At 57.7% G+C, this 57,671-nt stretch carries 53 protein-coding genes and 8 pseudogenes (1 of these 61 running past the window's edge); 46 read left to right on the plus strand and 15 right to left on the minus strand.

The genetic code is table 11. The annotated features are described in order from the left end of the window. The 31 genes and pseudogenes from AC0L7U_RS17025 to AC0L7U_RS17175 all read left to right on the plus strand — a co-directional run. Window positions 1-16 carry the 3' end of a phage portal protein gene (locus AC0L7U_RS17025; protein ID WP_473692372.1) on the plus strand. Its footprint begins 1,211 nt before the window's first position, so only the last 16 of its 1,227 coding nucleotides appear in the window; its start codon lies beyond the left edge, outside the window; it ends in the stop codon at window positions 14-16. A 390-nt stretch (window positions 17-406) separates the two neighbouring features. After that, window positions 407-586, plus strand: a complete 180-nt coding sequence (locus AC0L7U_RS17030) for a hypothetical protein (protein WP_473692374.1) — start codon at window positions 407-409, stop codon at window positions 584-586. Beyond that, window positions 586-807: pseudogene (locus tag AC0L7U_RS17035) on the plus strand (HK97 family phage prohead protease); the annotation flags it as partial. The gene AC0L7U_RS17030 and the pseudogene AC0L7U_RS17035, both read left to right, overlap by 1 nt. A 414-nt stretch (window positions 808-1,221) precedes the next feature. Then, window positions 1,222-2,421 (plus strand): annotated as a pseudogene (locus AC0L7U_RS17040) (phage major capsid protein); the annotation flags it as partial. A gap of 181 nt (window positions 2,422-2,602) precedes the next feature. Beyond that, complete coding sequence (locus AC0L7U_RS17045; protein ID WP_473692375.1) at window positions 2,603-3,172, plus strand: head-tail connector protein; 570 nt, start codon at window positions 2,603-2,605, stop codon at window positions 3,170-3,172. Between the two features lie 11 nt (window positions 3,173-3,183). Continuing rightward, window positions 3,184-3,483 carry a phage head closure protein gene (locus AC0L7U_RS17050; protein WP_473692377.1) on the plus strand — a complete coding sequence of 100 codons (300 nt, stop codon included), beginning with the start codon at window positions 3,184-3,186 and terminating at the stop codon, window positions 3,481-3,483. Continuing rightward, window positions 3,483-3,899 carry a DUF3168 domain-containing protein gene (locus AC0L7U_RS17055; protein ID WP_473692379.1) on the plus strand — a complete coding sequence of 139 codons (417 nt, stop codon included), beginning with the start codon at window positions 3,483-3,485 and terminating at the stop codon, window positions 3,897-3,899. The genes AC0L7U_RS17050 and AC0L7U_RS17055 overlap by 1 nt, the downstream gene beginning before the upstream one ends. Before the next feature lie 98 nt (window positions 3,900-3,997). Further along, window positions 3,998-4,426 (plus strand): phage major tail protein, TP901-1 family, encoded by a 429-nt coding sequence (locus tag AC0L7U_RS17060; protein ID WP_473692381.1) that lies wholly within the window; start codon window positions 3,998-4,000, stop codon window positions 4,424-4,426. After that, window positions 4,426-4,836: a gene transfer agent family protein gene (locus tag AC0L7U_RS17065; RefSeq protein ID WP_473692382.1), complete on the plus strand. Its 411-nt coding sequence runs from the start codon at window positions 4,426-4,428 to the stop codon at window positions 4,834-4,836. The genes AC0L7U_RS17060 and AC0L7U_RS17065 overlap by 1 nt, the downstream gene beginning before the upstream one ends. 35 nt (window positions 4,837-4,871) lie before the next feature. Beyond that, entirely contained in the window at window positions 4,872-5,093 is a 222-nt protein-coding gene (locus tag AC0L7U_RS17070) for a phage tail assembly chaperone (RefSeq protein ID WP_473692384.1), read from the plus strand. Then, window positions 5,090-5,653, plus strand: a complete 564-nt coding sequence (locus tag AC0L7U_RS17075; protein WP_473692386.1) for a phage tail tape measure protein — start codon at window positions 5,090-5,092, stop codon at window positions 5,651-5,653. Before AC0L7U_RS17070 ends, AC0L7U_RS17075 begins: the two co-directional genes overlap by 4 nt. 59 nt (window positions 5,654-5,712) lie before the next feature. Next, the gene (locus AC0L7U_RS17080) at window positions 5,713-6,303 is read left to right on the plus strand and encodes a phage distal tail protein, Rcc01695 family (protein ID WP_473692387.1); all 591 of its coding nucleotides are present in this window, start codon (window positions 5,713-5,715) and stop codon (window positions 6,301-6,303) included. A 43-nt stretch (window positions 6,304-6,346) separates the two neighbouring features. Continuing rightward, window positions 6,347-7,249 (plus strand): DUF2163 domain-containing protein, encoded by a 903-nt coding sequence (locus AC0L7U_RS17085; protein WP_473692389.1) that lies wholly within the window; start codon window positions 6,347-6,349, stop codon window positions 7,247-7,249. Between the two features lie 35 nt (window positions 7,250-7,284). Further along, window positions 7,285-7,772, plus strand: a pseudogene (locus tag AC0L7U_RS17090) (C40 family peptidase). A gap of 1,480 nt (window positions 7,773-9,252) precedes the next feature. Continuing rightward, window positions 9,253-10,209 (plus strand): baseplate megatron protein TIM-barrel domain-containing protein, encoded by a 957-nt coding sequence (locus AC0L7U_RS17095; RefSeq protein ID WP_473692391.1) that lies wholly within the window; start codon window positions 9,253-9,255, stop codon window positions 10,207-10,209. After that, complete coding sequence (locus tag AC0L7U_RS17100) at window positions 10,127-10,963, plus strand: phage tail protein (RefSeq protein WP_473692393.1); 837 nt, start codon at window positions 10,127-10,129, stop codon at window positions 10,961-10,963. The genes AC0L7U_RS17095 and AC0L7U_RS17100 overlap by 83 nt, the downstream gene beginning before the upstream one ends. After that, a complete protein-coding gene (locus AC0L7U_RS17105; RefSeq protein ID WP_473692395.1) occupies window positions 10,875-11,708 on the plus strand; it encodes a GTA baseplate fiber-binding domain-containing protein in 834 nt (277 codons plus the stop codon). Before AC0L7U_RS17100 ends, AC0L7U_RS17105 begins: the two co-directional genes overlap by 89 nt. Beyond that, on the plus strand, window positions 11,701-12,426 hold the full coding sequence (locus AC0L7U_RS17110; RefSeq protein WP_473692397.1) for a DUF2793 domain-containing protein: 726 nt from the start codon (window positions 11,701-11,703) through the stop codon (window positions 12,424-12,426). The genes AC0L7U_RS17105 and AC0L7U_RS17110 overlap by 8 nt, the downstream gene beginning before the upstream one ends. A gap of 66 nt (window positions 12,427-12,492) precedes the next feature. After that, window positions 12,493-13,578, plus strand: coding sequence for a glycoside hydrolase family protein (locus tag AC0L7U_RS17115; RefSeq protein ID WP_473692399.1), 1,086 nt, complete (start codon window positions 12,493-12,495; stop codon window positions 13,576-13,578). Between the two features lie 51 nt (window positions 13,579-13,629). Next, a complete protein-coding gene (locus AC0L7U_RS17120; RefSeq protein WP_473692401.1) occupies window positions 13,630-13,818 on the plus strand; it encodes a hypothetical protein in 189 nt (62 codons plus the stop codon). 226 nt (window positions 13,819-14,044) lie between these two features. Next, a complete protein-coding gene (locus tag AC0L7U_RS17125) occupies window positions 14,045-14,314 on the plus strand; it encodes a PepSY domain-containing protein (RefSeq protein WP_473692403.1) in 270 nt (89 codons plus the stop codon). 85 nt (window positions 14,315-14,399) lie between these two features. Next, the gene (locus tag AC0L7U_RS17130) at window positions 14,400-15,068 is read left to right on the plus strand and encodes a response regulator transcription factor (protein WP_473692405.1); all 669 of its coding nucleotides are present in this window, start codon (window positions 14,400-14,402) and stop codon (window positions 15,066-15,068) included. Beyond that, entirely contained in the window at window positions 15,061-15,711 is a 651-nt protein-coding gene (locus AC0L7U_RS17135) for a hypothetical protein (protein ID WP_473692407.1), read from the plus strand. The genes AC0L7U_RS17130 and AC0L7U_RS17135 overlap by 8 nt, the downstream gene beginning before the upstream one ends. Then, window positions 15,708-16,490: an ATP-binding protein gene (locus AC0L7U_RS17140; protein ID WP_473692409.1), complete on the plus strand. Its 783-nt coding sequence runs from the start codon at window positions 15,708-15,710 to the stop codon at window positions 16,488-16,490. Before AC0L7U_RS17135 ends, AC0L7U_RS17140 begins: the two co-directional genes overlap by 4 nt. A gap of 213 nt (window positions 16,491-16,703) precedes the next feature. Beyond that, the gene (locus tag AC0L7U_RS17145; protein WP_473692411.1) at window positions 16,704-17,195 is read left to right on the plus strand and encodes an RT0821/Lpp0805 family surface protein; all 492 of its coding nucleotides are present in this window, start codon (window positions 16,704-16,706) and stop codon (window positions 17,193-17,195) included. 989 nt (window positions 17,196-18,184) lie between these two features. After that, window positions 18,185-19,228, plus strand: coding sequence for a hypothetical protein (locus tag AC0L7U_RS17150; RefSeq protein WP_473692413.1), 1,044 nt, complete (start codon window positions 18,185-18,187; stop codon window positions 19,226-19,228). A gap of 176 nt (window positions 19,229-19,404) precedes the next feature. Beyond that, complete coding sequence (gene ccmI / locus AC0L7U_RS17155) at window positions 19,405-20,322, plus strand: c-type cytochrome biogenesis protein CcmI (RefSeq protein WP_473692414.1); 918 nt, start codon at window positions 19,405-19,407, stop codon at window positions 20,320-20,322. A gap of 46 nt (window positions 20,323-20,368) precedes the next feature. Further along, on the plus strand, window positions 20,369-20,698 hold the full coding sequence (locus AC0L7U_RS17160) for a hypothetical protein (protein WP_473692416.1): 330 nt from the start codon (window positions 20,369-20,371) through the stop codon (window positions 20,696-20,698). Between the two features lie 79 nt (window positions 20,699-20,777). Continuing rightward, window positions 20,778-21,131, plus strand: coding sequence for a cytochrome c maturation protein CcmE (gene ccmE, locus AC0L7U_RS17165; protein WP_473692418.1), 354 nt, complete (start codon window positions 20,778-20,780; stop codon window positions 21,129-21,131). A gap of 58 nt (window positions 21,132-21,189) precedes the next feature. Beyond that, window positions 21,190-23,196, plus strand: a pseudogene (locus AC0L7U_RS17170) (heme lyase CcmF/NrfE family subunit). A 3-nt stretch (window positions 23,197-23,199) separates the two neighbouring features. Then, on the plus strand, window positions 23,200-23,685 hold the full coding sequence (locus tag AC0L7U_RS17175) for a cytochrome c-type biogenesis protein (protein ID WP_473692420.1): 486 nt from the start codon (window positions 23,200-23,202) through the stop codon (window positions 23,683-23,685). 39 nt (window positions 23,686-23,724) lie between these two features. Here the strand turns inward: AC0L7U_RS17175 and AC0L7U_RS17180 are convergent, their stop codons facing one another. After that, window positions 23,725-24,810, minus strand: a complete 1,086-nt coding sequence (locus AC0L7U_RS17180) for a DUF2336 domain-containing protein (protein ID WP_473692422.1) — start codon at window positions 24,808-24,810, stop codon at window positions 23,725-23,727. Window positions 24,811-24,929: 119 nt separating this feature from the next. On the opposite strand from AC0L7U_RS17180, the gene AC0L7U_RS17185 reads away from it, so the two are divergent. From AC0L7U_RS17185 to AC0L7U_RS17215, 7 genes are all read left to right on the plus strand, one after another. Next, complete coding sequence (locus AC0L7U_RS17185) at window positions 24,930-25,691, plus strand: glutathione S-transferase (RefSeq protein ID WP_473692424.1); 762 nt, start codon at window positions 24,930-24,932, stop codon at window positions 25,689-25,691. A 130-nt stretch (window positions 25,692-25,821) separates the two neighbouring features. Next, window positions 25,822-27,372, plus strand: a complete 1,551-nt coding sequence (locus AC0L7U_RS17190) for a Do family serine endopeptidase (protein ID WP_473692426.1) — start codon at window positions 25,822-25,824, stop codon at window positions 27,370-27,372. 171 nt (window positions 27,373-27,543) lie between these two features. Continuing rightward, window positions 27,544-28,230 (plus strand): response regulator transcription factor, encoded by a 687-nt coding sequence (locus AC0L7U_RS17195; RefSeq protein ID WP_473692427.1) that lies wholly within the window; start codon window positions 27,544-27,546, stop codon window positions 28,228-28,230. Beyond that, window positions 28,214-28,891 carry a hypothetical protein gene (locus AC0L7U_RS17200; protein WP_473692429.1) on the plus strand — a complete coding sequence of 226 codons (678 nt, stop codon included), beginning with the start codon at window positions 28,214-28,216 and terminating at the stop codon, window positions 28,889-28,891. Before AC0L7U_RS17195 ends, AC0L7U_RS17200 begins: the two co-directional genes overlap by 17 nt. Further along, entirely contained in the window at window positions 28,816-29,649 is an 834-nt protein-coding gene (locus tag AC0L7U_RS17205; RefSeq protein ID WP_473695876.1) for a sensor histidine kinase, read from the plus strand. Before AC0L7U_RS17200 ends, AC0L7U_RS17205 begins: the two co-directional genes overlap by 76 nt. Beyond that, on the plus strand, window positions 29,624-32,089 hold the full coding sequence (locus tag AC0L7U_RS17210) for a bifunctional [glutamine synthetase] adenylyltransferase/[glutamine synthetase]-adenylyl-L-tyrosine phosphorylase (RefSeq protein ID WP_473692431.1): 2,466 nt from the start codon (window positions 29,624-29,626) through the stop codon (window positions 32,087-32,089). Before AC0L7U_RS17205 ends, AC0L7U_RS17210 begins: the two co-directional genes overlap by 26 nt. Continuing rightward, complete coding sequence (locus tag AC0L7U_RS17215; protein ID WP_473692433.1) at window positions 32,040-32,597, plus strand: [protein-PII] uridylyltransferase family protein; 558 nt, start codon at window positions 32,040-32,042, stop codon at window positions 32,595-32,597. The genes AC0L7U_RS17210 and AC0L7U_RS17215 overlap by 50 nt, the downstream gene beginning before the upstream one ends. Before the next feature lie 57 nt (window positions 32,598-32,654). Here the strand turns inward: AC0L7U_RS17215 and AC0L7U_RS17220 are convergent, their stop codons facing one another. The 5 genes and pseudogenes from AC0L7U_RS17220 to pepN all read right to left on the minus strand — a co-directional run bounded on the left by AC0L7U_RS17220 (window position 32,655) and on the right by pepN (window position 41,156). Continuing rightward, a complete protein-coding gene (locus AC0L7U_RS17220) occupies window positions 32,655-33,524 on the minus strand; it encodes a cytochrome-c peroxidase (RefSeq protein WP_473692435.1) in 870 nt (289 codons plus the stop codon). Next, window positions 33,470-33,967: a cytochrome-c peroxidase gene (locus AC0L7U_RS17225; RefSeq protein ID WP_473692436.1), complete on the minus strand. Its 498-nt coding sequence runs from the start codon at window positions 33,965-33,967 to the stop codon at window positions 33,470-33,472. The genes AC0L7U_RS17220 and AC0L7U_RS17225 overlap by 55 nt, the downstream gene beginning before the upstream one ends. A 104-nt stretch (window positions 33,968-34,071) precedes the next feature. Further along, window positions 34,072-35,703: pseudogene (locus AC0L7U_RS17230) on the minus strand (phospholipase C). Window positions 35,704-35,958: 255 nt separating this feature from the next. Continuing rightward, complete coding sequence (locus AC0L7U_RS17235; protein ID WP_473692438.1) at window positions 35,959-38,157, minus strand: ATP-binding protein; 2,199 nt, start codon at window positions 38,155-38,157, stop codon at window positions 35,959-35,961. 355 nt (window positions 38,158-38,512) lie between these two features. Beyond that, window positions 38,513-41,156, minus strand: a pseudogene (pepN, locus tag AC0L7U_RS17240) (aminopeptidase N). Window positions 41,157-41,568: 412 nt separating this feature from the next. Between pepN and AC0L7U_RS17245 the strand changes: the two are divergent. From AC0L7U_RS17245 to AC0L7U_RS17280, 8 genes and pseudogenes are all read left to right on the plus strand, one after another. Next, complete coding sequence (locus AC0L7U_RS17245; protein WP_473692440.1) at window positions 41,569-42,756, plus strand: CaiB/BaiF CoA transferase family protein; 1,188 nt, start codon at window positions 41,569-41,571, stop codon at window positions 42,754-42,756. Between the two features lie 162 nt (window positions 42,757-42,918). Continuing rightward, a complete protein-coding gene (locus AC0L7U_RS17250) occupies window positions 42,919-44,799 on the plus strand; it encodes an adenylate/guanylate cyclase domain-containing protein (RefSeq protein ID WP_473692442.1) in 1,881 nt (626 codons plus the stop codon). A 190-nt stretch (window positions 44,800-44,989) separates the two neighbouring features. Then, window positions 44,990-46,888, plus strand: coding sequence for an ABC transporter ATP-binding protein (locus tag AC0L7U_RS17255; protein WP_473692443.1), 1,899 nt, complete (start codon window positions 44,990-44,992; stop codon window positions 46,886-46,888). Further along, window positions 46,885-47,556 carry an ABC transporter substrate-binding protein gene (locus AC0L7U_RS17260; RefSeq protein ID WP_473692445.1) on the plus strand — a complete coding sequence of 224 codons (672 nt, stop codon included), beginning with the start codon at window positions 46,885-46,887 and terminating at the stop codon, window positions 47,554-47,556. Before AC0L7U_RS17255 ends, AC0L7U_RS17260 begins: the two co-directional genes overlap by 4 nt. Then, on the plus strand, window positions 47,498-48,793 hold the full coding sequence (locus AC0L7U_RS17265) for an ABC transporter substrate-binding protein (RefSeq protein ID WP_473692447.1): 1,296 nt from the start codon (window positions 47,498-47,500) through the stop codon (window positions 48,791-48,793). Before AC0L7U_RS17260 ends, AC0L7U_RS17265 begins: the two co-directional genes overlap by 59 nt. 74 nt (window positions 48,794-48,867) lie before the next feature. Beyond that, window positions 48,868-49,888 (plus strand): annotated as a pseudogene (locus tag AC0L7U_RS17270) (ABC transporter permease). Between the two features lie 29 nt (window positions 49,889-49,917). Beyond that, a pseudogene (locus AC0L7U_RS17275) lies at window positions 49,918-51,084 on the plus strand (ABC transporter permease). A 63-nt stretch (window positions 51,085-51,147) separates the two neighbouring features. Further along, a complete protein-coding gene (locus tag AC0L7U_RS17280) occupies window positions 51,148-51,768 on the plus strand; it encodes a class I SAM-dependent methyltransferase (protein ID WP_473692449.1) in 621 nt (206 codons plus the stop codon). Here AC0L7U_RS17280 and AC0L7U_RS17285 read toward each other — a convergent pair. The 9 genes from AC0L7U_RS17285 to AC0L7U_RS17325 all read right to left on the minus strand — a co-directional run bounded on the left by AC0L7U_RS17285 (window position 51,759) and on the right by AC0L7U_RS17325 (window position 57,532). Beyond that, window positions 51,759-51,947 carry a hypothetical protein gene (locus AC0L7U_RS17285; protein WP_473692451.1) on the minus strand — a complete coding sequence of 63 codons (189 nt, stop codon included), beginning with the start codon at window positions 51,945-51,947 and terminating at the stop codon, window positions 51,759-51,761. The genes AC0L7U_RS17280 and AC0L7U_RS17285 overlap by 10 nt on opposite strands. After that, window positions 51,929-52,522 carry a polysaccharide deacetylase family protein gene (locus AC0L7U_RS17290; RefSeq protein WP_473692453.1) on the minus strand — a complete coding sequence of 198 codons (594 nt, stop codon included), beginning with the start codon at window positions 52,520-52,522 and terminating at the stop codon, window positions 51,929-51,931. Before AC0L7U_RS17290 ends, AC0L7U_RS17285 begins: the two co-directional genes overlap by 19 nt. Next, window positions 52,519-52,959, minus strand: coding sequence for a glycosyltransferase (locus AC0L7U_RS17295; RefSeq protein ID WP_473692455.1), 441 nt, complete (start codon window positions 52,957-52,959; stop codon window positions 52,519-52,521). The genes AC0L7U_RS17290 and AC0L7U_RS17295 overlap by 4 nt, the downstream gene beginning before the upstream one ends. Further along, window positions 52,919-53,215 carry a hypothetical protein gene (locus AC0L7U_RS17300; RefSeq protein WP_473692457.1) on the minus strand — a complete coding sequence of 99 codons (297 nt, stop codon included), beginning with the start codon at window positions 53,213-53,215 and terminating at the stop codon, window positions 52,919-52,921. Before AC0L7U_RS17300 ends, AC0L7U_RS17295 begins: the two co-directional genes overlap by 41 nt. After that, window positions 53,187-53,675: a hypothetical protein gene (locus AC0L7U_RS17305; RefSeq protein ID WP_473692459.1), complete on the minus strand. Its 489-nt coding sequence runs from the start codon at window positions 53,673-53,675 to the stop codon at window positions 53,187-53,189. The genes AC0L7U_RS17300 and AC0L7U_RS17305 overlap by 29 nt, the downstream gene beginning before the upstream one ends. Further along, on the minus strand, window positions 53,672-54,157 hold the full coding sequence (locus AC0L7U_RS17310) for a glycosyltransferase family 4 protein (protein ID WP_473695878.1): 486 nt from the start codon (window positions 54,155-54,157) through the stop codon (window positions 53,672-53,674). Before AC0L7U_RS17310 ends, AC0L7U_RS17305 begins: the two co-directional genes overlap by 4 nt. A gap of 3 nt (window positions 54,158-54,160) precedes the next feature. Then, entirely contained in the window at window positions 54,161-54,838 is a 678-nt protein-coding gene (locus tag AC0L7U_RS17315; RefSeq protein ID WP_473692461.1) for a hypothetical protein, read from the minus strand. Window positions 54,839-54,861: 23 nt separating this feature from the next. Then, entirely contained in the window at window positions 54,862-56,094 is a 1,233-nt protein-coding gene (locus AC0L7U_RS17320; RefSeq protein WP_473692463.1) for a glycosyltransferase family 4 protein, read from the minus strand. Window positions 56,095-56,272: 178 nt separating this feature from the next. Beyond that, window positions 56,273-57,532, minus strand: coding sequence for a glycosyltransferase family protein (locus tag AC0L7U_RS17325; protein WP_473692465.1), 1,260 nt, complete (start codon window positions 57,530-57,532; stop codon window positions 56,273-56,275). Window positions 57,533-57,671: the final 139 nt, after the last annotated feature.

Here is a 57,671-nt window from a genome sequence, read left to right on the forward strand (position 1 = left end):
CGGTGAGGGGGCATGATGTGGCTGGATGATGTGCCCCGCTCAATCATCGAACGGGGCGATCTCGCTCATATGGCGCTGTTTCTCTGGGCCGCCGCTGCGACGGTGCTGTGCGCCATGGCTGATCCGCGAGTTGGCGGCGTCCAACAAGCGCTTCGCGGATTTCGTAACAGAAATCGGCCACTTGAACCGAAACTTGACTCATTGTCTTAACGCCCGGTCAGCCAACGCCGACACACGTATGAATCGATGGACCAGAGGTGCGCCCCAAGACACTGATCCGGCAGACCAAAATCGACGCGACTGAGGCGCGCGCAGTCCGCAAGCGACGGCCATTCGATCCCGGCCTTGACCCGGACCCGGATAAACAATTCCCCAGTGTTTTCGAAGACCTGAAGAGGAGACTTCAATGAAACTCGTCTGTTCATTGGCGGCGGGGCGACACCGCTTGTCTGCGGCCCTGCGTGGTTCGCTTGAAGGGGTGCTCGGTCCAAGTCGCAGCACCTTGCATCATCAACCGCTGTTTGAAGATCTGCGAGGCACCTTGCAGGATCTTGTGCGCGAAGCGCCGGATCGGAGCGAGCGGTGATGCGGCTGACGGGACGTAGTCGCAACTGGACCCGGGAGCAAGAGGGCTTGCATCAAGAGGCCGCACAGGCGCAGGCACCGCTCATTGGCGGCTACGCCAGCCTCTTTGGTCAGCGAGATGCGTCTGGCGATGTGGTGATGCAGGGCGCCTTCGCCCGGTCGCTTGCCGGTGGCCGCCTCAGTCGGATCGCCATGCTTTGGCAACACGATCCGGCCAATCCCATTGGCGTATGGACGCATGTTCTTGAAGATCGGAAAGGGCTGCGGGTGGCGGGACGCCTGCTGCCCGGCGTTCGCCAGTGCTCGCGAAGCCGCAGCGCTCGTGGCGGGCGGGGCGGTCACCGGTCTCTCTATTGGCTTTCGGGCTGTGACCGCCGTGCGCGGGCCACGGTCCGCAGGTCGCATTCTTTCGGAGATCGACCTTTGGGAAATCTCCCTCGTCACGTTTCCGCAGGCAAGCGAGGCGCGAGCAAGTCTTTTACCCGGTTTGCCGACCGCTTGATTCTTCCGCTTTCACAAGGAGAAATGCAGATGACACACGCAAACGAAACTCCGTTCGAGATCAAGGCCGGGCCGGTGGCCGGTCACGCAGACCCGGCACTTCCCGCCCGTCCGGTTGAGGACGCCGGACAGGGCATGGCCCGCACGTTCGATGCTTTTTTCCGTACCTTTGAAAGCTACCGGGATGTCAATGATGCGCGCCTCTCGGAGATCGAGCAGCGCGGCACCTCGGATGTCCTGACGCTGGAAAAACTCGATCGCCTCGACAAGGCTTTGGATCAGGCGCAACGGCGGATGGATACCTTGAGCATCAAGGCCCGACGTCCGGATCTTTCGGCGCAGTCTGAACGGCAGTTTTCAGGGCCAGCGCTTGAGCATAAGTCGGCGTTTGAAGCCTATGTGCGCTCGGGTCAGGATCACAGCTTGCGCGCTTTGGAAGCCAAGGCGATGTCGGTAAGCTCCGATCCCGATGGCGGCTATCTGGTGCCGGAAGAAACGGAAGCTGGCATCATGCGCCGGCTGGCACAGGTGTCGCCCATCCGCGCCATTGCCTCGGTGCGGCAGGTGTCGTCGTCGACCTACAAGAAGCCGTTTTCGCTGACGGGGCCAGAAACCGGGTGGGTGGGCGAAAAGGACAACCGCCCGCAGACCAGTGCTCCAACGTTGGGCGAATTGACGTTTCCCGCAATGGAGCTTTACGCCATGCCTGCGGCGACGGCCTCGCTTCTGGAAGATGCTGCCGTCGATATGGATGCCTGGATCGCGGAAGAGGTGGAAACCGCTTTCGCCGAGCAGGAAGGCGCGGCCTTCGTGACAGGGGACGGCGTCAGCAAGCCTAAAGGGTTCCTGAGTGTAGACACGATTGCCGAGGCCAGTTGGTCCTGGGGCAAGCTTGGCACTCTGGCGACCGGGGTTGATGGTGGTTTCGCCACCACCGCACCCGGTGATGCTCTGCTGGATCTGATCTACGCCCTGAAGAGTGGCTATCGCCAGAACGCCCGGTTTGTCATGAACCGAAAGACGCAGGGCGCACTGCGCAAACTGAAAGACGGCGACGGCAACTACTTGTGGCAGCCACCGGCTGTGGCGGGCGAGACGGCAACCTTGTTGAACTTTCCGATCACCGAAGCCGAAGACATGCCGGACATTGCCACCGACGCATCAGCGATTGCGTTTGGCGATTTCAAGCGTGGCTATCTGGTGGTGGATCGCATGGGTGTTCGTATCCTGCGCGACCCCTATTCGGCCAAGCCCTATGTGCTGTTCTACACGACCAAGCGTGTCGGCGGTGGCGTTCAGGATTTTGATGCCATCAAGCTTCTGACCTTCCAGGCGATAAGCCCCGCCACTTCGCGCGGGGAAAAGACTGGTCACGCCGGAGGCTTTGCGGCGTCCTTTGATTGCGTTGCTGAGATGCCGTGGGGCATCCCCAGTAAGCGCTTACTCCCTGCTACTCGCCGGGCTCTTGATTTCTGGAGCCCGGCTTTTTTGTGCCCGCATTCAGGGGGAGACTGTGATGACTGCTGTTCGAGTGAGTGCGCCTGCACTGCAACCGGTCGATCTGGCCAGCATGAAGCGTTATCTGCGCGTCCGCTCCGATCTTGAGGATGATCTGATCAGTGAGCTGATTGCTGCTGCCACACGCCACGTTGAGACTGAAACGCGCCGCGCGTTCATGACGCAAGGCTACCGGCTTTATCTCGACGAATGGCCGCTTGGCCGGCATATCGCATTGCCCGTTGGCCCGCTGATTTCCATTGATCAGGTGGTTGTTTATGATCTGGACGGCGATCCGCATGGCCTTGCCGTGGAGGACTACAGCATCCTGAAAGGGCAAACGCCCGCCCGCGTGCGGGTTCGGCCCGGTGCCGGGCTGCCATCTCAACAAATGTTGGGCATCGAGATCGACTTCACGGTCGGCTACGGCGACAACCCGGGCGATGTGCCGGAGACTTTTCGTCAGGCCATCAAGCTGCTCGTCGCGCATTGGTTTGAGCACCGCGAGGCAGGCACCGAGCTTGCCATGGCGTCGCTGCCGCATGGGTTGGACCGTCTGATGAGCGTCAACCGGATTCCCTTGTTGTGAGGGCGGGGCAATTGCGACAGGTCGTCGATCTGCATCGCCCGGTCGAGACGCTGGTAGAGGGCAATGTGTCCATCACCTTTGAGCCGGTCGGCAATGACTTCGCGGAGTGTCAACTGATCAGCCAGAACGAGGGCATGGCAGGTGAACGCCTTCAAAGCCGCTCTGTTTATACGCTGCGGCTGCGCTACCGCGCCGACATCGCCGCCGGGTGGCGCGCCATCTTTGACGGTGTGACCTACCGCATTCTGGCGGTGGCTGATCCGGATGGTCGTCAGCGCAATGTGGTCTGTCGGATGGAGGTGGAAAGCTGATGAGCGATTTTGCCATGACAGCTCTGAAGCGAGCCTTGCTTGCGCGGCTCGCCTCTGACAGTCCGCTGACACAGGCGCTTGGTGGGGACAGGGTTTTCGATGTTCCGCCACGGGCGCAGGCTTTTCCTTATGTTCGGCTGGATGCCATCGGAACAAGCCTTCTGCTGAACACGCTGGACGAAGGTCTCTTGCATGAGCTGACGCTGGCGGTTTTGTCGCGGGCAGCCAATAGTGATGAGGCGCTGAGCCTTGCGGCACGCGCGGGAACTGTGCTGATGGATGCGCCGCTTCGTGTGGCTGGTGCAAGGGTTGTCGGCCTGCAACTCAGCGGCATTTCCTGCGAGACGCTGCGCGACGGACGAACCCGACGTGCTGAAATCGGCCTGCGCATCGTCAGCGAGCCTGCGCCGGTGTGACGTCCTGGCGCTTCCAACAGTTCTCCGCACTTCTGGTTGCGGTGTTGGCGCGCGAAAGCCATTCGGTTTCAAGACATGATGAGCAAGGGAGGTAAGCCATGGGTGTTCAGGCTGGCCGCGATCTTCTGTTGAAGGTTGACCGGCAATCGACGGGTGATTTCGAAACCATCGCAGGTCTGCGGACGCGCCGTCTGGCGCTGAATGCAGGCACGGTCGATGTGACCAATTCCGACAGCGCGGGGCGCTGGCGCGAGCTTCTGGCGCAAGCGGGCACACGGTCCGCCAGCCTTGCCGGGTCAGGTCTGTTTCGGGATCAGGCCAGCGATACGGCGGCGCGCCAGATCTTCTTCGATGGCACCATTTGTCCGTGGCAGGTGGTCATTCCCGATTTTGGCGTGTTGCAGGGGGCATTTCAACTCACCGCATTAGAGTACGCCGGCAATCATGACGGTGAAGTCACCTATGAACTGGCACTGGAATCCGCCGGTTCCTTGAGCTTTACCGCAGATGAAACAGGGGCAAGCTGATGGTCAACCGTATTCGGGGTGAAGTGCTGGCCAGTCTTGATGGACGGCAATGGACATTGGTTCTGACGCTGGGGGCCTTGGCCGAATTGGAACACGCCTTTGCTTGCGATACGCTGGAAACACTTCTGGCCCGGTTCGGAGGGGGCAACCTGTCGGCTCGGGATCTGATCCGGGTGATTGCTGCCGGCCTGCGCGGTGCGGGGCACGACGTCAGCGACGATCAGGTGGCCGCCATGACCACCCCCGGCGGCTTGCGGGGGTTTGCCATGATCGCCAGTGATTTGTTGCAGGCAACGTTTGGCACCGACAGTGATCTGGCTGACGAGCCATCTCCATCGGCTCCCTCGGCAGACTCTTCTGCAATGACGACAGACAGGGTTGCGGAGGGGTCCCGCCGCCCTTTTGCCTGAGCGGGGCATCCCAGCCTCTCAAACCAGAGGCTCAGATGTCGGTACCTGAGCGGCCGGGCTTTCCCTGGGAACTGATGATGTATCTGGCGATGGGGCAGCTCTTCTGGTCGCCGTCGACCTTCTGGGCGGCGACACCGCGGGAGTTGGCGGCGGCCTTGCGCCTGTCTTCCGGCGGGCAGGCGGCATCGCAAGGACTTTCGCGCCCGGACCTTGCCGAACTGATTGCCCGCTTTCCTGATCAGGAGATTGAACGATGACAGATCCGACGGAATTGCAGACAAGCGCGGTTTCAGTGCCCTTGAACGAATTGCGCAGTTTTGCCAGCCAGATGCAGATCATCCAGAAGGCGGCAGACGGATTTTCGTTCAGCCTGACGAGTGGTCTCAAGGCGGCCGTCCTGCAGGGCAAATCGCTGGAGAGTGTGTTTCGACAAGTCGCACTCAGTGTGTCGTCGAATACCTTGTCCGCCGCCTTGCAGCCGCTGCAAGGTGCTGTGCAATCCGGCGCATCGTCGGTGTTGAGTGGGCTGTTTTCGTCAATCACACCCTTTGCGAAGGGCGGTGTTGTGGCCTCGCCCACCTACTTCGGTGCGGATGGCGCGCTGGGCGTAACTGGTGAGGCTGGAGCGGAAGCGATCCTGCCGCTGTCACGTGACAGCAACGGACGCCTTGGCGTGCGTACAGGACAGGCGGGCGGCGGCGGAGGGACCGTGCAGATCAACGTGCGCACGCCGGATGTTCAGTCGTTTGCCCGGTCCCAGGTGCAAATTTCGGCCATGGTGGCACGGGCCGTCAAACGCGGCGCACGCGGCCTGTGACAAAGGAGAACCGGCGATGTTTTTGCGCGATGAACTGTTCCCTTTGAGTGTGGCCTTTGATGCGTTGGGCGGGCCGGAACGCCAGACCACAGGTGGTGTCTCTCGCCTCTGGTCATGAGGCGCGCAATGCTCGGTGGGCAGACAGTCGCCGCCGCTACGATGCCTCGACCGGCATCCGATCTCTGGGCGATTTACGAGCCGTCCTTGCCCTTTTCGAAAAGGCACGTGGGCGTCTGTACGGCTTTCGCTTTCGCGATCCCTTCGACCATGCGTCCACTCTTGCAAGTGAGGGCATCACGCCAGCTGACCAGCCCTTGCCAACCGGCGACGGGACGACGACCCGGTTTCGTCTGTGCAAAAGCTATGGCACGGGCGCAACGGCCTATGTGCGGGAGATTGCCTTGCCGATTGCTGACAGCGTGCGACTGAGCGTCAACGGCCTGGAGCAGGCCCGCGACACGGATTTTACGATCGATCCGCAGAGCGGTGAGTGTGTGTGTGCCGTGCCTCCGGCCTCTGGTGCCGTGCTCACGGCGGGGTTTCGCTTCGACGTGCCGGTCCGCTTCGATCTCGACAAACTGGAACTGAGCCTGACGCATTTCGAGGCGGGCGATATTCCCTCCATTCCGCTTATCGAAATCCGGCTTTGACGCGGTTCGCGCTGACTTTGCTCTGTCTCGAAGAAAGACCGTCATGAAAATTCTGCCCCCAACATTGCAAGCCCGATTGGCTGAAGGCACGACGACACTTTGCACCTGCTGGCTCGTGACGCGCCGCGATGGTGTGCGTCTTGGCTTCACGGATCACGACCGGGCGGTGCACGTCGCCGAGGTCGATTGTTTGCCGGAAAATGGTCTGGAGGCGACAACGGTTTCTGCCGGTCCAATGTTTTCTGTCGGCGGTGCGGATGTCAGCGGGGCCCTGACCAGCGACGGTTTGCGGGATGCAGACTTGGAAGCAGGTCTTTGGGACGGTGCCAGTGTCGAGGTCTATCTGGTCGATTGGGCCGAGCCGGAGGTCCGTCTTTTGACCCAGCGCGCCACCATCGGCGAGGTGCATCGGTCCGGCGTTGCCTTCCGTGCTGAACTGAGAGGCTTGTCTCATGCGCTGGAGGCGGTGAAAGGACGGGTGTTCGGGCTGGCCTGTGATGCGGATCTGGGCGATAGGCGCTGTCGTGTGGATGTGACATCCGCCGCGTTTCGGGCGCAGGCAAGCATCAAGGCCAGCGCTGCCGCAGCCACGCAGGCCGGCATACTCGTCACCACCGGTCTGATTGACTATGACGCTGGCTGGTTTGCTGGCGGGCATTGTCTGGTGCTCGACGGAACACTGAAGGGGTTTGCCAGCGAGATAGCCTCTCATTGGACAGAGGATGGGGATGCGGTTCTGGCGCTTTGGCAGGCCCCGCCTGAAGAGCTGGCTATCGGTGTCGCCTTGCAGGTGACCGCCGGTTGCGACAAGCGTTTTGCCACCTGTCAGGAGAAATTCCTCAACGCGCTGAACTTCCAAGGCTTTCCTCATATGCCGGGCAGTGATTTCGTTCTCTCTTACCCAGCCCGCAACACCGGTGAAAACGATGGAGGTGCGCTTGTCTGACTTCCATAGGTGACGACACGGATCCTTGCGCGGCAATGCGACAGCGCGTGCTTGCGACAGCGACCGCTTGGATCGGCACGCCTTACCGGCACCAGGCGAGCGAGCAGGGCCTTGGCTGTGATTGCCTCGGTCTGCTCAGGGGCATCTGGCGGGTGCTCTACGGCGATGAGCCGCAGACCGTTCCACCGTATAGCGCCGACTGGTCGGCGGCCGGATCGGAAACACTGGTTGAAGCCGGGCAGCGCTGGTTGCGGCCGCAAACGCTTGCAGCGGTTCACCCCGGAGATGTGCTGCTGTTTCGCTGGCGGGACGGAGTTCCCTGCCGTCATCTGGCCATTCTGGCCGAGACCGATGCCATTATTCATGCCTATGAGCGGGTGGGCGTCGTGCGCAGTCCTCTGGTGCCCATGCCTGGCGACGTCGGATCGCTCACGTCTTCGCGTTTCCTCTGGTCAGGTCCAGTCACAGCGACACTTCCAAAGGAAATCCTGAGTGGAACCCGATGCCGGGCAAGGCAACGTGACAGCTCACGCGCCTGGAGCGGTGGCCTGATTTCTTGGTAGCACACATGGAGATGCGGATATGGCAACGCTTGTCTTGGCAGCAGTGGGGCAGGCCGCTGGCGCGTCGCTCGGCGGAGTGCTGGGCTTTGGCGCAGTCGGGGCGCTGCTCGGCAAGGCCACCGGCGCGGTCATCGGCAACAGTCTTGATCAGGCTTTCTTCGGCAGCTCGAAGACAGTGGACCAGGGCCGCTTGTCGGACCTCAGCGTGCAGGCCTCCAACGAAGGCAATGCAGTGCCACGGGTCTACGGCCGGATGCGGCTGTCCGGTCAGGTGATCTGGGCCACCCGCTTTGAGGAAGTGGTGAGCGAGGAGAAGGCGGGTGGCAAAGGCGGCTCAAGCAGCCAGACCACCGTGCGCTCCTATTCCTACTACGCCAATTTCGCCGTCGCCCTGTGTGAGGGGTCGATTGATCACATTGGCCGCATTTGGGCCGATGGCAAGGAAGTGGATACGGCCAGTCTGCCGATGCGGATTTATCGCGGCGACGCAGAACAACTCGCAGATCCACTGATTGCTGGTCACCAGGGCACCACACCGGCTTATCGCGGCACGGCCTATGTGGTCTTCGAGCGTCTTGCTCTCGAGGCCTATGGCAATCGTTTGCCGCAATTGAGTTTCGAGGTTCTGCGCTCGGTCGACACGCTGGAGCGGCAGGTGCGGGCAATTACCATCATTCCCGGCGCGGGTGAGTTTGTGTATGCACCGGGGCAGGTCAAGCAGGTGCTGTCGCCGGGCGCATCTGAAACTCTCAATCGTCATGTCTCGACAGCCGTGTCTGACTGGCAGGCGTCGTTGGATGAGTTGCAGGCCGTATGTCCGAACCTGGAAAGCGTCTCGCTGGTGGTAACGTGGTTCGGCGACGATCTGCGGGCGGAAAACTGTCGGTTTGCGCCAAGGGTGGAAGTGCCCGTCAAAACGACCAGTGGTGGCACCTGGTCGGTGGCAGGGCTGTCGCGTGCTCAGGCACAAGTGGTGTCATCGTTGAACGGCCAGCCTGCGCTGGGAGGAACGCCGTCAGACCAAAGTGTGTTGCAGGCGATCTCAGATCTCAAGGCACGAGGCCTCAGAGTGCTGCTTTATCCGTTTGTGATGATGGATATTCCGGCAGACAACGCACTGCCTTCTCCCGATGGCGCTGCGCATCAGCCAGCTTATCCCTGGCGCGGGCGGCTTATGCCTACGGGTGATCCGGCCGCCGCACAGGCCGTGTTTTTTGGCACGGCGCAGGCAAGTCAGTTTCCCTCCGTATCGAGCGTTGCCTACACGGGGCCAGCTGTCTGGTCATATCGACGTTTCATTTTGCATATGGCAGCGCTTGGTCGGGCGGCGGGTGGCGTTGATGCCTTTCTGATCGGCTCTGAAATGCGCGGCCTGACGCAGGCGCTGGATGGTGAGGGGCTGCGCCCTTTGTTGCCGGGTTCATCGACCTGCTGTCCGAAGTGCGCAAACTTTTGCCGGATGCCAACCTGTCCTACGCAGCGGACTGGTCGGAATATGGCGCTTACCAGACGCCGGAAGGGGATCTGCGCTTTCCGCTTGATCCCTTGTGGGGGGATGCGAACACCGGTTTCATCGGCATCGACAATTATCTGCCGTTGACTGATGACCGTCTGACCCCGACCTATGATCTGGCAACCTTGCGCGAGGGCGTCGCGTCAGGGGAATATTATGATTGGTACTATGCCTCAGACGACGGGCGGCGCTCACAAGACCGCCTGCCGATTTCCGATGGCGCATATGGTAAAGCCTTTGTCTACCGCGCCAAAGACCTGAAAGGCTGGTGGCAGTCGGCACACCACGAGCGGATCGCCGGTGTGGAAACAGAACAGGCCTCGCTCTGGTCCCCAGCCTCGAAGCCGATCTGGTTCACCGAACTGGGCATTCCGGCTATCGACAAGGGGGCGAACAAACCGAATGCCTTCGTTGATCCGAAGTCCGCGGAAAGCGATACGCCTTACTTTTCGCTTGGCACGCGGGACGACCTGATCCAGCGGCGTGGGCTTGAGGCGCATCTGTCCTATTGGGACACGGGCCACCCTGTGTGGCCGCAGGGTGATAATCCTGTTTCTGAAGTTTATGGTGGGTGGATGGTCGATCCGGCCAATTGTCATCTTTGGGCCTGGGATGCGCGGCCCTATCCGGCTTTTCCGCTGTATCAGGACATCTGGTCGGATGGGCCGAACTGGCAGGTGGGACACTGGCTCACCGGACGTCTTGGCGCAGTGTCTCTGTCAGGGTTGATTACGGCCCTGCTGAACGATCACGGCATTGCGGTGGGTGATGTGGACGTGGCGGATCTGGAGGGTGTGGTCAATGGTACTGGCGCTGGCGGGGCCAATCAGCCTGCGTCAGGCGCTGGAGAAGATGTTGCCGGTCTTTGGCGGTACAGTCAGTGATTGCGGCAGTTTCATTCGGATCGAGCAGGCCCGCAAGCTCCCGGACTCATTCCAATCAGAGCCATTGGCGCTGCACGATTTGGCTGTCCCGCCAGATAGCGATGCGCTTGTGTCTCGGGTGCGGTCTGAAACCAGCGCCTTACCCAGCGAGATACGCCTGAGCGCAGCGGATGACATGACGGATTACCGCACACGTCTTGCGGCCAGCCGTCGGCTTGAGGGGGGCAGTCGCACCGTTGAGACCATTGATCTGGCTGTTGCCATGACGCCAGACCGCCTTCAGCAGACCGCTGATGGGGTGCTGGCGCAACGGTGGGCAGAGCGGGAGACCGTGCAGTTCAGCCTGTCGCCCGCGCGCCGGGACGTCGAACCGGGCGACGTGCTTCTTCTGGCCGATCTGCCCGGCCAGACCTTCGATCCGCCGTTGAGACTGCGTGTGCAATCCATCGAAGAGGAAGATCTGCGGCGGATTGAAGCCGTGCGTATCGTCGAGACACATCGACCAAGCTATCGCAACGCTGGCCTCATCTCTCATGCTTATCGGTCCACGGAGATCGGTGCGCCTTATGGGTTTCTGATGGATCTGCCGCCGCTGACGAGTAGTGATCCGGATCGTGCAGTCTATCTGGCGGGGTTTGCGAGCCCGTGGCTAAGGAAGCCTGACCTTGCTGTCGTCGGTTTCTGGAACCGGGTTCAAGGCGCTTACCAGTCTGGAAGCGCCCGGCATCGTCGGTCGTCTGGTTTCCGCACTTGAGCCGGGGCCTTGCGACTATTTCGACCGTAGGTCCGTTGTTGATGTCGAGTTGTTCGGTGGGGGGCTGCAATCCAGAGATTTGGAAACACTGTTTGCAGGTGAGAATGCACTGGCTGTGCGCACGCGCAAGGGTAGCTTTGAAATCTTGCAATTTCAGCAGGCCACGCTTGTTGGAACGCGCCGCTACCGCCTGTCGATGCTCTTGCGTGGACAAAAGGGGACTGGTCCTGAAACGCAACAAGGGGCGGATGCGGGAGCGGATGTCGTTCTGCTGACGCAAGGCGCAACGCCACGCGTCCCGTTGAGCGATGATCTGGCGATGACCAGTCTGTCGTACCGGCTGGTTCCGGCGGGTTTCGAAATTGATGCGGACGAGGCTTTTGCGTTCACGCACAAGGCAAGCGGTCGCGGCGCCTTGCCCGCCGCGCCGGTGCATTTGAAAGCGCGCCGCGAGGCGGAGGGGGTACGTTTGAGCTGGATCCGACAGACCCGCCGTGGCGGCGACAGTTGGGATCAGGTCGAAGTGCCGCTTGGCGAGGATACCGAGGCTTATGAAGTCGAGGTTCTGTCGGCTGAAGGCGTGGTCTTGCGGGTGCTTTCGGCCGCCACAGCGCAGGCTCTTTATTCCAGCGCAGATGAAATCACCGATCACAGCGCCCCCGTCAAGGCGCTGACCTTCGTCGTCTATCAGCTTTCGGCCACCGCTGGTCGAGGTTTTCCGGGAAAGGAAACGTGTCGTGTCTGAGACCCTGCGGTTCAAACTGCCGCTTCTGTCTGCCGCTCAGGCGCAGAAGCATGTCACCCATAACGAAGCGTTGCTGAGTCTGGATGCCTTGTCCGATCTGTGTCTGGTGAGCAGATCCCTTGCAACGCCGCCATCGGGCTCAGAGGGCGACACCTATCTGATCGCGCAAGGGGCGGATGGCGGCTGGATAAACCGGGCAGGCGATCTGGCCGTCTGGCGCGATGGGAGCTGGATCTTTCATGAGGCCTTTCAGGGCCTGCGCGCCTATATCGAGGACGAGGCGACGCTGATCGTCTTCACCTCTTCGGGCTGGCAGGACTATGGCTCGCTGCTTGGACCGAACCGACTGTTGGCGCGCTCGGTCAGTGGGGCGGAAACACGGCTTCTGGTGCTGGAAGAAACCCTGTCGGACCTGAGTGGCGATACGGTCGACACATCACCTTTGATTCCGAACCGGGCGATTATCTTCGGTGTCTCCTGCCGGACTGTCACAACCATCAGCGGTGCGGCGTCCTACGACTGTGGGTTGGCGGGCGAACGTTCCAAATTCGGCGGATCACTGGGCATTTATGCCGGGTCTACCAACGCTGGTGTCATCGGGCCTACAGCCGTCTACAGCGATACGGCGCTACGCTTGAGTGCCAATGGCGAGGCGTTCTCAGGCGGTGTCGTGCGGGTGGCAGCACATTGCCTGTTGCCGGTGGTTCCCCAGCGTTGAGGGGGAGCGGTGAAGCTGTCTTACCGTTTGGCAGTGTGGATTGAGAATTTGGTCAAGGAGGAACGAATGTCGTCATCTCTTGCTGTTGATCCGCTTGTGTGCCCTGTGGTGTCTTTGCGCGGAAAGGCCATGGGCGCTCACACCGTCAGCGAAAAGGGAGTGGCCTTTACCGCCCGCCACGAAGGCTTTGTGTCACGGGCCTATCGCGATGCCGCCGGCGTTCTGACCATCGGCTATGGGTTCACAATGGGGTCGCGTATTTTTGCGGCCTGGTGGCGTTCGCGTCATGGCGAGAAGTCGCTTGCCATCGGTAATGTCATTTCTCGCCAAGAGGCAGACCAAGTCTTGCGCACATTGCTTGATCAGGAATATGGCGCAAGCGTTACGCGCAGTCTGCCCGATTTGTCGCAGACCCAATTCGATGCGGCCACGGATGTTGTCTACAACCTTGGGCCGCGGGCGTTGTCGTGGCGCTGGGCGGCTGCATTGCGTTGTGGTGAGATCAGAACCGCAGCCTCTTTGCTGGAGGTCACAGGGGTGACGGCGGCAGGTCGTCGTTTGGCCGGGCTGGTGCAACGGCGTCGCGACGAAGCCGCCCTGCTGCTTCACGGCACCTATGGAACAGCAGATATTTCCGAGTTCTCGAACGAGGTTCTGCGCAAGGCGCAGGGCTTGTTGGCCCGTCTTGGCTATGGGCCTGGCCCCTGTGACGGAATTGCAGGTGCCTTGACGGCGCGCGCAGTGAAAGCGTTTCAGCGCGATCATCCGCCGTTACTGGTCGATGGGCGTCTCGGTCCGGCAACGCTTGCCACGTTGACGCGCGTATCTGACCGGTCATGGCTGCACCGGATCACGGCCGTTGGGACGGCAGTTGGTGCACCGGTCTTTGCCGGGGTCACACGATATTTCGGCGCTGGGTTTGGGTCCGTTCTGGCCATTGCCGGGGGGTGGCCCTGGCGCTCGGCGTCATCGCCGTTATGGGCGGACTTGTCTGGCGTTACCGCGGTGCGATCGTCTTGCGCCTTAGACGCCTCTTTCGTTGATGTGTCTTTGGACAGTCTGCATGTGCCTCCCGGGCTGCCGGCTTGTCCCAGGACACGCCGGATGCGGCGTGGCGCTCCACACCCGGCTCGATCTGTCTGCCAAATCTGAAAAAGGACGTTCGCGATGTTCGGAAAGTTGCTCTTGACGGGATGGAAAACCTTGATTTTTAACGGAGGGATCGGGTCTCTGGCGTTGCTGGCCGAGATCCTGCGTTACGCTGGCACTTATGATTGGACCAAGATGCTGCCGGATGGGATCGGCGCTTACGTGGCACTCACTCTTGGCATTACCAATATCCTCTTGCGGCATGTCACGACGACACCGGCGGGCTGGCGTAAACCAGCCTGAACCGTCAGGCCTCTCCACGTGCAATTGAAGAGGGCAGTCGATATGCTGCCCTTTTTTCCTGCACGTCCGGTCTTGCGAGACATCGAAAATCAGGTGATCGTTCATGTCGTATTCAGGCGCAAGGGGTTACACAGGCTCCTTAAGACTGTCCCGGAAGGTTGATCTTGTCCCTCAAGCGACTTTTAAAGGGGTGGTGCCCTCAATCAAAGATCGAATGGATCTCGGAATGCCTTCTCTCAAACGTCTGATTGTCGCCGGTTCTCTGCTGTTGCTGCCGCTGACAAGCTTGTCGGTTCAGGCAAAGTGCCTGTCTCAGGCCGAAGCGCGGGCGGCGGTTTCGAGCGGGAAGGCCCAGCCATTGGGGGCTTTGAAGTCGCGCGTGCATGGCCAGATCGTCAAGGCGGCCTTGTGTGAGGAGGGCGGGCAATATGTCTATCAGCTCACCATCTTGCAAAATGGTCAGGTGAAGATGATGTCGGTCAGCGCCAGCCGGTAGGCAGAGCGCAGTCCGGCGGACGGCGATTGCTTTCAGCCAAAAGCCTGAACAGCAAAATCTTGAAACTTTGAAGAAGGACACCAGAATGCGCGTGCTCATTGTCGAGGATGACAAGGATCTGAACCGTCAGTTGGTCGATGCTCTCGGCGAAGCTGGATACGCGGTCGATACTGCCTTCGACGGCGAGGAGGGGCATTTTCTCGGCGATACGGAGCCTTACGACGCCATTGTTCTGGATCTGGGACTGCCCAAGCTCGACGGCCTCTCGGTTCTGGAACAATGGCGTCGCGATGAACGAACGACTCCGGTTCTGATTCTCACGGCGCGTGATCGCTGGTCGGACAAGGTCGCGGGCATTGATGCAGGCGCAGATGATTATGTCGCCAAGCCCTTTCACATGGAAGAAATTCTGGCACGCGTGCGGGCGCTTGTGCGTCGCGCTGCGGGTCATGCCTCCAATGACCTCACCTTTGGATCCTTACGGCTTGATCTGCGGGCCGGGCGGGTGACGCTGGATGGCAGTCCCATCAAGCTGACGTCGCATGAGTACCGGCTCCTGTCTTACCTGATGCATCATCAGGGCAAGGTGATTTCGCGCACTGAGCTGACAGAGCATCTCTACGAGCAGGATTTCGATCGCGATTCCAACACTGTCGAGGTGTTCGTTGGCCGTCTGCGCAAAAAGATCGGCTCGGATATGATCGAGACCGTCCGGGGGCTTGGCTACCGGCTCGGGGAGCCTGCGGATGCTTGAAAGTTTAAGCGAGGTCGGTGAAGACACCTCCGCGCCCAAACGCAAGATGTCATTGTCGCTGCGGTTGGTTGTGGTCGCGGCGATCTGGTCTGTTCTGGGGCTGGCGATTGGCGGCACTGTTCTGGTGGCCTTTTACCGAACGGCTGGTGAGCGGGCCTTTGATGCGCAACTGGATGTCTATATCCGGGCGATCGTTGGCCAGATTATTCCTGATCCGACTGACCCGGATCCCAAAAAATCCGATGGACTGGAAGATCTGCTTCAGGCCCCCAAGGCATTGGCGCAACCGCGCTTCTCGCTGCCTTTGTCCGGATGGTACTGGACGATCACAGCCTCCAAGAGCAGTTCGATCCTGTCATCCTCGCCGTCCTTGGTGGGGGATGATCTGAAAGTTCAGCCGATGGGAAATTCGATCATTCATGCCAGTTTCGAGCGCGGTCCGGCGGGGGAGGAGTTGCGTGTCATGCAGCGTCGTATCCGCTACAAGGGTGCCGGCTACATCATCACGGTTGCAGCGGAGACCAAGGATTTCCGCGCGGACGTTTATGCCTTTGCCAAACAGGTGATCTTCACATTGATGGTGATTGGCGCAGGCCTGGTTGGTGCGGTCTTTTCCAGGTTCGCCTTGGACTGCGCCCCTTGAAGAAGTTGCAAGCCTCTCTCTCGGCAGTGCGCAGCGGCGAGGCGAGTTATATCGACATGGATCTTCCTGTCGAATTGTCGCCGCTGGCCATTGAGTTGAATGGCCTTATTCATTCCAACCGTGAGATTGTCGAGCGGTCACGCAAGCATACGGGCAATCTTGCCCACGCCCTCAAGACGCCGCTGAGTGTTATCGCTAATGACGCGCGTGCAGAGGAGGGGCCGTTTGCGCGCAAGGTGGACGATCAGGTTCAGGTCATGCGCACCCAGATTCAGCATCATCTGGAGCGGGCGCAAATGGCGGCTCAGCGGCGTGTCATTGGTGTCAGCACGGAGGTCGAGCCAGTGGTGACGCGATTGGTGCGCGCCATGAACAAGATCTATCGCGAACGCTCTGTGGTGGCGACCGGAAGCTGGCCGGAGGATCTGCGATTTCGCGGCGAACAGCATGATCTGGAAGAGATGGTTGGTAATCTTCTTGATAACGCCTGCAAGTGGGCACAATCCTCGGTCACAGTCTCGACACGAAAAAAACTTTTTGATCGGAACGGAAAGGCTCTGTTTGAGTTAACCATACAAGACGATGGGTCTGGGTTAAGCGATCTTCAACAAAAAGAAGCCATGAAGCGCGGCAAGCGCCTTGATGAGACAGTGCCGGGAACGGGACTTGGACTCTCGATTGTCGCGGAATTGGCGGAATTGTATGGTGGGCAGCTTGAGTTGGGCAGGGCCGAGGCCGGAGGCCTGAAAGCTTCTTTGTTTTTGCCTTTGGTCGAGTGATCAGAGCTTCGTGCCGGACCATGGTTTGAATTTTTGAGTGGGGTGGAGTTTACTTTTGCCGGACATTAGATGTTTCGTCCGGACGCAAGATTGGCTCCCTTCCACACACCTGATAATGAAAAGATGAATGTATCCTGCCAGGCGGTTGCCGGGTGAACAAGGGTCACAGATATCTTGAGTGATGGACCCTTCGCTATGTCGACAGGAAACGGAATGACATTGAACAATAACGTCCGGGATTCGGCAGATATGCTGTCACTGCCTCTTCTTCGCACCATCGCCCTGATTATCCTGATTGGTGTCCCGTTGTTGTCCGGTTGCATGGGGCTATCCCATGGCATGAAGTCTGGCTTCTGGCATCATGATGTCAGTCAGAAGCAGCTCAAGACCATTGGCTCCGAGCATGAAAGTGCGCTCGCCTATCTTGCCAAGAGTGATGCGGGGCGTGATCTGACACAGGAAGATCGCATGGAGGCCGTCAAGGCTCAGCACAATGCCCTGCGGCTCAATCAGGCCGGTGTTTCCGTTCACTGGAGCAACAAACGCACCGGCAACGATGGCGAAGTTCGCCCTGGCCCGCTGTATCAGGTGAACGATACAACCTGTCGTGAATTTACCCATCAGATCAACGTGGGTGACAAAACCAGCAATGAGCGCGGAATTGCCTGCGAACAGGGTGGTGGAAGCTGGAAGACCTTGAACTAGGGGCGGAACCATAACTGCGCTTTATGACATACAGGAAAGATAGATCAAACTGCTCTTTCTGTGTCGTTGAGATGTCTTGAAAATCGGGTGTTTTCTGTGCATCCGCGCCTAACAGGCAGGAAAATCTGCTCCGACCATTTGAAACGCATGTATGGGGCCTCACCCAAAGGCAACTGCTGCGATTGATGATGACCAAAGACCGAGATGCTGGCCCGCCAGAATCTCGGTTTTCTATTTTATGTTTGCCTGAACGTCATTTCTATTCGGAGTGCGTCGGCGTACGGGGCGATGGCCTGTCAAATGTGATTGAAAACGCAACGATTGCTTAAAAAATAAGGGATATCACTTGAAGCTCGAGTCATGAGGACCGAGGCGGTGGCGTTGATAAAATATTCACGGACCAAAGGCATATAAGCGAGCTTATATGGCCTGTTTTTTGTCTACCGGAAATATTTTTCAATGACCGACTGCCTTGAGAGCGATCCAACGGAATCGTGACCATGACCTATCGGCTAGGGGAAACCCTGTGTTTGAAAGTCTTTCGTGAGCGCTCATGGCAAAAGCTGACCCGGTTCAAAAGAAAGTCAAAGATTACTTGCAGGGGTTGAGCCCTCGCGCTTTGGACATGGTCGTGCGCAAGCTTGAAACATCACGCGCACAAGGCTCTGGCGACCCGCATCTGGAAACCATTCTCAACCTTGCACTTGGACTGGTCCGCACACCCGAATTGGTGGAGGTCGTCAAAAATCAGGATCTATCCGTACATCGGGAAAACAAGATCCAGCGCCTTTTTTTGAACCGCTTGATTCTTTCATCATCGGCGAATATCTGCCGCAGAAACAGACGGGCCGCATTCATCGCGCCATGCTCAATCGCATCTGGAGCTGGCTTGCTCAGGATGTGCTTGCGCGTGACATGTCGATGATCGTCAAGACGCTGACGACCTGCAGGATGTTGCGGAGGAGCGTGTCGACAACATCATCAACGGCTTGCGACGCCGGTCTGTGGAGGCCATCCAGGAACGCTTCGACCTGATGCAGAATTCGCACAAGGAAGATCAGCGCGCTCGGGTTGCTATGGGCGGTGCGCGCGGCGTTGAGGAATTGCGCGATGTGGTTCGGGTGTTCGAATCTCAGGGCTGGCTGAGGCCTTTTCTTCATGCCATTCCACCGAGCATTGCGGCCCTGCAATTTCAGCAGGACGAAAAGCTGCTGCGGATCGTCCGCAAATGCACCTCAACCTTTCCCGGAGCGACGCCTCTGGTGGCCGCGGCGCTGCTTGATCGGGCATTGCAGCCGTCAAGCCTGTGCAGTCTGGCGACCCGACTGGCAGCGAGTGATGATGCTCGGATTATCGGCGGATCGACCTTTTCACCCTTTGTCGACATGGTGCTGAGTGAAGCAGAGAGACTGCATCTTTTGGCCGAACATCACCGTATTCACAACCCTGATCCGGTTGGGTTTTCAAAAGCGCTTCATGATTATCAAGGCCTGGTTCGCGGTGTTGAGTTTGATCTGGATCTGTCGTTGGAAAAACGCTGGCACCAGCGTCTGTCGGAAACCAAGAAGGATATCTCCAAGATCATCAGCGAGGAACTCGCCAACGCTCATGGCGCGGTCCGCAAGGCGCTGCAAGTGCCCTCTATTGATGCGAATGGACAATTCAGTGTCGATTCCCACGCTATTGATGAGGCCGTGCGGGCCCTTCAGGTCGTGGTGATGGTGCGCGGTGGCTCGCAAACCTTTGCAGTCAACGATATGGCCAAGCGGACGCATCAAGCGGTCGAGCAGACCTTGGAAATTGTCACGAGGTCGTTGATCTCTGATCTGGCGAAAAAGCGCGGGCGGCAGCAAGACGCACATTTGTCATCGGTAGACGCGGCGATCATGATGTCCGAGATCTACTTCGGCGATGATTACGCCAAACAATTGCGGCGCAGTCGGCGAAGCGCGCTCAGTGGTGCAAGCGACAATGCAATGGACCTGATCGATCTGCCGAAGTCGACGGCGTCCTCGCACGCGCACTCTGCCTGATACGCGTCAATTTGCCATCGGCCGGATTTTCCCGGACATCCCTCGGCCAAGGCTTTCAGACCATCAATTTTTCTCAGGTCAATCGCATCATCTGCGTTGATCAAGTCCGGGTCAGGCTGTCGTGAAGCGGGCCAAAATGCTTGCTTTTAGCGTTAAGATCATATGTATTCTGCATCATGATTTTCTGGATCCTGATCGCGACGCTGACGGCCGCAGCAGCGCTGTGCATCGTGTGGCCGATGGTTTCGGCAGTCTCTCGCCAGAATTTACAAGATCATGATTTATCACCAGATTCTTATGTTTATAAGCAGCAATATCAAGAAATAGAGCGTGAGCAAGTAAACGGTCTGATTGACGCAGAAAGCGTTGCTGCGGCGCGGATCGAGATTGGTCGCCGGCTTCTGGCGTCACAGCGTCGACATGGACGCCGCGCGGGGACAGGCGAGGCGGCAATTGCGTCGACATCTGGCGCGCGATTGCGCATCGTTGTTACGGCCATTGCTCTGATCGGTCTGCCACTTGGAAGTCTGTTGCTCTATCGGTTCATCGGCGCTCCGGGCGTGCCCGATGATCCCCTGCAGGCGCGCCTTGAAGCCGCACCGCAAACGCAGAACGTGGCGGAGTTGGTTAGACGTGTCGAAAAACAATTGGCCACTCATCCTGATGATGGTCGTGGCTGGGCCGTGATTGCGCCGGTTTACTTGCAACTTGGTCGCGGGCGTAATGCCGTGATGGCTTACGACAAGGCCAATCTGTTGCTGGGGCCATCGGCGCAGCGATTGATTGGGCTGGGGCGCGCGTTGATGATGCAACATAATGGCAGCCTCACATCGATGGCGCGCAAGGCCTTTGAAAAAGCTGTCAGCCTGCGGCCGGATGCGCCCGAGCCGAAAATCTATCTGGCGATGGCTTTGACGAAGTCGGGCGAGACGGAGCTTGCCATCAAGGCGTGGAAAGCGGTTCTGACCTTTCCGAATTTGCCCGATCGCTGGGCCGAATTATCCCGCAAGACACTTGCTGGCACTGGAAGAGTCTGTCAACAAGTCGGCAGCCACACCAACATCGCTGTCCTTGCAATCGATCGATCATCCTGACGATACGTCTCACTTGTCAAATCCCGATGCGGCACAGGTGCAGGCCATGTTGAAGCTATCAGGCAGCGCTCGTGACCGCGCTGTTCGCGCCATGGTCTCCGGTTTGGAGCAACGCTTGCATATGTCAGGCGGTACACCCGCAGAATGGGCAAGATTGGTGCAATCCTATAAGGTTCTGGGAGAGGCAAACAGGGCCAATCACGCTTTGCAGGATGCGCGCCAGATCTTGCAAAAGACGCCGGACGCCTTGACAGCGTTTGAGCGTCTGGTCGCCGCACAGTCACCGGAAGCAGATCATTTGGAAACGGGCAGTGGGCGCAGTGCATCTGCACCAGAGGGTGCGGCGTCCCTGAAAGAAGAGGCAGGGGCACCATGACGAGAAAACAACGTCGCCTGAGTTTGATTGCCTCGGCTGGTGGTGTTCTGGCGCTTGCCCTGGAATAGCGCTTTACGCCTTGCGCGATGACATTGTTTTCTACCGCACACCGTCCGAATTGGCGCAGATGGCTGACCCTGCCAGTCAGAGTTTCCGTGTGGGCGGTCTGGTCGAGAAAGGCAGTGTCGTGCACGGTGAAAATGCAAGGGTGTCCTTTCGCATCACGGATGGCGCGGCGACGCTGGGGGTTGATTACAAGGGATTGCTGCCGGATCTGTTTCGTGCAGGCTATGGGGTTGTCGTGGAAGGCAAGATGCAGCACGACGGTCGCTTCCAGGCGGAAACAGTACTGGCCAAACACGATGAGCGCTATATTCCGAAGGATGTTGAGGAAACGCTCAAGAAAAATGGTGTTTGGGAGGGCAAAAGCTGATGCGAGGGGTGGCGGCAGCACGACACACCGCATCTGAGGCAGGCTTGGGAGCTAGCGGATGATCATTGAGCTCGGCCATTATGCTCTGGTGCTGACACTGGTTCTCAGTCTGGTGCAATCCATTTTTCCAGTGATCGGGGGCATGCGTTCCGATGCCGGGCTGATGGCTATGGCGCGGCCTGTTGCGCTTGCCATGTTTGCACTGGTGGCCTTGGCCTTCGCCTGTCTTGTCTTCGCTTATGTGACGTCCGACTTCTCTGTCATGAACGTTGCGGAAAACTCCAGCTCGACCAAACCCTTACTGTACAAGATTACCGGAGTCTGGAGCAATCATGAAGGCTCCATGTTGCTTTGGGTACTGATCCTGGTGTTCTTCGGCGCGCTGGTGGCGGCCTTCGCTCGCAATCTGCCGCGGGACCTGTGTTCTGTGACCCTTGGCGTGCAGGCATGGATCATTTTCGGGTTCGTGCTGTTCATCCTGATGACGTCCAATCCGTTTTTGCGGTTGGTCAACCCTCCGATGCAGGGCAATGGCCTCAACCCGGTTTTGCAAGATGTGGGGCTGGCGATCCACCCACCGCTGCTCTACATCGGCTATGTTGGTTTCTCGATGACGTTTTCCTTTGCCGTTGCGGCTCTGCTTCTTGGGCGCATTGATGCGGCATGGGCACGCTGGGTTCGTCCGTGGACGCTGCTGGCCTGGATCTTTCTGACGCTCGGCATCGCTATGGGGTCTTACTGGGCCTATTACGAGCTTGGCTGGGGAGGCTGGTGGTTTTGGGATCCGGTTGAGAATGCGTCTTTCATGCCGTGGTTGGCGGGGACAGCTCTTCTTCATTCGGCGCTTGTCATGGAGCGCCGCGAAGCCTTGAAGGTCTGGACTGTGCTGCTGGCGATTTTCACGTTTTCGCTGTCGCTGCTCGGCACGTTTCTGGTTCGCTCTGGTGTGCTGACCAGCGTTCATGCCTTCGCCACCGATCCAACACGGGGCGTCTTTATTCTTGCACTTCTGGCTGTCTTCATTGGCGGCTCATTGTCGCTCTATGCCTTGGCGTGCGCCATCGCTGCGACAAGGTGGTCTGTTTGCCCCAATCAGCCGCGAAGGCGGGCTGGTGCTCAACAATCTGTTCCTCACGGCGGCGGCTACCGCGGTTTTGGTGGGAACCCTCTATCCGCTGGCTCTTGATGTGCTGGTCGGTGAGAAGATTTCCGTCGGCGCGCCGTTCTTCAATCTGACGTTCGGTCCGATCATGGTGCCACTGTTGATCGCTGTTCCCTTTGGTCCCGTTCTGTCCTGGAAGCGGGGTGATCTGTTGGCAGCCTGTCAGCGGCTTTACGCTGCCTTTGCTGTTGCATTGCTGATGGTGCTTTTCCTGTTCTGGCTTTGGGGGGCGACACGCATCCTGACGCCGCTTGGTATCGGGCTTGCTGTCTGGCTGATGTGTGGTGCGTTTGCCGAATTGATTGCCCGCACGCGCCCGCTTGAGGTTGGTTTTGGACGCGCTTTCCAGAGGCTGCGCGGACTTCCCGGGTCGACGTTCGGCACGGCATTGGCGCATTTCGGGTTGGGGGTTTCCTTGTTGGGCATCGTCAGCGCCACATCTTTTCAGCAAGAGCAGATTCTGACCGTCGCTCCCGGTCAGACCGTGACGCTTGGAGGCTATCAAGTCACCTTCAAAGGCCTCAAGGACAAGAGAACCGCTGACTATAGCGCCCGTATCGCAACCCTTGATGTGCGTAAGGGGGGCGCGCTTGTGGCAATCCTGATGCCATCAAAACGGCTTTTTACCGGTCAGTCATCCTGGATGACGGAAACCGCAATCAACACCTCGGGATTTTCTCAGGTCTATGCGTCTTTGGGCAAGATCCATGAGGATGGCCGTGTTGATCTCAGTCTTTACGACAAACCGCTGATTACGTTGATCTGGCTTGGCTGCATCATTATGGCGTTGGGGGGGTGGTGTCGCTTGCGGATCGACGCTTGCGTGTAGGCGCGCCGCGCCCGGCCGCAAAGCATGCACCAGTCCCTCTGCCGACTGTGGATCAGCGCGAGGCGGCGGAGTAATCTATGAGTCAATGGATACGCCGGGCCTGCCTTCTGATTGCGCTTCTTGTGGCGAGTGGTTCGGCTGTCTGGGCCGTTGAGCCGGGCGAAATGCTTCAGGACAAGGCGCTGGAAGCACGGGCCCGCACGATCTCTTCGGAATTGCGCTGCATGGTGTGTCAAAACGAGTCTATTGATGCCAGTAATGCGGATCTGGCGCATGATATTCGCGTGCTGGTGCGCCAACGGCTGACGTCCGGGGATACCAATCAGCAGGTGATCGACTATCTCGTGGCACGCTATGGTGAATTCATTCTGCTTAAGCCAAGGCTTGAGGGGCGGACCCTGGCGTTGTGGAGTGCGGCGCCGCTGGTGCTGTTGTTCGGGGGGCTTTACATCTTCATGCGGACTTGGCGTGCGCGGCGCAGGCCACCGGAAGCAGCGGTCCTCCCTCCGCTAGATCGGGAAGAAGAAGACCAGTTGCGCCGTTTGCTGGAGCAGCAAGACTGACAGCCCTGCCTTTTGAACGACACGTCTGGCGACCAAACTTCAGGAGGCTGCGGCCAGCCCTTCAAGGGTTCGCATACGCGCCTTGACAAACCGCAGTGCGCGCTGTGCATCTTCCTTGCGACACAGGGCGTATTCGGTCATCCAGCGCTCGGTCGACGCCGCGTTTGCCTGAAGCAGTTCCCGCCTTGCGCGACAGAATGCACCAAACTCGATTTCGCCAATATCGAGTGACTTGCAGAGCAGTGCGACACCGTCGATGTTCTGGTTCATGATGACATTCAGAACATATTTTTGGTCGATTTCGGCAAAAGCGGCCAAGAGATAGGACAGATCCAGTATTCGGGTTGATAGACTGAATTCGCGAAACACTTCATTCAGTTTTTGCTTGCCCGTGCGAATGTCCTGAATGGCGACTTTCGTCTCGATCCGCAGTCGCTTGCGATCCAGATGACTGCGGGCGACAATTTCGCCCGCCTCACACAGCAGGCTTTTGACCAGAACTTCGTTGCGATTGCGTATGTATTTGACCGTTGCGGCTTTTTCCGACGGCAATTGGTCAATCAGCGTTTCAAGGTGCTCATCGGTCAGGTCAGGCCGGTTGAGCATATTCGTCTGGATTTCTTCGTCCTTGCTGGCGAGCTTGACCAGAAATCTCGCTCCCCAGTTCGAGAGCTGGGCGCCCAGGTTATGCGACACACAGCGGCGCACAGGTGCTTCGCCGCGCTCGATTAGAACATCTGTGACCTGTGTTTCGAGATGATCGCGTTTGGAAATAGCCAGAAGGTGGCCCTGTCCCTTGACCTTGGCGACCTTGAGCAGGTCCTCCTGCGTCAGGGCGGGGGAATATTGCAGCATGTATTTAGCCACGATCAATGTGTCATTGGCGAGCTTGCGGGCAAGGTCCGGTGATACCTCGTCGAGGCCACTCAGGCCATCCGCGAGTTGGGCTCTTGCGTTTTCATCCACCTGATCGACCAGTCGTCCCATGATGCCATTGAACAGCGTGCGTTCTTCATTGGAATATTTGCTAGCATCATTGGAAAAAATAGAAAAGATCTCGTCGAGAAGCTGACGTCGGGTTCCTGGATCCTTATCCTTAGCAATTTCAACCAGACGCTTCAGCATTTTTCGCGCTCGTGAGTTTTTCATGTTCACTTGAAGTATGACTTCATGTTGATGAAGTTTGCTTTAAGTAACCTTCTAAAATTTGCATGTGGTAGCGGGTGGCGTTCAAAGGGGGCTGAATGCAGCTTTGTTCGGGCAAACTCTCCGGTGCTCTTGACGCCTGTGTTCGGGAGAGGCAAGAGCAGGTCATCATGACCTATCCGATCTTGTATTCCTTCCGCCGGTGTCCCTACGCGATGCGCGCGCGTCTGGCGATCCTTGCCAGTGGCCGCAGTGTCGAACTCCGCGAGATTGTCCTCAAGGACAAGGCATCCGCGTTTCTTGAGACATCGCCAACCGCCACTGTTCCCTGTCTTCGACTGGAAGACGGAACAGTGATTGATGAAAGTCTCGAGATCATGCTGTGGGCGCTTGAGGGCAATGACCTGGAAAATTGGCTGAGGCCGCAAACGGCAACCCGTGCCGAGATGCTTGCGCTGATCGGCGAGTGCGATGGTCCCTTCAAGACCGCGCTGGATCGCTATAAATACGACACGCGGTATCCGGAGGCCGATGCGTTGCGCGAGCGGGAGATGGCTGGCAGGTTTCTGACGGACCTGGATCAGCGTTTGAGCAACGGTGGCTGCCTGTTCGGAGTGCGACCCAGCTTGGCGGATTTCGCGATTCGGCCTTTCATTCGTCAGTTTGCGAATGTGAATCGTGACTGGTTCGACGATCAGTCTTGGGGATACCTGAAAAAATGGCTGACTGTCTTTGAAAATTCTCCGGCATTTCTGGCCATCATGGCGAAGCTTGAGAAATGGCAGGAAGGGAAAAAACCTCTAATTTTTCAACGGTCAAGATGGCTTGATCCGACGTGTGAAAAGGTTCCGTTTGCCTAAATTACAAAAGAGTAACCTCGCCGACAGGACGCTGTAAGACTTCAATCCCCATTATCAGTCTCGACAACGACGAAAGCCGGTTCAGTTGGCGTTTCGCGACAGACAAGTTGAAACCTTGAGGATGATGATGATGCAGCAGAGTTCGAAATTCGCAGCTTCTCGTACCCGGAAGACACGCCTTCTTGCTGGCGTCATGGGTCTTGCGCTGGCAGGTGCTGTTTCTTCCCAGACTGTTTTCCCGATTGATGTGGCGCATGCGGATCCTGTGAAGGTCGATGCTCCGGCGCCTGTCAACTTCACCAAGCTGGTGAAGGCTGTGCAGCCCGCTGTGGTGAGCGTCCGGGTGAAGGAAGAAATTGATTCCACCCCGACCGCTTTCGGCGGCAACATGGACGACTTCTTCGGAAACCTGCCGAAGGATCACCCTCTCTACAAATTCTTCCACCGCTTCGACCAGCAGCAACAGCAGCACGACGGTAAGGATGGTGGCGATCAGAAAAAAGAACATCACTATGGTCTGGCAGAAGGCTCTGGCTTCTTCATCTCCGATGATGGCTATCTGGTCACCAACCAGCATGTGATTGACCACGGCAAGACCTTCACTGTCGTGATGGATGATGGCACGCAGTATGATGCCAAGCTGGTGGGAGCCGACAAACGTACGGATCTGGCCCTGCTGAAGGTTGATGCAAAGCGCAAGTTCAAATACGTCGAATTTGCTCCCAAGGCACCGGAAGTCGGCCAGTGGGTCGTTGCCATTGGCAATCCGTTCGGTCTGGGCGGCAGTGTGACAGCCGGTATCGTCTCGGCCCGTGGCCGTGACATCGGTGCAGGTCCTTACGATGACTTCATCCAGATCGATGCGCCGGTCAATCGCGGTAATTCCGGGGGTCCTGCCTTCAACGCTCAGGGGCAGGTTATCGGCATCAACGCCGCGATCTATTCGCCCTCTGGCGGCAACGTTGGCATTGCCTTTGCCATCCCGGCTTCCACGGCCAAAGATGTCATTATGGACCTCAAGGATCATGGCAAGGTTGTGCGCGGTTGGCTCGGTGTTCATATCCAGCAGGTCACGCAGGATATTGCAGACAGCCTGAGTCTCGCCAAGCCTGAAGGAGCTATCGTTGCGGATCGTCAGGAAGGCAGCCCGGCAGAGAAGGCTGGCTTGAAAGCCGGTGACGTGATCACCTCTGTTGACGGAAACGAAGTGAAAGGGCCGCGCGATCTGTCCAAGATGATCGCGGCTTATCCGCCTGAATCCAAGGTGAAGATTTCGGTCTGGCGTGATGGCGCCAAGAAGGATCTCGAAGTCACGCTTGGCAAGCTCACCGAAAAGGCTTCCGCTGCAAAGTCCGTGGATCAACCCAATGCAACGGACACGACCCTGTCCAATCTCGGCATCACGCTGATGACGGCTCAGCAGGCCGGAATTGATGGTGACGGTGTTGTGGTCTCTGACGTGGATCCGGATGGCCCGGCTGCGGACAAGGGTTTGAGCCGTGGTGACATGATCGTTGAAGTGGCGGGCAAGAAGGTCAGCACACCTCAGGATGTTGCCAAAGCTGTTGCCGCAGCAAAGAAGGATGGTCGTAACGCTGTTCTTTTCCGGATCAACAGCAATGATGTCACGCATTTTGTGGCTCTGCCGATCACCAAGTCCAAAACCAAGTCCAAGGGCTAAACCCTAAGGACTGACAGCTCAGGCCCAGGTTACCCCTCCCTTGGCCTTCTCGACGAACCGGGTCTTGCGCTCCCCCTCAACCGGTTCGTCGACACTGCCGGCGGCGGTTTCTGAAAAGATCCGCCGCCGGAGTTATGTTGAGATCTGGCTGTTTTTCGGTAAAAGGAGACTATGTTGAGAATTCTTGTTATCGAAGACGACGTCGAAGCATCGGCTTATCTGGCCAAAGGGCTGACTGAACTGGGTCATGTGACCGATCAGGCAGACGATGGTGAGACAGGGCTGATGATGGCGCAAAGCGCCGAATACAATGTGCTGATCGTTGATCGCATGTTGCCGAAGCTTGATGGCCTCAGTGTCATTTCATCCTTGCGCGGGCAGGGCAACCAGACGCCGGTGCTGATCCTGTCAGCCCTCGGTCAGGTTGATGACCGTGTGAAGGGTCTCAAAGCGGGTGGCGATGACTATCTGACGAAACCCTATGCCTTCACAGAATTGCAGGCCCGTGTTGAAGCACTTGCGCGCCGCCCCAAGGCCGGCGTTGTCGTGCAGACCAGTTACCGTGTCGGTGATCTGGTGCTGGATCGTCTGACGCATACCTGCAAACGGGCTGACACCGACATTCCATTGCAGCCGCGCGAATTCCGCTTGCTGGAATATCTCATGCAGAACGCCGGGCAGGTGGTCACGCGCACCATGCTTCTTGAAAACGTTTGGGAATATCACTTCGATCCGCAGACCAATGTGATTGACGTGCATATTTCGCGCTTGCGCTCGAAGATCGACAAGGACTTCGACAAGCCGCTTCTTCACACCATTCGCGGAGCCGGGTACACCATTCGTGATACGTCTGACTAGAGCGTTCAGAACCACAGCCTTCAAGCTTTCCGTGCTCTATGTCGTGGTGTTTACGGCATTGTCGGGCTTTCTGCTGATCTATATTTCCAGCAACACCAACAGCCTGATGCGGGCTCAGGTGCGTCAGACAATTGATGCTGAAATCACCGGTCTTGCCGATGAATATGTGCGCGGCGGCATTCGCGCCGTCGTCGCCAGCATTGAGCGACGTGCGCGGCGACCTGATGCCAGCCTTTACATGCTGGTGGATTTCTCTGGCAACACGATTGTCGGCAATATCTCGCGCTTGCCCAACATGGTTTTGAACGAAGCCGATGGCGATATTCGTCAGGTGGAGTACAGCCGTCCCGCGCACAATGGTGAAGAACAGCGCGATGCGCTTGTGCGCATCTTCCAGCTGCGGGGGGATATCGGCTTCTGGTTGGCCGGGATCTTGGCGAACAGCTGCGCTTTTCCAACGTCCTGTCGCGTGCGCTGCGGTTCTGGCTCCTGGGCGTCGTCATCATGGCCGGCACCACCTGGTATTTCGTCACGCGCCGCGTTTTGCGCAGGATTGACGCGATTTCTGCGACCAGTGCCACCATCATGCACGGCGATCTTGCTGGGCGTTTGCCGGTCGCTGGAAATGGCGATGAATTCGATCGTCTTGCCGGCAATCTGAACGAGATGCTGGATCGCATCGAGGTGCTGATGCAGAGCATGCGCGATGTGACAGACAATATCGCTCATGACCTCAAGACACCGCTCAATCGACTGCGCACGCGTGTTGAACAGGCCTTGCGTGAAGGTCGCTCCGAGACCGATTACCGGGAAGCACTGCAAGCGGCCATCGAGGATTCTGATGGGCTGATCCGCGTCTTCGACGCATTGTTGCGCATCGCGCGGATCGAATCGATGAGTCCGGACGTCGATATGGAACACGTCGCGCTTGCCACACTGGCTGAAGAGGTTGTCGATCTTTATGGGCCACTGATTGAAGATGAGGGCGGCCATCTGGAGCCTGACATTGCACCCGACCTCAAAGTTTTCGGCAACCGGGAGCTGTTGGCTCAAGTGCTGGTCAATCTAATCGAGAATGCCCTCAAGTATGGTCGGCCTGAAAATAGCGCCCTGTGCATTCGCATCGGGACTTATCTGCGCGATGATCAACGAGTGGGCCTTTGGCTTGCCGACAATGGTCCCGGCATTCGCAGTGAAGACGTCAAAAGAGTATCTGCCCGTTTTGTGCGGCTGGATGAAAGTCGTAATCTCCCCGGGTACGGTTTGGGGTTGAGTCTTGTCAGGGCCATCGCGCGGCTGCATGGTGGCGACCTTCACTTGCATGATGCCAAGCCCGGTCTGAAGGTCGAACTGGACCTCAAGGCCGTGCCGCTAGGTCCGGGAGAAAAACACAATGACAAGGACACGGACGCCGTCTGATTTGCCACACCCGAAGCCGGTGTTGATCAACTCTTTGACGCAGATCATTCCCACAAATGACACTTGCAACGCACCGGCTTTCCTCGAGGATCTGCTTAAGTCCTCGGGCAGGCAGAAGGGCGGCTTCGCACAACTGCTGGCCGATGATCCGGCCGTGCGCGACTTCCTCGAAGGCGTCTTGTCCAACTCTGCCTATCTGCGTGATCTTTGTATGCGTGATGTGACGAGGCTGGAGGCGATTTTGCGGCAAGATCCGCAAGAGCGGGTGGCTGACATCATTGCAACGGCCCGTGCCGTTGCACCGGAGAGTGAAGCCTCCGTCATGCGCGATTTGCGGTTGTTGAAACAGGATCTGGCGTTGACGTTGGGGCTTGGCGATCTAGCCGGAGCCTTGTCTCTGTCCCAAGTGACTGCTGGTCTGTCTGATTTTGCCGATGCAGCGCTGTCGGCCTGCGTTCGCTTTGGTCTGAGCGATCTGGCCGCTCGCGGTCGGTTCGCGCCCATCAGTGCCGATGATCCCGAAAAGCAGTCAGGACTGATTGTTCTGGCGATGGGCAAGCATGGCGCGCGTGAGTTGAATTACTCCTCTGATATCGATCTGATTGTTCTTTATGATCCGGATATCGCCCCGATTACGACCAAGGGCGAGGCCCCGGTCGAATTCGTGCGACTGACCCGGCGTCTTGTGAAAATGATGCAGGAACGCACGGCGGACGGCTATATTTTCCGCACTGACCTGCGTTTGCGACCGGACCCCGGTGCCACGCCCCTTGCCATGTCTGTGCCCGGTGCTTTGACCTACTACGAGTCTCTTGGCCAGAACTGGGAACGCGCGGCGCTGATCAAGGCACGTCCCTGTGCGGGGGATTTGCCGGCTGGCGAGGCCTTTCTCAAGGAAATTACCCCTTTCGTCTGGCGCAAGTATCTCGATTTTGCTGCCATCGCCGATGTCCAGGCGATCAAACGCCAGATCAACATCCACAAGGGGTATGGGCGCATTGCGGTCGCGGGACACAACGTCAAGCTTGGGCGTGGCGGGATCCGCGAAATCGAGTTTTTTGTTCAGACCCAACAATTGATTGCGGGTGGACGAAACCCGGAGTTACGCGGACGTCTGACGTTGCAGATGCTGGACCGGTTGGTAGAAACCGGCTGGATTCAGGGTGACGTCCGCGATGAGATGCAAGCTGCCTATGTGTTCCTGCGCAAAGTGGAGCACCGCATCCAGATGCTCAACGACGAGCAGACGCAATTGCTCCCCAAGGACGCGGAGGGATTGACGCGCGTTGCCTTTCTGATGGGCTACGACAGTTTGTCACCTTTCGAGGAGGATCTGCTGGGCCATTTGCACCGGGTCCAGCGGCACTATGCGGAACTCTTTGAGGAAGATCCAGCTCTCGTATCGGAACTGGGCAATCTGGTGTTCACTGGCGAGGACACGGATCCCGAAACACTCGAGACCCTGACAGAACTTGGGTTTCGAAAGCCGTCAGATGCTGCGAAGATTATCAGCGTCTGGCATTTTGGACGCTATCCCTCGACCCGCTCATTGAGGGCGCGTGAGCGGTTGACCGAATTGCATCCGACACTGATCAAGGCGCTGGGGGAGACCGAAAATCCCGATGGGGCCTTGCGGGCCTTTGATCAGTTTCTGGCGAAATTACCTGCTGGCGTACAGCTCTTTGCGCTGCTGCGCTCCAATCCGCAGTTGATGAGTCTGCTGGCGACGGTGATGGGGTCAGCTCCGCGCCTCGCGGAGACCGTATCGCAGCGCGTGCATGTGCTCGACAGCGTGCTGGATCCGGCTTTCTTTGGCGCTATGCCGACAGAACAGGAGTTTTCCGAAGGGCTTGAGCGCACGTTGACGCAAGCCCGTTTCTATGAGGAAGCCCTCGACCGGGCGCGGATCTTTGCACAAGAGCAGCAGTTCCTGATCGGCTTGCGTTTGCTCTCCAGCACCATTGATGCGGTTCAGGTCGGGCAAGCGCTGGCGCGTCTCGCCGAAGCCGTAGTCGCGCATCTGCTGCCTTGGGTTGAGGCAAATATTGCCGAAAATCATGGTCATATTGAAGGCGGTGAGCTTGCCGTTCTGGCGATGGGCAAGCTGGGCGGTCAGGAAATGACGGCAACGTCCGATCTGGATCTGATCTTGCTCTATGAAGCGCCCGCGGGTGCCAAGCAATCTGACGGCGCGCGCCCTCTGTCGGTGACGCAATATTACACGCGTTTGACACAGCGCCTCGTCAGCGCGCTTTCAGCGCCGACGGCGGAAGGGCGGCTCTACGATGTGGATTTTCGTCTGCGTCCGTCTGGGAATTCCGGACCATTGGCCACCAGCCTTGAAAGCTTCATTGGCTATCAGGAACAGAAAGCCTGGACTGCAGGAGCATATGGCTTTGACGCGGGCGCGGGTCATCACCACCTCATCAACGCAGTTTGAGGACCGTATCAATGCCTATTTGACGAAAACCTTGTCGCGGACACGCGATCCGGTTCAATTGGCAACAGATGTCAGCTCCATGCGGGCGCGCATTGAGCGCGAAAAGGGAACCACTAATGTCTGGAACATGAAGCAGGTGGCTGGTGGTCTGGTGGATATTGAGTTCATTACACAATATCTGCTTCTCGCTCACGCAGCCGAAGCGCCGAACGTGTTGTCGCAGACAACAGAGACAGCCTTGCGCAATTTGCGCGCAGGCGGAATCCTCGATCCGATGCAGGCGGATGAATTGCTTGGCGCACTCGCCTTGTATCTGTCGCTGACGCAGGTGCTGCGCATGACGCTGGACGGGCGGTTCAAGCTGGATGATGCGCCGCGCGGCGTGGTGTCGCTGCTGCTGCAGGCGAGTGGTGAGGCGGACCTCGCCCGCCTGACCCAGCGTTTGAAAGAGGTGCAAGGTCAGGTGCGGGATCTGTTTTTCGACATTGTCGGGCCTCTGCCGCAATAAAGCACAGCCGCGATCCCGTTGCAGGGTCGCGGCTGTGTGTATCGTCGTATGTTGGCGTTATTGGGTCTGGCTGTCGGCAGCGTTTTGCGCGCCCGACCAGCCATCGGTCAGTGTCTTGAGGAAGGCGACGACGTCGGCAATCTCCTGATTGTCCAGCGCGGGCTTGGATCCCTGTTTGGTGCCGAAGGGGGCGTCGATCATGTCGATGTTGCCCCGGTATTTCTTGGGGAGGTCATTGTAGATCTGTACGTTGCCATCGGCATCTGTCGGATAGACCAATTCGGGGTGGGTATCGCGGTTGACATAGAATTTTACCACATCTGTCAGATTGCTGTAGACGCCGTTGTGAAAGAACACCTTGCGGCTGGCAACGTTGCGCAAACTGGGCGTCTTGAACAACCCGCAATTCTGCGGTTGCCTGGAATAGGCGTCATGGCGCAGCGGACCGCAGATACCGAGATCGTGGTAGTGCGGGTTTTTGTTGGCCGGAATCTTCGGATTACGTGGAACGCCCAGAGCTTCAAATTCATTGTCGGTGAACAAGGGCAGGGTGCCATTGGGCGTCTTGGTGTCAAGATGACACGCAGCACAGTCGCCCTTCTTGGGGTCATCGAACAAGGCCAGTCCGCGCTTTTCCGGTGCTGACAACGTGGTCTTGCCACGCAGATAGGCGTCATACTTGCTTGTATAGGGGTGGAACGACATGCTCTCCACCTGATAGCGCGACAGCGCGAAGGCTGCCTCCGAAAGAGCCATGGCCTCGTCACTCATCACCTGATGGCCGAAAAGCTGTTCCAATTGCTGGCCATAATGCACGATGACACGCTTGTAGAGGCTGGTCGTGCTGGTGTTTGCCATTTCAAACGGCGACATCAGTGGACCAAAGACCTGCGCCTCCAGTGTGTCCGCGCGCCCGTCCCAGAACATACCGCCTTGGGGCACCTTGTTGGCATCGGCGTACATTGCCTTGACGACCGGAGAACCGGTGGCAGCCCCCCTGTGGACGGTGCAATCTGCGACAAGGCCACGCCGGAAGCCTCAGCCATTGGGCTGGCTTCAGCCGCTTCTTCTGCCCCGCTTTCTGGACCAACCGAGAAGGATGGCGTGTCAATGCGGTAGGTCAGGCTGGGAACGGCTCGGATGCCGGGTTGCTGCATGTGTGGCCCGCCCATGACAACGGATGTCGAAGCTGTTGGGGCGTAATGATTGTCCGGGTCGTGGCAGCTTGCACAGGACATCTTGCGCGAGCCGGACAGGCTCGTGTCGTAAAACATCTGCTCTCCCAGCGAAGCAACAACGCTGAGGGATGGGTCCGGGGCAGGGTGATGGCCAGACGATGGGCTGGGATCGGCCTTCACAAATGTTGTCACGAAGGCGGTTTCCAGCCCGATGCTCGCGAGGCAAACCCCCGCGAGCATCATCATGGCTAGTGGCTCGGTTTTAGCGTTCCTGGAAACATGGGTCTCTGGTTCCGTTAGCTTTTGACGGTGCCGGTCTTCGGGTCGAGGATCAGCTTGTCTGTGCGCGGATGAGACCAGTCGAACATGCTGTCGATCGAACCGGAGATGGCATCAAAGGACCCGCCCCCCAGACGCTGTCCGGCCATCCAGTTGTCTTCGATAAAGCGCATGACAGATGTCTGGTCGGTCAACGTATGGTCGACGTAGTTCTTCTTGGAATACGGCGAGATGACAATGAACGGCTGGCGTGTGCCATGGCCGCAGCGTCCTTCAGCCGGCTTGCCGCTGACCCCCGGCAGCGGAGTGCCCTAGCTGCAGGCATCGCCATTGAGAACGTCGTAGCCTTTTACCGGAACGTTCGAAGGGTTCACGATCGCATGGGCATGGTCGTACCAGCCATCGGAATCATCATACATGACGATCACGGCCGTGCTCTTCCAGTCCTTGGACTGTTGAACCTTGTTGACGATGTTGGTCACGAAATGCTGTTCGTCAATGGGGTCGGAGTAACCGGCATGACCATCCTGATAGCCCGAGGCCTTCAGGAAGGAGACGGACGGCAGGTTGCCATTTTTCAGCACGGCGTAAAAGTCATTGATGTCATACTGATGATTGGCGCCGCCATCTTGGCTCGTGCCAATGACGTCAACCGAAGAGGGGCGAACGTGGGTCGGATTGGCGGTCGATGGATAATACTGGAATGGCTCGTGGTGCGGAATATAGTCGACTTCTTCCGACTTGGTGATTTCCGAGGTATGCGAGCGTGCACAATTGGTGGTGCCATTGTCGTTCTTGACTGAAAGATCGAAGCCACCTTCGAACCAGCCCCATGTAATGCCGTGGTCGTTCAAGAGGTTGCCGATGTTCTGGCCTGTCATGGATGCAGTCTTGCCCTTGGAGCAGACGTCGCTGGTCGGGTCGAGATCCGAGATCATCGTCCAGTTTCCGTTGCCATCTGGAACGACGCGACCCTTGTCATATGTGCCGTCTTTTTCCAGCTTATAGCCAGCTGGCAGAGACATGCCGTTGGTCTGACCGGAAACCAGGTTGATCGCGCCCGGCGTGGACGGACCGAAGGTCGAGGAGAACGAGTTGTCGCTCATGGCGAAGTCTTGAGCGTAGTTCCACAAGGATGTAACGGTGTTGCCGTCATAGTAGCCCATGACCTGACCATTGGTGCCGAACGAACCGGCAGCACCGTTGGTGCCGCGACCGGTGTTCTTCGGGAACAGGTCCATTTTCAGGTCGTCGTAAGCGGCCTGTTCCGCAGTGTAACCGTGGTTTTGTGATTGGGTTGCAGCCTGGGTGCGGTCCAGACGGAAAGGCGCCGCGGCATTTTTGCCGTTGTCCGTGTTGGTCTTGTTTGGATTGGTGTCGAGAAGGCCTGCGTGGGCGAGCGTGTTTATGTCGCTCGGCGTGTCGGCAGCGGCCTTGAACTCTGGCTCACCCTTGACGTTGGCTGCATTCGGATAGGTTGCAAAATAGTGGTCGAAGGAAACGTTTTCCTGAAAGATTACCACGAGATGCTTGATCGGCGTTGCCGTGTTGAGCCCAGCCGCGTGAGCCTGTGCAGCAAGAAGTGGCGATGCCAGAACAAGCATACTGCTGGTTGCATAAATCGCAGCACGTGCCTTGAGATGAAACATGTTGAAACCTCTGGGTTCGTGAAAGGTGTGGCGCACACGCTGATGAAAACGGGTCGCTTACGAAACGATCACAAATTAGTGATTTCGCATGACGGTAAGGTGACTGATTTCAGTCTTGCTCGAATAACGTGCATTTTTACTTCGGGCTGTAGGCTTAAGGTTCTGGTGCCTCAAGCACGAAACCCCGCCGCTGGGGCAGGGTTTCGTATGTCTGTAAATTTTGGGTCGAGTATGCTTCCTCAAGCACCGATGAGATCAGGAGGCGGTCGCCACATCGCTGGCGTCGTCCGCTATATCGGCTCTTGCAAAGGCGAAGCTGATTGTTGTGCCTTTGCCCACCTCGGATGCAATTGTCAGTTCGCTGCCATGCATCTCGATCAGTGAGCGGGCGATGGCCAGCCCCAGACCAGAACCCTTGTGGCTCTTCGTGAACTGATTTTCCACCTGAATGAACGGACGTGCAAGTCGCTCGATGTCTTCTTTTGCAATGCCAATGCCCGTATCGGAGATGTTGAAACGCACCATAGTGTCGTCGCGTCTGGCCTGAAGGGTGACGGTGCCGTCTTTGGGGGTGAATTTCACCGCGTTGGCCAAGAGATTGAGCAAGACCTGTTTCAGGGCACGACGGTCTGCCGAGATTTCCAGATCGCTCGCCACGTCGCACTCGACCTTGATGTTTTTTTCGGTCGCGGCCGCAGTCATGATCCGGGCCGCATCGGAAGCAGCCTCGCGGACATTGACGTCCTCGGTTTCAATGGTCATGCGCCCGGCTTCAATCTTGGACATATCCAGAATGTCATTGATCACGTTGAGCAGATATGTGCCGCTGTTGTGGATGTCGGCGCAATATTCCGCATAACGCTCGGTCCCAAGCGGCCCAAACATTTGCTGCGTCATGATCTCCGAGAACCCGATAATGGCGTTCAGCGGTGTGCGCAATTCATGCGAGATATTGGCAAGAAACTCGGATTTTGCATGGTTGGCGTCTTCTGCTCGTGTCTTTTCATCACTGTATTTTTCCGCCAGCTCCACAAGCTGTTGTGCTTGCGTTTCAAGCGTCTTGCGAGACTTCCTCAAGTCGATAACGGTCGCCTTGAGGCGTTGCTCGCTCTCGGTCAGGCGCTTTTCATGGCGCTTCAGCGGGGTAATGTCGGTGCCCACTGACACGAAGCCGCCGTCCTTGGTGCGACGTTCGGAAATCTGAAGCCAGCGACCATCCTCAAGCTGCGCTTCATAGCTGCCGTTGGTCAATTTAGGCGCAGTTTCCGGAGATGCAGGCGCAGAGGCAATTTGTGCATTTGCGGCCGCAGCCATCACCTCATGATAGGGCGTGCCGGGCTTGATTACCGTGGTCGGCAGGTTATGCAGAGACTGATAGTTGGAATTGCAGATCACCAGTTCGTTCTTGGCGTTCCACAGCACAAATGCTTCCGAAATCGTCTCAATGGCGTCGCGCAGGCGCAGATCCGCCGTGCGACGTTGTTCTGCCAGCTCATGCTGCTCGGTCACATCAATACAGATGCCGATAAGGTGCGGATCAGTGTGCTCCGGCTCATACTGCACTTCACCTCGGGCGCGCAGCCACACCCAATGGCCATCGGCGTGGTGCATGCGGAAGGTGTGATCGACGGTGCCGCCACCGTTTTCGAGAAGTTCTTCGGCCAGAGCGAAAAGGTCGATGTCATCCGGGTGTGTATGGGCGGTGGCTTCCGAAAAGGACAGGATGTCGTCCTTTGGCTCACGCCCCAGCAACTCATACAGCGAAGACGACCAGAACATGCGCCCGCGTGACAGGTCCCAGTCAAAGAGACCGCAGCGGCCATGGTTGAGTGCGGAATCAATGCGGTTGCGGGTCGATGCGTAGATGTCGTCAGCCTGTTCGGCGCGACTTGATTGCGCGAAGAAGGCATAGATCAGAACCAGCATGACACAAGCGGTGCCGACAAACAGTGTGACATTGGCTGAAACCGTCCGGCGCCAGCTTTGAAAGATTTGGCTTTCCGGCTGTAACAGCGCGACCATGCCGAGGCGTCCGTCCAGATGATGCACGGTCGCCAGAGTGTCGACCATTTGCTCCGTGCCAGAAAGACGGGTTGGCAGACGCATCACACCGGCGCGGGCGCCAAACACGGTCAGGGGCTGCGGCCCGTTGAAAATCTGCGTGATCGGCAGACCTTCCAGTTTTGGCGTCAGGGGTGAACTGGCGACGACGATACCTTGATTGTTGGCCAGAAGCACGACGCGACCATCGTCGCTCATGTCGGCCGGTACACTTTCGTCGAGGATGCTCTTCAAGGCATCACGGTAGCCAAGTTCGGGCAGCTTTTTCTCGTCACTCGTCAAGCCGGACGAGATTGCGGAAGCCGTCAGCGACAATTGGGTCTTGGCGTTGTTGAGAATGTCCTGGTGGTCGTAGGAGAGTTCCAGTGTTCGGAAAATCGCTAAGGCAGGCAATGAAAATGATGCACAACGCTGGAATAGCCCGTCGCAGAACAGGCTCAGATCGCAGAAGTCTGCGATAATTCGGCTCGGAGAGCAGGCGGAGGTGTGCGGCCAGACGGCTGTTGCGTCCTGTCAAAATTCCTGAAATCTGGACAAGGCGTCTCACGGACGCGCTGCCGACAAATGCCCGCGCCATCTAAAGCGTCCCCCAAAAGAAGCTGCTGGAATGTTTGCCGAAGAAGCCGTCTCCTTCGAATCAGTTCCATTTGAATCCAGCTTTTGAGTTTTGTCCAGTGCTTCAAAGAAAAAATGGTTAACGGGAAAGGCCACCCCGGAGCTTTCCCGTTAACACATTGCATTGCACTGCTTAGCTCAGGCTGCGATCAACGATGTCGCGGCTGTCGCGCGACAATGTTTCACTGGCTGCAATCTTCTTGAGGGCCTTTTCAGCGCGCTTGGCACGTTCGCTTTCATAGGATCGCCAGGAGCGGAAGCATGTCAGCAAGCGCGAAGTCACCTGTGGATTCTGTTGGATCGAGCGCGAGCGCGGTGTCGGCAATAAAGTCGAAGCCCGCACCGTCAGCGCGCGCAAAGCCTGTCGGATTTCCTCCGGCAAACGCATGAACCAGTGACCGCATCCGGTTGGGGTTCTTGAAATCGAATTGCGGATGCGCTGTCAACGCCTTGACGGTTTGCAGGTCTCTGCGCCCGGTGTCGTGGCTTGAATCTGGAACCATTTGTCCATCGCCAGTGCATTGTCCTGATAGCGCGTGCGATAGGCGCTCAAGGCGGCGTCGGCGGATGACCACTGATCATGCACCAGAAGAGAGAGCGCGCAGAAGCGATCACTCATATTGTCCGCAGTGTCGAAAAAGGCACTCAGTAGTGGTTCTATCTGCTCTCCACCACTGCCGGACAGATAAGCATAAGCCTGATGAGCCAAGGCGCGCTGGCCAGCTTGCGCTGCGTCTGGTGAATAGGCAGCGTCGTCCTTTCGGGTCACCAGCGCCATGAAGTGGTCGTGATGCGCCTTGACCAATGGCGCGACGCAATGTCTGGCGTGCCAGGTGGATGAAGTCAGGATCGACATTCTGTCCTTGTTCGCGGGCCAGTTCACCTTCGCCGGGCAATTGCAGTGCCAGCGCCTTGAAAGCCGGGTCTAGCGAGCTGTCGGTCAGGATCGTACCGAACAGCGAGACGATACCATCATCCGCCTGAGGGGTGCCGCCGTCTTGCAGATCCCGTGTCAGCGTCAACAGGGCGGTCGTTGCCAGTGTCTGGCTCGCCTGCCATCGATTGAACGGATCATTGTCATACGTGGCAAGGAAGGTCAGGTCTTCCGTACTCAGATCTGTCGTCAGGTTGATCGGTGCGGAGAAATTGCGTAGCAGCGAGGGGACAGGCCGTTCGCTCAAACCGGTGAAAGTGACTTGCTGCTCGGGTTCGCTCAGAATGAGAACGTCGCCGCGTAGGTCAGCTCCCTCGACCGAATAGCTGTTCAATTCGCTGCCATTGCGACCGAGCAGAGCAAAGCTGATCGGGATGACAGACGGTTTGCTGTTTGGCTGTCCCGGCAAGGGCGAAATATGCTGCTTCAGGGTCAATGTCAGCGTCTTGCGCTGGACGTCGAAAGCGCTGGTGACGTTAACGGTGGGTGTGCCTGCCTGATCGTACCAGCGGGAAAACTGACCAAGATCCTCGTTGCAGGCGGTAGCGAAGCACTCAAGAAACGCTTCAATCGTCGTCGCATCGCCGTCATGGCGTTCGAAGTAGAGATCCATGCCTGCCTTGAATCCGGCATCGCCAAGCAAGGTTTTCAGCATACGGATGACTTCAGCGCCTTTTTCATAAACGGTCGCCGTGTAGAAATTGTTGATTTCGGTGTATTTGCGAGGTCGCACCGGATGGGCCAGCGGCCCGGCATCCTCTGGAAACTGATGTGACTTCAGGGTCCGAACATCGGCAATACGCTTCACCGGTCGTGAGCGCATGTCAGACGAAAACTCCTGATCGCGGAACACTGTCAGCCCTTCTTTCAGGCACAATTGGAACCAGTCTCGGCAGGTGATGCGATTGCCCGTCCAGTTGTGAAAATATTCGTGCGCAATAACGCTCTCGATGCGGGCATAATCATCATCTGTTGCCGTGTCCGGGTCTGCCAGAGCATATTTGTCGTTGAAGATGTTGAGGCCCTTGTTTTCCATCGCGCCCATGTTGAAATCGGACACGGCGACGATGTTGAAGACATCAAGATCATATTCCCGGCCAAAGGTGTCTTCATCCCATGTCATCGAACGTTTGAGACTGTCCATTGCCCAATCGCATCGGTCTTCGCGACCATGTTCGACATAGATATTCAAATCGACGGACTTGCCGGACGCGGTGGTAAAGGTGTCGCTGATGTGAGCGAGATCCCCGGCGACCATAGCGAACAGATAGGCGGGCTTGGGGTGCGGGTCATGCCAGACAGCGAAATGGCGGTCGGTCCCCTCAATGTCGCCGCTTTCGATTGGGTTGCCATTGCCAAGCAGCACAGGTGCGCTGGCCCGGTCGGCCTCAATGCGTGTGGTGTAGATCGCCAGCGCATCTGGACGGTCGAGAAAATAGGTGATGCGACGGAACCCCTCGGCCTCGCATTGCGTGCAATATGTGCCAGACGAACGGTAAAGCCCTGACAGCTCGGTATTGGCTTCGGGATCGATTTTGGTTTCGATTTCCAGCACGAACGGCTCTGCCGGCGGCTCGTCCAGACGCAGATGCTTGTCGGTGACCTCAACGTCGGTATGCGCCAGTCTTTCACGATCCAGCCAGATGTCGACGAGCTGAAGATTTTCGCCATCCAGAACCAGCGGCGTTCCCGCGGCCGTATGGTCATTGCGATGGATCTGAAGGCGGGATCGAACGCGGGTCGCTTTCGGTCGCAGGTCAATGTCCAGATGAACGGCTTCAATCCGGTAGGCTGAGGGATGATAGTCTTCCAGACGAATGGCGATGGCCGTATCGGATCGCATGTGCAACTCCACAATGACTTTGAAAGCGTCCGAAACGGACGTTGAAACTGTCGGATTGCGAATCAAAGCTGGGGCTTGGAACGTCCTTGCCTCGATCGCGTGCCTAACATGGGAATGCTGCCTGCCATTGTCCAGTTTCTTGCAGGCGGCGTGACGTCTATGTCGCGGCTTGATGGCGTTTGTTTGACGCGGTGCGAAGGCGCTTGTGAAATTTCTGTAAAACAATGATAACATTGAGAAATACTAATCAGATTTAGCGATATGCCCGACTGGGAGCTGATTTTGGAAACGGCAGCTTTCAGGGCTTTGCGGAGCTGCATTGAGAAAATGTGCTGCGCCGCGTGCCGAGGTTTTGTTAGCAAGGTCTGTGAAGTGTGCAGAAAGATGTACGTACAAGGAGGAGAGAGCGGAGATGGCATCGCCACTTGAAGGGATCAGGGTTGTCGAGTTGGCAAGAATCCTGGCTGGGCCATGGATCGGCCAGACGCTTGCCGACCTTGGTGCGGATGTCATCAAGGTGGAAAGCCCGGCAGGCGATGACACGCGCACCTGGGGGCCGCCGTTTGTTGAGACGGAAGAGGGAGGTGAAGCACTTGGTGCCGCCTATTTTCATTCCTGCAACCGTGGCAAGCGGTCTTTGGTCGCCGACTTTCGGACGCCTGAGGGGCAGGAAACCGTGCGCCAACTGGTTGCGCAGGCCGATATTTTGGTCGAGAATTTCAAGGTTGGTGGTCTGACGAAATACGGATTGGATTACGACAGCCTCAAGGCTATCAATCCAAGGCTGATCTATTGTTCTGTGACGGGCTTTGGTCAGGACGGACCGTATGCGCATCGTGCCGGGTATGACTTCATGATCCAGGGGATGGGCGGCATCATGGAGCTGACCGGCGACCCGGATGGTGAGCCGCAGAAGATCGGCGTGGCCTTTGCCGATATATTCACCGGACTGTATGGGGTGGTCGGCATCCTTGCTGCTCTGCGCAGGCGTGATCAGACGGGCGAGGGCGATTATGTCGACATGGCGCTGCTCGATACGCAGGTCGGTGTACTGGCCAATCAGGCAGAGAATTACTTTGTGTCCGGCAAGGCACCGCGCCGTCTTGGTAATTCCCATCCCAATATCGTGCCGTATCAAGTGTTTGCGACCAGCGACGGCCATATGATTGCGGCGGTTGGGAATGACGCACAATTCGCCCGCTTCTGTCGTGTTCTTGGATGTGCAGAGCTTGCGGGCAACCCGGCCTATGCCACAAATGGCGCGCGCGTCGCCAATCGCGAGGATCTGGTGCCGATCCTGTCAGCTTTCATTGCGACTTGGGCGCGGGATGATCTTCTGGCGCGGCTGGAGGCGGAAGGCGTTCCTGGTGGTCCGATCAACAAGATCTCCGATGTTTTTGACGATCCACAGGTGGTGTTTCGAAAGATGAAGGTCGACTTGCCAACGACCTCTGCCAAAGGCGGCTGCGTTGCCTCTGTGCGCACGCCCATCCGGTTTGCCAATGCAGAGCTGAAGCTGGAGCGTGGCGCGCCGGGGCTAGGCGAACATACAGATGAAATTTTGGCCGAACTGGGATTGAAAAAAACACAGGAAAGCTGAAACACTTCAACGAAATGTGGTGTTTTACGTGTTTTGATCACAGGGCTTGCTGGTAGAATGCGCCTGCCCAATGGGCGGGCAAGAGCCGTTCTGTTTGCAATGAATTGCGAGTAAAAGAGCGGCACAACCGCCATCGGACACTTGTGCGGCTGAGGAGACTGAATGACAGACGAGCGCAAACGCTCCTACAGGTTCAGAGTGCCGCTGACCCGGATCGTCTCCTTTGGCTTCGCCGGGTTTGTCGCGATCACGCTCAGTCTCGTCCTCATTCTGTCGATCTTTTCAAATTACAAGAACACCTTTTCCTTGCTCAATGACAAGGCCGTGTTGTTGACGAATGGCTTTGACGGCTATGTCAAGGATCACTTCCTCTCCGTCGAAATGGCCTTGCGCAATCTGCGCCCGTTCTTTCAGCGGGGGTCCGTGAACGTTGACGATACGCAGGGCATGATCGAATATCTGTCGATGGCTGTTGCGGCCAACCACGATCTCTCGGCTCTTATTTATACAGATCAGCGTGGGTTTGCGGTTGGTGTGTACAAATCACTGAGTGGCCAGCTCTGGCCATTTACTCAAGAGCATGTTGCAGGGGTCAAGCGCGCCTATCATATTCCGCACCTGACCCCCGCCAGCGGTTTGACCTGGGGCAAGCTGATCACCAACAAGGTGGGGCAGTTTGCCAATGCCTCCTTGCCATTGGTGCGCGATGGCAGGATGTTCGGCACTTTGACGGCGACAACATCCCTTGAGCAGCTGTCGCGTGCGCTTAGTCTGTTTTCTGGCAATGGCGATGCGACCACCTTCATTCTTCTGGATGGCAAGACGGTTATTCTTCACTCCAAGATGACCCGGTTTGCGACTGGTGATATTCCGCGCCACAGCCTGCCTGCGGATCGCTCGGAATTGGGGGATCCTGTTCTGGCAAATTTTGATCGGGGCCGTGCGGCTGACGGGTTTTCGCGCGCCGCCTCGCAAGGGGTTCAGGTGTCACGGGTCAGTTTGAAACACGGCACCTACATCGTGATCTCATCCTTGATCAAGGGATACAGCGATCAGCCTTGGTTGCTTGGGCAATACTTGCGGCGCAACACCCTAGGAGGCGAGGTCGGTCGCCTGATCTGGAGCGGCGCGGTTGGTTTTGCCGCCATTCTGGTGGCGGTCCTGATCGCCATGCTTTTGGGGCGCCGTGTCGCCAAACCCTTGAAAATGCTGTCAATGCAGGCAAGACGAGTTGGTCACTTCGATCTCGACAACATTGAGCCAGTGCCTCGCAGTCACATTGCGGAGTTGGATCAGCTCGCCGTCACCTTCAACTCCATGGTTGATGGGTTGCGTGCTCTGAACCCTTATGTGCCGCGGTCACTGTTTTCCAAGCTCATGCGTCTGGACGGGCAGACAAAAATTGGCGCCCACGAAGCAGAACTGACCATCCTGTTCACAGATGTTGCCGGCTTCACCAGCATGTCAGAAAATATGAGTGCAACCGAGACGGCACATTATCTCAACGACTATTTCAGTATTCTGGTCGAGGCGGTGGAATCTGAAGGCGGCACAATCGACAAGTTTATCGGTGATGGCATGTTGGCGTTTTGGGGCGCGCCGGACGAGCGCCCGGATCATGCGGATGCGGCGGTGCGTACTGCGCGCAAGATTGCCAAGGCCTTGCAGAGTGTCAACGAGATCGCACTCGAACGTGGCGAAGAGCGCTTGCGTATGCGCATGGGGCTGCACTCCGGCATGGCAATGGTCGGCAACGTCGGGGCGCTTGATCGCTGGAACTACACAGTTGTCGGAGACACAGTGAATGTGTCTGACCGCCTGCAGGCGCTGGGCCGTGAGATCGGCGAAGAGGATGAGATCATCATTCTGGCCAGTTCCGATACGGTCGAACGGCTGGAAAATGAAACAGCCAAGGAGCACGTCGGCAATTTCGTGCTGCGGGGGCGGACCTCGGATCTCGAGGTCTGGAAGCTTGACCCATACGCGTGGAACGAAGTCGTTCAGGCATATGGTGAGACTGTCGAGAGCGATGAAGACGATTGAGAGCCTTCTTTCACCGAGGAGGTAATTGACGTTTTGCGCACAGCTTGACCACAATCAAGCAAGTCCTTGAAAAAAATGCATGTAAAAAAGCCTATCCGCTTGTACTTTTTTGTATTCCTGTAACAAGATTGGCAGACTTTGTGATGCCTGTGGCCAACAGGCTGGGTTTGTTCTTGTCTCTGGGGAAGATATGTCATTGAACGTTTTGTCGATTGAAAACCTGACTGTAGATATCCGGTCTCAGGAAGGTATCATTCGTGCCGTCAATGATGTTTCTTTCAAGGTGCCGCGCAACAAGACTGTAGCACTTGTCGGAGAATCTGGATCTGGCAAGACGGTGATCTCCCAAGCGATCATGGGGTTGCTGCCCGACGTTGCGCATATCGCCAATGGCGCGATCCATCTCGCGGATCCGTTTGGCTCCGGCCTTCCCGTTGATCTGACGCAATTATCTCCCAAAAGTCCTGAATATCGTCATATCCGCGGCAACAGAGTTGCAATCATCTTCCAGGAGCCGATGACATCCCTGTCGCCTTTGCACACCATTGGCAATCAGATTGGCGAAGCCGCGCTTCTGCACCGCGATGTGTCGACCGCTGAGGCCCGTGAGTTGACGCGCGACATGTTGCATCTCGTCGGGTTTCCGGATCCGGCGAATGCGCTCGACAGTTATTCCTTCGAGCTTTCGGGCGGTTTGCGGCAGCGGGCGATGATCGCAATGGCGTTGATCTGTCGACCGGCGCTGCTGGTGGCGGATGAGCCGACGACGGCACTGGATGTCACGATCCAGGCGGATATTCTGAAGCTGATCAAGGATTTGCAGGGCGAACTGGATATGTCCGTTCTGCTGATTACTCATGATTTCGGTGTTGTCGCCAATATGGCCGACGATGTGGTGGTGGTTTATCACGGTGAGGTCATGGAGAAGGGCACGGCAAAGCAGATTTTCTCTGCGCCGGGCCATCCCTATCTGAAGTCCTTGCTGAAATCTGTGCCGCGGTTCCAGATGCAGAAAACGGAGCGACTGGAGGCGCTGCGTCCCTTGACGCTGAAGCCGGAGAGCGATTTTCGCAAGCCAGTGGATTGCAAGGTCAAGGTGGGTGAGCCTTTGGTGGAGGTTTCTGAAGCCTCAAAGACCTATGTCTTGCGCAAGCAGAAGCTGTTCGGGTCACTTCAGCGCGAGGTGAAAGCGGTTAGCGAAGTCAGCTTGAGCATTCGGCGGGGCGAATGTGTCGGCCTCGTCGGGGAATCCGGCTCGGGCAAGACAACGCTGGCGATGGCCATGCTGCATGCGATGGATCTGACTGCCGGGAAGATCCGCTATAACTTCGGCGATGGGCTGACCGACATCAGCACCTTGAGTGCAGGCCAGATGATGGATTTTCGCCGTCGCGTGCAGTTGATTTTTCAGGATCCATTCTCCTCGCTCAATCCTCGCATGACTGTGAATGACCTGCTGCTGGAACCCTTGCAGATCCACAAGCAGGGATCAGCAGAGGAACAGGCGGATCGCGTACGGCAGTTGATGGAACTGGTTGGGCTGGAAAAACGCTTTTTGCGGCGCTATCCGCATTCGTTCTCTGGCGGGCAACGTCAGCGAATTGGCATTGCACGCGCGTTGGCACTTAATCCGGAATTCATCTTATGCGATGAGCCAACCTCGGCGCTTGATGTGTCCGTTCAGGCGCAGATTCTCAATCTGTTGCAAGACCTTCGGCAGAGTCTGCAATTGACGTATCTGGTGGTCAGTCACAATCTGGCTGTCGTGGATTTTCTCGCGGATCGCGTGGCGGTGATGTGCAAGGGGCATCTGGTGGAAATGGGCCCGACCCGCAAGGTTGTCGACAATGCCCAACATCCCTATACGCGGGCGCTTTTGTCCGCCGTTCCGGCTCCGGATCTGGAAACACCGCTGGACTTTGACACATTGGATGCGATGCGTGCCTCAACCCCGCAGGAGTGGCCTGACCCCTATCGCATGATGCCGGGCGCGACCGCTGCAATGGTGGAGGTGGAACCCGAACACTTCGTTTGCGCGCCGGGGCTGGCAGGCCTTTCAGGAACGACAGAAGGACGGGCCGCATCATGAGTCTTCTCAAGAAAACGCTGCGCACTGCTGGTCTTCTATGCGCTTTGCTTGCCTCCGGTCTACCTGCCTTGGCCGAGCAGTCGGATGACCACACAGCCGTTTCTGAAACCTTGCCGCCTTTGAGCGAGCGTCTGCCGCAAGATCCACTGGTGGTCAATTTGCCGGAACAGGGGCGCACCACGGGTATTCCAGGGGGCACGCTGTACACGTTGATCGGCCGGGCCAAGGATTTGCGTCTTGTCAATGTTTGGGGATATGCGCGGCTTGTCGGCTACAACAAGGATCTGAAGCTCGTCCCGGACATCTTGAAAAGCGTTGATGTGAAGGACGGTCGCATCTTCACCATGCACTTGCGACGCGGACAGAAATGGTCCGATGGTGCGCCGTTCACGGCTGAAGATTTCCGCTATTACTTTGAGGATATTGCCACCAACAAGGCCCTTAATCCGACAGGGCTGCCTGCCTTCATGATGGTGCAGGGGCACGGGCCAACGTTTACGGTGATTGATCCGACAACCGTTCGCTATGCCTGTACCAGTTCCCAATCCCCAGTTTCTGCCGGAACTGGCCAAGGCCCGGCCACCGTTCATTTACCGCCCGGCACATTATTTGAAGCAGTTCAATATCAAATACGGGGATCCGGCCTTCATCAAGAAGGAAGCGGCTGAATACAAGGTGCGTGGTTGGGCTCCGCTGCACAACAAGATGGACGACATGTACAATGCCCATAATCCGGATCTGCCGACGTTGCAGCCCTGGATGCGGGTGAAAGGGCATGGCGGTGGTGAACGCCGTTTCGTTTTTACGCGCAATCCTTACTATTACCGCGTCGACAGCACGGGCCAGCAATTGCCGTATATTGACCGGATCGTGCTGACGGTCGCCAACGGCAAACTCATTCCGGCCAAGACCCAGTCGGGCGAAAGCAACTTGCAAGCGCGCAATCTGTCGTTCTCGAATATTTCGGTGCTGAAGCGCGGTGAAAAACGCTCTCGCTATTACACGCTGCTGTGGCCGAACACCAAGGGATCAGAGATTTCGCTAATCCCGGATCTGACGGTGAAGGATCCGATGTGGCGCAAGATCTTGCGCGATACCCGGTTTCGTCACGCCCTGTCTGTTGGCATCGACCGGGTGATGATCAATCGGGTTCTGTTCTTCGGTCTGGGCACGCCCAGCAATGACACGGTGTTGCCCGAAAGCCCTTTGTTCAAGAAGAAATACCAGACGATGTGGGCCCAATATGATCCCAAGCAGGCCAACGCGCTTCTGGATGAAATGGGCCTGACCAAGCGCAACAGTGCCGGTATTCGTCTGCTGCCCAATGGAAAGCCGCTGGATATCATTGTCGAGACATCGGGTGAAAGCCGTGAAGAGACTGATGCCCTGGAACTGGTGAAAGACAACTGGCGTGATCTTGGCATTCGCCTGTTTATCCGGCCCAGCCAACGCGACATTCTGCGTCGCCGCGCCATCACGGGCAGTCTTGTCATGGCCGTGTGGTCGGGGTTTGAAAACGGACTTGCGACTCCGGACATGCCGCCCGACGATTATTGTCCCGTGCATGGTGATCGCTTCGCGTGGTCGGCGTGGGGGGATTACTTCGAGACCAATGGCAAGTCTGGCACAAAGCCGGATTGGAAACCGGCCATCGAATTGGTGCAACTGTACCGCCGGTGGCTGGCCTCCACTACGGATCAGGAACGCCGTGCCGTATGGGACCGGATCCTTGAAATCAACGCTGAAGAAACATTCCATATCGGTCTGGTGAATGCGGTGCCGCAGCCGGTTGTCGTCAAAGGCGTTCGCAATGTCCCCAAACGCGGGATCTATGGGTGGGATCCCGGGGCTCAGTTTGGCATTCATCGCATGGATGAATTCTATCTAACCGACCGGGATGACTAAGCAGTCTGTCTGCCGTAGGCAGATCATTCGGCTTGCGCGCAAATCAATGAGAAGAAGAAGCAGGACGCACCGTCATGATGAAATATATTCTGCGCCGGATTTTGATGATGATCCCGACGCTGTTCGTCATCAGCTTCTTGATCTTCTTTGTGATTGAGTTGCCGACGGGGGACTACATCAGCAACCAGATTGAGGTTCTCAAGACGTCGGGCGAGCAAAGTTCGGTTGCCAAGCTGGAGTTTATGCGGCAGGAATTTGCGCTCGATAAGCCATTTGTGGAGCGCTATCTGATCTGGGTTGGAGCTCGTACCTAGCCCCAACGGTTTCAACGGCCTGATCGAGGGCAACTGGGGATGGTCATTTGAATATGATCGACCCGTCGCGCAGGTTCTTGGGCCAACGATGCCGCTGACATTCATTTTGAATTTCGCCAGTGTGCTGTTCGTCTATATCGTCGCGTTTCCGATTGGCATCTACTCTGCGACCCGACAATACTCTTGGGGGGATTACGGCTTCACCTTGCTGGGGTATCTGGGTCTGGCGGTGCCCAATTTCCTGTTGGGTTTGATCCTGTTGTACTTCTTCAACGTCTGGTTTGGCATATCCATCGGCGGGTTGATGGATCCCGCCTATATCAACGAGCCGCTCAGCATGGGCAAGGTCGGCTCCATGCTCGGCCACCTGATTATTCCGACCATCGTCATCGGCACCGCGGGGACGGCTGCCATGATCCGCCGCCTGCGCGCCAACCTGTTGGATGAATTGAACAAGCAATATGTCACCACAGGCCGTGCGAAAGGCCTAAAGGAGCAGCGCTTGCTGATCAAGTATCCGCTCCGTATGGCCCTCAATCCTTTTGTGGCCGACATTGGCAGCCTTATTCCCTCGATGGTGTCGGGATCGGTGATCGTGTCTGTGGTTCTCGGTCTGCCAACGGTGGGGCCGATCTTGCTGGATGCCCTGCAATCGCAGGACGAATTTCTGGCAGGCTTTGTCTTGATGTTCACTTCGGTCCTGACACTGATCGGCATGTTGGTCTCTGATCTGTTGTTGGCTGTTCTCGACCCCCGCATTCGGCTTGGGGAGAAGGCATGATGAGCGATCACGACAAGTCGAAGACAGAGATGCAGGACCGGGCCTTGGACGATCATCCGCATTACGTCAATGAAGCGTCGTTCAATCCGGTCGAGTTTGAAAGCCTGACACCGGAGCAGGAACGCTATTATCAGGCCTCGCAGTGGCAGATCATGTGGTGGAAGTTCAAGCGCCACAAGCTGGCGCTTTGGTCCGGCGTGATTCTTGTCCTGTTTTATCTCTGCGTGCCTTTTGCCGAGCAGATCGCGCCTTATACAGCGTCGACACGCAACAATGATTTTCTCTACGCGCCCCCTCAGACGGTGCATCTGTTTCATGATGGCAAGTTTGTTGGCCCGTTTGTCTATGGCATGACGGCAAAGGTCAATCTGGAGAAGATGCGCTGGGACTACACCCGAGACGAGGGACGGATTGAAAAGCTGCGGTTTTTCTGTTCGGGCGATCCTTACAAGTTCTGGGGCTTCCTGCCGGCATCATTTCATCTGGTTTGCCCGGCCAAGGATGGCACATTGTATCTGTTGGGCACGGATCGGCTTGGCCGTGACATGCTGTCCGGTCTGGTCTATGGCGCAAGGCTCTCGCTGACGGTCGGGTTGATCGGCGTGGCAATCTCGATTTCCCTTGGTCTGTTGTTCGGTGGGCTGGCTGGTTATTTTGGTGGCTTTATCGACAGTACCATTCAGCGGTTGATCGAGATCCTCCGCTCTCTGCCGGAACTGCCACTCTGGATGGCTCTCTCCGCCGCCTTGCCAATCACCTGGAGCCCTTTGTGGATCTACCTCGGAATTACCGTCATTTTGGGCTTGCTCGATTGGCCGGGGCTGGCACGTGCTGTGCGAGCCAAGTTCTTTTCCCTGCGTGAGGAAGAATATGCGCGCGCGGCCGTGCTCATGGGGGCAAGTCCGCGCCGTGTGATCGTGCGGCATCTGTTGCCGGGGTTCACCAGCCACATCATTGCATCGGCGACACTGTCCATTCCTTCGATGATCCTTGGGGAGACGGCGCTGTCGTATCTCAATCTGGGGCTGCGACGTCCGGCGGTCTCGTGGGGCGTGCTGTTGAACGAGAGCCAGAATATCTCGGTCATCACCATTTATCCCTGACTGCTTTCGCCTGTGGTGCCAATCATTATCGTTGTGTTGGCCTTCAACTTCCTCGGGGATGGTTTGCGCGACGCAGCCGACCCATATAAGTGAATGATAACATGGTCGGACACCGCTTTCGGTCCGGCTGACACACCGGGAAAAGGCCAGAACAGCATGTCGAAAAACGCAAGCTCAACCGAAGGCTGGGATCAGGAATACGGCGATGGGCGCTGGTCTTTTCTGTCGTCTCTGCCCGAAAGCGGACGCTATGGCATCATTGGCATGTGGCTGTCGTTGAGTGGCAATCTTGAGCATGTGCTGGATGTTGGCTGTGGCGAGGGGTTGCTGTTTCAGCGGCTGCGCCCAATGGGGCTCGTGCGCTATACCGGACTGGATCTTGCGCCCGCCGCCCTTGAGATTGCCGATGTCGACCTGGAAATTGCCACCTTGCAAGCAGGCGATATGCATGACTTCCTGCCACCGGAGGGCACGCGTTATTCGGCCATTGTCTTCAATGAGGTCATGTATTTTTCCAAGGATCCGGCTGCGCTTTTGGCACGCTATGCGGATTTTCTGACCGACGATGGTGTTCTTGCTGTGTCGATGTATGCGCCCAAGCGTCCGGAGAGCGGTGCCAACCGTGCTATCTCATGGGTTTGGGAGGCTACGGACGATCCCGAAAAATGGGACGTTCTGGATGACTATCGGCTGGTGTCTGACAAAAAGAACGTCACCTTGACGTTTGCGTCTCGTCAAGCCAAAGCGCTGACGCGCAACGTCCGCGCTCACTCCTGAAACAGGTCTTTCACCAAGGGCCATGATGCGCCGGGGTGATGCGCGGCGATCTCCAGAAAGACATCTAGAAAGCCGAAACAATCCTCTTCCTGCGCCAGATGGTGCGTAAGGATGCCAAGAGGTTCGGCAGGATCTCGTTCGGCGGCGGCACAGTTGCAGATCAAATCGCAGACGTGCACTTTCCCATCCAATGAACCGGCGCTCCTTCTTCCACTTGATGATGTCGACATGCGATTGCACCTGATGGGCGCGCGGAAAATGGTCCCAGGTGAACGTGGACAGGCCTTGCAAGCCGAGGCGTGGCAACAGATGCCGGATCGCGGGGGACACGCGGTTCCAGGAGCGGTACGAGAGCAGGCACGAACCGCTCGCCAAACAGTTCGGTCAATCGGGCCTTGCCCGTCTGCAATTGCGTGAAGACTTCTGACGGATCGCGTCGACTTCCAAGTTCTGCAGCTTTTTCGCCCAGATCCTTGCGTTGGAAATTCTGATGCTGATAGCCATGCTGCAAGACGATGGCGTGGGGTGTCTCTTCCAGACGACGCGCCAATGCTTCCGTTGCATGCTTCGGGATCACGGCCAGAGCAACGTCGATTTCGTGTTTGTCTGCAAGGCCTAAAAGCCGGTCGAGTTTTGCGGTTGGCTCGATCGCATCATCGTCGCGCCACCAGAAGCGCACGCTTTGATCGCGTGCGGCAAACCAGTCGAGATGGGTGATCAACGCGGTGCAGAACCGATCTTTCTCCGTGCTCATGCTGTTCTCGCCTTCAAATCCTCAAGCAGAATGTCGGCACTGTTTTCTGCGCCGCCAAGCGCAACAGTTTCCGTACTGAGATCCTGTTCCAATGCGGTGTCTATTGCCTGTCCCAGCACCTTGGCGGTTAATCCGTCTTCCTTGCAGACAACGGCCCGGTTGCGATCTGCCAGTGCCTGGGCACGCTGGGTCTGCTCGGTCTCATTGATTTGCGCAAAGGGCACGAAGACCGCACGCACGCCCGCGATGAGCACATCCAGCACCGTGTTGTAGCCAGCCTGACTGACAGACAGGCGGGCACGGGTCAGTAGATCGGGGAAATCGGGTCTTGCCCGTTCGACCAGAACGCCACTTCCGGCTCGCGCCTGATAGGCAGCGAAGGTGTCTGCATCAATATCATGGCCGATGAGCAGGCGCCAGAGCGTGTCCCTTGGCACGCTGACAGTGGGCCTTTGCGTCAAGCGCCGCCTCGATGAGGTTTCGCGCCACGGCGCCGCCACCGCAAGAAACAACGACTTCGTCATGTCCGTCAGAGGTTTGCGAAGCCTGTCGGTTATGCCCCCCGACAAAGCCGGTGTAGCGCACAAGAGGCTCGACCCGGTCCGCGAAGGGGAAGCTGTCGGCAAGCTTGACCAGTGCGGGGTCGGAATGCACGAGAATACGATCATAAAAGGCCGTGGCCTGATTTGCCATCCATTCCTCTTTCCAGATTTGCTTCTTGCGTACTGAGGATATCGCGGATCGATGTGGCGATCAGCGGTCGGTGTGGCATGGCGCGGGCAAGGTCCACCAGCGGCAGCAGTTCAAAGGCAAATTGACGCCGCCCAAAGGGAAATGTCTCGGTGAGAAGCAGGTCGTAGGGCTGCGAGCGAAAGGCTGCGAGCGTCATGTCAAGGCGGCGTTGCTGCCAGGCCGCATCAATCTCGTCGCCCTCTGGTGTCACCAACCGGTCGAAAACGGCATCAGGGCTGCGCACTGGTGGCAGATGCAGCACGTCGAGACCATCGGTGTTGAGGGTTGGCGGCAATGTATTTCCCGTGGCAAGTGTGACCTTTCCACCGCGCGCGACAAGGGCTTTGCCAATGGCTGCGGCCCGAACGGCGTGGCCTGTGCCAAGCAGATGCTGTACATGAATGAAAACGGAAAACGTCATCGGTCCCTCGTGTCGTCCTGCTTGGGATTTGTCGCGATTGCCCGGCTTGCGTGAGTGTCGCAGGCCTGCAACAGGAATGCTTCGAGCCGCGCAGCCCCTTGCGCCAGCGTGTGATGTGTCTGAATGTGCTTCCTAGCCGCTTGCCCGAGAGCGGTGAGGCGACTGGGGTTTTCAATCAGATGCCGTAAGGCTTGTGTGAAGGCCTCCACATCGTCGACCGGAACAATGATGCCGGTTTTGCCGTCGCGTACAATGTCTGGAACGCCAAAACTGTCGCCGGCAAGAACTGGCAGGCCGCACGTCTGCGCCTCCAGAAAGACAAAGCCAAAGGCCTCCCGCACGGCAGGCCAGACAAAAAGATCATGCGCCGCATAGGCTTGTGCCAGTTCGCTCTGGTCGAGGGCTCCCGGTGCGCTGATGCGATGCGACTGAAACCCGGCCAGAACGGCGTCACGAGCCGGGCCGTCTCCGATGATCGTCAGATGCTAGGGGAGGTCTTCGAGCCGTGCCAAAGCCTGCGCCAGAAGCTTGAAGGAGGCCTGTTTGTCACCCTCCCGCATCATGGCAACGCTGAGAAGGCGTAAAGGCTTGTGAGGGGAGGTTGCAGAAACCGCGGCATCTCTCGTCTCAAAAGGGGCGGTATCCAGAAAAGGCAGCACGATCTGGAGCCGTTCCGAAGGTAGAACCGCTCGCAGGCATTCGGCATCTGCGCGGTGCAGGGCGGCGACATTATCGGCCCGGCCAAGGGCCACATCGGCAGCGGCGAACCCGGGTGCGAAGGCACCCGTCTGGCGCTTGGGCGCGCGGCTGGCTTCAATGATGGCATAGGGAATATCAAAGCGATCAGCCAGTGCCGGGCCAATCCAGTCTGGGGCCTTGTGATAGAGATGGTAGGTCAAAAACAGGTCCGGAACCCGTTTCTGGCGTTGCCATTGCGCGCTGATACGCTCGATTTCGGCGCTCGCCTGCACCTTCAATTGCTCATAAACGTCATTGCCACCTGCCTTCGTCCAGGAGCGAAAGGTGCTGGCAATCTCGACGTCGTGGCCACGTAGTTGTAATGCGCGCAGAAGCAGGCGCCCCATGGTCCGGTCGCCAGACGGCGTTGGATCATCGAGCGGCTTCATCGGGGCGGTAAACGCAATGTCGAGATGGCGTGTCATCAGACCGGTGCAGCCGCCGTGTGTCAGTGGGCCAGTAGCGGGCGAAACTTCTCGGCCAGATGGTCCAGCCCCGGTGCACTGGCGAACGTCTCGCGCACATGCGTTGCGGCTGCGCGGCCGAGGCGGTCACGCGCGTTCGGGCTGGCAATCAGCTCCGCCAAGACCTCTTTCAAGGTGGCTGGGTCGGCCTGAGGGACGAGGCGGCCGGTCTCGCCGTCCTTGATCAATTCGGGGATGGCAGACACCTGTGTCGACAGGCAACACAGTCCCATGGATTGAGCCTCCATCAAGACGTTGGGCAAGCCGTCCCGGTCGCCCGTGCTGGCGATCTTGGAGGGGAGTGCAAAGAGATCTGCCGCTTGCATTGTGGCGATGACTTCTTCACGCGGCTGCGCCCCGCGCCAGGTGATGCGCTCGCTGAGGCCAAGACTGTCGCCAAGAGCTTGAAGGTCGTCTGAAAGTTCACCGCCGCCGACATGTGTGAACTGCCAGTTGAGATCGTTGGGCAAGGTAGCCAGCGCCTGCAGCAGGTCATCATAGCCTTTCTTTTCCACTGCACGGCCAACGGACACGATGCGTACGGGATCGTGAGGGTTGTGCCCGTCGCGGGTCGAAGTCTCCTGCGAAGGCAGAGGGAAACCGGTAAAATCAAGCCCATGATACACCAGTTCGATCTTGTCGGGCGTCGCACAAAGGCTTTTGAGATAGTCCGCATTAACGCCGGTGCAGGTCACGCCCCAAGCCGCATCGTCGAGCTTGGTGCGCAGATCCCATTCCGGGCTGGTCCAGATGTCCTTGGCGTGGGCCGAAAAGGACCAGGACTGGTTCGACAGATGTGCCGCATAGCGGGCGACGGAGCAGGGCGTATGCAGATAATGTGTGTGGATCCAGGTGATGTCGTCTGGCAGCTCTTGTGCAAGGACGCAGGCCTGCGACCAGCGTTTGGCACGGTCTTCGCTCGGGTCTTGTGCATAATCGGCCTCAAACAGGGCTCTCGCTGCTGCATGGGTCGGTTGACCTGCTGCCCATAATTCACTGCAGGCTACCCGTTCCCGGTCATCTTCGACATACTCCGGCAGATAAAGTACGTCAGCTTTGATCTGGCGGTGGACTTCATGGATGAACGGATCATAGGGCTGGCGTAAGGCGACAATCAGCACATCGATGCCACGTTGCTCCAGTCCGAGAATTTCCTGGGCGATAAAGGTCTCGGAGAGGCGAGGATAGCCTTTCACCACGACGGCAATACGGGGCATATAACACTCTTTGGCGGGTGGTTGAGGTGACAGGCAGTTGACCAAGTGAAAAGGCCGAACCGTTTGAGTTCATATAATGCGATCTGATTTCGCAGGGCCACCTCCAGCGTGCGCTTGGCTTTGAGCGAACACAGAAAACTGGCGCGGAGAAGAGATCGTGCCGCGCACCGGTTCGTTCTCAAGCGTCTTCGTCGATCGTTTCCGCTTCGGCATCCGACTCCAGAAATGGTCGGGCACCGGGATGCCTGATGTGGTTCTTGTGCTGGAGGATTTCTTCCACTCGGTCACCAATGGCTCCCAGGCCGCCAAGCAGGCTGCGCACGCCGGCCTGGGACGGACGTGGCTGCATCGGCAAACGTGCAATGGCCTCGGCCATCAGGTCGGCATTTGGATAGTGGTCGATGGACAGAACACTCAGGAGCCCGTTGTCTTCCGCCTGTGAAGCGCGGATTGCCTGTTCACGGCGCGGCTTTACACGCGGCACAATCAACGTCGGCTTGTCGAAGGACAGGATTTCGCAGAACGTGTTGTAGCCTCCCATGCCGACGATTGCCTTGGCATTGTCCATGTAAGGTTCGATTTCTGGCGTGAACCGCAAGACCTCCACATCGCGCAGGCGTTCGGCTCTGGCGCTGAACGCGGCAGCGTCGGCGGCGGCCATGAAAGGACCCAGAATGACGAGAGCCGGAAACAGTGGCGTCTTGCGGGCTTCATAAGCGCGCATCACCCAATCGACCATTTCCACACCATCGCCGCCGCCTCCCGGCGTGACGAGGATATAAGGCGTCGACCCGAAGGGGGCAGGCCCATCGGCATCAGAGGCATTGGCTGGAAGGTCACGGCGCAGATAGCCAGTGTACATCAGCTTGTCTTCGACGCCTTCAGGCAGGTCAATGCCGGTCAGGGGTTCGCACAGGCTCTCTGGCCCATAGACCCAGATCTCGTCGTAAAGATCGCGCAGGGCAGGGTAGACGTTCTTGCGCTCCCATTCCTCACGCAGCATGTCCGGATCATCCATCACATCGCGCAGGCCCAGCACCAGCCGTGTCGGCGTTGAGGCCAGAGCTTCCAACGTCGGCAGAACTTCACCGCGCAAGCCCAGCGGCTCCTTGTCAACGATGAATATGTCTGGTTCAAAGACCTTGGCAGTATGCTCGATGATCGAGGCGCGAATTGCCAGCGTATGATCGAGATTAAGCCCCAGCGAGAGCGGTGTATATTCACCATTCTTGAGTTTGATGACGCCAGGGATGCGAACGAAATCCACTCGCGATCGGAACTCGAAGTTGCCGATGATCTGCGATCCGGACAGGATCAGGACCGACAGACTGTCGAATCGGCCCACAAGTGCATGGGCGATGGCACGACAGCGCCGCAAATGTCCAAGACCGAACGTGTCATGGCTGTAGATGAGAATCTTGGGCGAATTTGATGACATGCTTTCACATTCATGGTCGCAGCAGTAAAAACGTGGCCTGAGCCATGCGATATGCTCAAACGAGGGGACAGCCGCCCGAACATCGCGACCCCGCTGAAACTTCAGTCGGCAAGCCATGCGTCCGGAAATGCCTGAATGT

It is taken from the genome of Roseibium sp. 10G30-5 (genome assembly GCF_055809635.1).

Coding starts and splice junctions, on each gene's coding strand:
- AC0L7U_RS17280 (WP_473692449.1), top strand. CDS start 51,148: ATGTCGAAAAACGCAAGCTCAACCGAAGGCTGGGATCAGGAATACGGC.
- AC0L7U_RS17220 (WP_473692435.1), bottom strand. CDS start 33,524: ATGTTCTGGGACGGGCGCGCGGACACACTGGAGGCGCAGGTCTTTGGT.
- AC0L7U_RS17290 (WP_473692453.1), bottom strand. CDS start 52,522: ATGAGCACGGAGAAAGATCGGTTCTGCACCGCGTTGATCACCCATCTC.
- AC0L7U_RS17180 (WP_473692422.1), bottom strand. CDS start 24,810: ATGCTGAAGCGTCTGGTTGAAATTGCTAAGGATAAGGATCCAGGAACC.
- AC0L7U_RS17080 (WP_473692387.1), top strand. CDS start 5,713: ATGCGTTGGGCGGGCCGGAACGCCAGACCACAGGTGGTGTCTCTCGCC.
- AC0L7U_RS17255 (WP_473692443.1), top strand. CDS start 44,990: ATGTCATTGAACGTTTTGTCGATTGAAAACCTGACTGTAGATATCCGG.
- AC0L7U_RS17075 (WP_473692386.1), top strand. CDS start 5,090: ATGACAGATCCGACGGAATTGCAGACAAGCGCGGTTTCAGTGCCCTTG.
- AC0L7U_RS17085 (WP_473692389.1), top strand. CDS start 6,347: ATGAAAATTCTGCCCCCAACATTGCAAGCCCGATTGGCTGAAGGCACG.
- AC0L7U_RS17135 (WP_473692407.1), top strand. CDS start 15,061: ATGCTTGAAAGTTTAAGCGAGGTCGGTGAAGACACCTCCGCGCCCAAA.
- AC0L7U_RS17305 (WP_473692459.1), bottom strand. CDS start 53,675: ATGACGTTTTCCGTTTTCATTCATGTACAGCATCTGCTTGGCACAGGC.
- AC0L7U_RS17130 (WP_473692405.1), top strand. CDS start 14,400: ATGCGCGTGCTCATTGTCGAGGATGACAAGGATCTGAACCGTCAGTTG.
- AC0L7U_RS17125 (WP_473692403.1), top strand. CDS start 14,045: ATGCCTTCTCTCAAACGTCTGATTGTCGCCGGTTCTCTGCTGTTGCTG.
- AC0L7U_RS17160 (WP_473692416.1), top strand. CDS start 20,369: ATGTTGAAGCTATCAGGCAGCGCTCGTGACCGCGCTGTTCGCGCCATG.
- AC0L7U_RS17250 (WP_473692442.1), top strand. CDS start 42,919: ATGACAGACGAGCGCAAACGCTCCTACAGGTTCAGAGTGCCGCTGACC.
- AC0L7U_RS17185 (WP_473692424.1), top strand. CDS start 24,930: ATGCAGCTTTGTTCGGGCAAACTCTCCGGTGCTCTTGACGCCTGTGTT.
- AC0L7U_RS17030 (WP_473692374.1), top strand. CDS start 407: ATGAAACTCGTCTGTTCATTGGCGGCGGGGCGACACCGCTTGTCTGCG.
- AC0L7U_RS17100 (WP_473692393.1), top strand. CDS start 10,127: ATGGTACTGGCGCTGGCGGGGCCAATCAGCCTGCGTCAGGCGCTGGAG.
- ccmI (WP_473692414.1), top strand. CDS start 19,405: ATGATTTTCTGGATCCTGATCGCGACGCTGACGGCCGCAGCAGCGCTG.
- AC0L7U_RS17070 (WP_473692384.1), top strand. CDS start 4,872: ATGTCGGTACCTGAGCGGCCGGGCTTTCCCTGGGAACTGATGATGTAT.
- AC0L7U_RS17060 (WP_473692381.1), top strand. CDS start 3,998: ATGGGTGTTCAGGCTGGCCGCGATCTTCTGTTGAAGGTTGACCGGCAA.
- AC0L7U_RS17245 (WP_473692440.1), top strand. CDS start 41,569: ATGGCATCGCCACTTGAAGGGATCAGGGTTGTCGAGTTGGCAAGAATC.
- AC0L7U_RS17195 (WP_473692427.1), top strand. CDS start 27,544: ATGTTGAGAATTCTTGTTATCGAAGACGACGTCGAAGCATCGGCTTAT.
- AC0L7U_RS17320 (WP_473692463.1), bottom strand. CDS start 56,094: ATGCCCCGTATTGCCGTCGTGGTGAAAGGCTATCCTCGCCTCTCCGAG.
- AC0L7U_RS17175 (WP_473692420.1), top strand. CDS start 23,200: ATGAGTCAATGGATACGCCGGGCCTGCCTTCTGATTGCGCTTCTTGTG.
- AC0L7U_RS17210 (WP_473692431.1), top strand. CDS start 29,624: ATGACAAGGACACGGACGCCGTCTGATTTGCCACACCCGAAGCCGGTG.
- AC0L7U_RS17115 (WP_473692399.1), top strand. CDS start 12,493: ATGTCGTCATCTCTTGCTGTTGATCCGCTTGTGTGCCCTGTGGTGTCT.
- AC0L7U_RS17205 (WP_473695876.1), top strand. CDS start 28,816: ATGCACGGCGATCTTGCTGGGCGTTTGCCGGTCGCTGGAAATGGCGAT.
- AC0L7U_RS17045 (WP_473692375.1), top strand. CDS start 2,603: ATGACTGCTGTTCGAGTGAGTGCGCCTGCACTGCAACCGGTCGATCTG.
- AC0L7U_RS17215 (WP_473692433.1), top strand. CDS start 32,040: ATGGCTTTGACGCGGGCGCGGGTCATCACCACCTCATCAACGCAGTTT.
- AC0L7U_RS17065 (WP_473692382.1), top strand. CDS start 4,426: ATGGTCAACCGTATTCGGGGTGAAGTGCTGGCCAGTCTTGATGGACGG.
- AC0L7U_RS17300 (WP_473692457.1), bottom strand. CDS start 53,215: ATGGCAAATCAGGCCACGGCCTTTTATGATCGTATTCTCGTGCATTCC.
- AC0L7U_RS17325 (WP_473692465.1), bottom strand. CDS start 57,532: ATGTCATCAAATTCGCCCAAGATTCTCATCTACAGCCATGACACGTTC.
- AC0L7U_RS17260 (WP_473692445.1), top strand. CDS start 46,885: ATGAGTCTTCTCAAGAAAACGCTGCGCACTGCTGGTCTTCTATGCGCT.
- AC0L7U_RS17145 (WP_473692411.1), top strand. CDS start 16,704: ATGACATTGAACAATAACGTCCGGGATTCGGCAGATATGCTGTCACTG.
- AC0L7U_RS17315 (WP_473692461.1), bottom strand. CDS start 54,838: ATGACACGCCATCTCGACATTGCGTTTACCGCCCCGATGAAGCCGCTC.
- AC0L7U_RS17055 (WP_473692379.1), top strand. CDS start 3,483: ATGAGCGATTTTGCCATGACAGCTCTGAAGCGAGCCTTGCTTGCGCGG.
- AC0L7U_RS17190 (WP_473692426.1), top strand. CDS start 25,822: ATGCAGCAGAGTTCGAAATTCGCAGCTTCTCGTACCCGGAAGACACGC.